We start from the raw sequence: 57,671 nt of genomic DNA on the forward strand, positions 1-57,671 counted from the left end.
TATATGGCTGGAAGAAGCAGTAGAGTTGGGTAGAGAGCAGGGAGGAGGGGTAGGGGGAGAGGGGGTACGCCGGAGTACAGCAGAAGGCGGGCTGTGTGGCGGGGGAACCTGGCCCCGTCACACAGCCCGCCTCGGGAACTGCTGCTCCGCCGGTCAGATCCTGATCTGGACCACCTCGTCCTCCACCCGGACCGGGAACACCATCAGGTCCTGGTTGAACCCGTCCGACGACGACGGGCGCACACACGCGCCGGTACGGACGTCGTACCGGCTCGCGTGCGTCGGGCAGACGATGTAGCAGCCCTCGTCCAGCGCCCGACCGCCCAGCTTGCTGCCCTGGTGGGGGCAGAGGTTCTGGAAGGCGTAGTACTCGCCCTCCACGTTCGCCACCGCCACCGGGAACCCGTCGACCTCGACGGTCACCGTCTCGCCCGGGCCGATCCAGTCGACCGGCAGGGCGTCGTAGAAATCAGCCACTGCTTCTCCGTGTGCCCCGAGCGCGAAGCCGCTGGCCCCGCGACCGATGCCTTCTAGTAGCTACGGGCGCGGACGACGTCGAGCTTCTGGCCGCGCGGCCGGGTCACGATGAACACGTGCACGTCGGCCACGCTCTCGACGGTCTGGCCGCCGTGCTTGCCCATCACCCGCTGGACGGTTCCCTCGGCCTGCAGCCGCGGCCACACCAGGTGGGTGTGTTCCCCGTTGTCCTTCCAGTCGGTCGAGCCGCCGCCCTCGCCGAGCGCGACCCCCTGGATCAGGGTGGTGACCCGGATCTCCTCCTTCTCGAACTCCAGGCTCAGTGCCTGGCCGAGCGCCTCGAGGCCCGCCTTGGTCATCCGGTAGACGGCCTCGTAGGGAAAGATCTCGATGGTCACCTCGGACGAGGTGTTGATGATGTCGCCGCCGCCGGCCGCCCGCAGCAGCGGAATCGCGGCCCGGCAGGTGTAGGTCGGGCCCAGCAGGTTGGTCCGTACCTGGGCGAGGATGTCCTGGTCGGCGAGGGACTCGAACGGGCACGGGCGGTGCAGCCCGGCGTTGTTGATGAGGATGTCGAGCCTGCCGAACTGCGCCCCGATGGCCTCGAAGGCGCTGCGCACGCTGTCCGGGTCGCCGACGTCGGTGGTCAGGCCGACGGTGTCCGAACCGAGCTCGTCCACGAGCGCCTTCAGGCGGTCCGCGCCGCGGGCCAGCAGCACCGTGGTCGCGCCTTCGGCCGCGAAGCGGCGGGCGATGGCGAGCCCCGACCCGCTGGTCGCCCCGGTGACGGCGACGATCTTCCCGGCGAGCTGCCCGCCGCTGGCCGTGCTGGTCATGTCAGTACTCCGATCCCCGCCGCCTCGTTGCGGCGGCGCCACTCGTCCTTGGACATACGCGTGGTGTCGACGTTCGCCAGCCGCGCCCGCTCCCGCAGCGCACCGACGGTGGCCTGCTCCCGCGGGATCTGGGTGAACGGGTCGAACCCGAAGAACCGACAGGCGTTCTGCCAGGTGATCTTGTGGGTCTCCTCCTCGGTGACCCCGGCCGCGACCAGTTCGTCCCAGAGCAGTTCCGGTGACTCCGGCCAGGTCGTGTCCGTGTGCGGGTAGTCGGACTCCCAGGCGATGATGTCGATCCCGATGTCGTGCCGGGCCTTCAGACCGGACGGATCGGAGATGAAGCAGCCGAGCACGTGCTCACGGAAGATCTCCGAGGGCAGCTTCCCGCCGAAGTCGTTGTGCAGCCACACCTGGTTCTTCACGTGGCGGTCGACCCGCTCCAGGTAGAACGGGATCCACCCGATCCCGGCCTCGGAGAACGCGATCCGCAGGCCCGGGAACTTCTGGAACACGTGCCCGAACAGCAGGTCCTGCGCGACCAGCGTCATGATCTGGGTCGACAGGATGATGGAGTGGTCCGGCGGCGCCTCCGGCGGAAGCTTCAGCAGGCTCATGCCGCCGCCGATGTGCAGGCAGAGGACGGTGCCCGCCTCGACGACAGCGGCGAGCATCGGATCCCAGTAGCCGGACATCAGACTGGGGTACCCCTGCGCGTGCGGGGCCTCCAGGAAGCTGACGGCCCGGCAGCCCTTCGACGCGAGGCGGCGCACCTCGGCGGTGGCCAGCTCGACATCCCACATCGGCAGCATCCCGATCGGGATGAAACGCCCCGGCGCCCCGGCACACCACTCGTCGATGTGCCAGTCGTTGTACGCCTGGAGCATGATGACGGACAGCTTCTTGTCCGGTGCCTCGGCGAACGTCCGGGCGTTGTAGCCGGCCATGCTCGGGAAGCACATCGACGCGAGGACGCCGTTGGCGTTCATGTCGTCGACGCGGGCCGCGAGGTCGAAGCAGCCCGGCCGCAGCTCGGTGTAGGTGCCCGGGTCGCGGCCCCACTCCTCGGCCGGCCAGCCGACCGTCGCGGCCATGCCGAACGGCGTGGAGGTGGCGGCGCCCTGGAAGACCCACTGGTCGATTCCCTGGTCGTTGCGAATGACCTTGGGGGCGAGATCGCGGTACTTGGCGGGGACGTGCCTGACGTACATGTCCGGTGGTTCGATCGAATGGTCATCGATGCTGACGAGGATCATGTCCTCTTTCTTCATCGTTTCTCGACCCTTCTCTGTGCTCGTCCTGGATGCTCGCCCTAGATTTAGACCAAGTTTAATTACTTGGCGCGGTCCCCGCCGAGCGTCGCGACATCCGGGATCTCGGGTTCGGTGAGGCCCGGACGCCAGTCCTCGGCCTCCACCTCGGCCTCCACCTCGACCGGGTCGCTGTCACTCGGGTCGTCGCCGTCAGCGTTGCGGTCGGCAGTGCTGCTGTCGGCGGGCTCGCTGTCGGCCGGGTCGTTCTCCGCCTCACGCTCCTCACCGAGGTAGGCGGCGATGACCCGCGGGTCGGTGCGGATCTCCGCCGGCGTGCCGGTGGCGATGACGGCACCGAAGTCCATGACCACCAGGCGGTCGCAGACCCGGTTCAGCATCGGCACGTCGTGCTCGACCAGCAGGATGCCGATGCCCCACTCGTCCACCAGGCGGCGCAGCAGGTCGGAGAGCTCCTGCGTCTCGGACTCGTTGAGGCCGGCGGCCGGCTCGTCCAGGAGCAGGATCGACGGCTCGGTCGCGATCGCGCGGGCGATGGCGACCTGGCGGCGCCGGCCGTAGGACAGCTCGGACGGGATGCGGTCGAGCTCGTCCACCAGCTCGAACATCTCGATGGCGGACCGGGCGGCAGGGGTCAGCTGGGTGCGCCGCGGGTGCACGATGTCGGTGAGGTAGGCGGCCGAATCACGGGGGTCAGCCGCGGTACGCAGGTTCTCCAACACTGTGAGCTGGTCGAACAGCTCCAGCGACTGGAAGGTCCGGCCGATGCCCAGGCGGGCGCGGCGCCGCGCGTTCAGCGGGTCGATCCGGGTGCCGTCCAGCTCGATCGCGCCGCCCTGCACGCGGCAGAACCCGGTCACCGCGTCGATGAACGTGGTCTTGCCGGCGCCGTTGGGGCCCATGAGGCCGACGACCTCGCCGGGCCTGACCTCCAGGGACACTCCGCGCAGCGCGTGGACACCGCCGAACCGCACGGCGGCGTCCTGTACCCGCAGCGTCTTCGGCGCCACCCGGTGCGGGGTCGCGGGCGGAGCGGTGCGGGCCGCCGCGGCCCTCTCCGCCGCCGCGGCTGTCGTTGCCGCTGTCGTTGCCGTCTCGGTGGCGTCCGCCGTCTCGGCCGAGGTCCCGGCTTCGGCCGCGTCTGCCGTCAGCGTCGCCGTGCCGCGGCCGGACCGGGAGAAGCGGGCTACGAGTGCCGCGGGCGGACGCAGCGTGACCGCGCGGGCCACGAGTCCGTTCGGGAACTGGATCAGGGTCGGGGCGAGGAACGCGGCCAGCGCCAGGGTGACGTACTGGCTGATCTCACTGCTCGGAAAGATCTCACCGAAGATCTTCGGGGTGAGGCCGCCGGCGGTGCTCGCGCCGGCCAGCACGCCGCCGATCAGGAAGCCGACACCGCTGATGACGGTGTTGATGACCACGGCGATCGAGTTGAAGACGTTGAACTGGTTGAAGTCGACGTAGGCCGACTTGAACGCCAGCAGGACACCGCCGAGGCCGGCGATGGCCGCGGAGATCGCGAAGGAGTAGAGCTTCGCGCCGTAGACGCTGATGCCGAGGGACGCGGCGGCCCGTTCGTTGCCCCGGACCGCGACCAGCCGCCGGCCGGAGCGGCCGCGCCTGATGTTGGCGGCCACCAGAGCGGCCACGAGCAGGGCCACCAGGCAGACCATGGCGTAGCGCTTCGGATGGCTCACCGGGTCGACGCTCCACCCGAACAGCGTGGGTGGGTCGACGACCGTCCCGGACAGGCCGCCGGTCAGCGGGACGCTCTGGAAGAGCACCGCCTGCAGCGAGTAGGCGAGGCCGAACGTGGCGATGGCCAGGTGGATACCCCTGGTCCGCAGGGCTGGCAGGCCCACCAGGATTCCGACGGGCACCGCCGCGAGGACGCCGATGACCAGAACGAGAAGGAAGGGCAGGCCGTGCACGGCGGCCAGCCGGGAGGCCACGTAGCCGCCCCAGCCGGCGAAGGCGAACTGCGCCAGCGACAACTGGCCGCCGTAGCCGGTGACGACCACCAGCGACACGCAGATGACCGCCCCGATGATCGTGGTGGTGAAGGCGTCGGTCCAGTTGTCCGGGGTCGTGACGACCACGAGCGTCGCCACCGCGACCACGGCGGTGAGAACGGCGGGCCGCAGCGCGCCGGTGCCGATCTCGGGCAGCAGTTCGTTCACGTGGCTGCGCAGTGGCAGGCCTCGGCCGCGGACGACCAGGACCAGCACCACGACCAGGAACGGGACGGCCTCGCCCCAGCCCGCCGCGTCGACGTAGTTGGTGATCTCGGACTGGGTGACGCCGATGACCAGCGACGCGCCGAGAGCGATCGGGAACGACGCGAAGTTGGCCACCACACAGGTGGCCAGTGCCGGGATGATGAGCATGATCAGCGTGTTGATGTCCAGCCCGGAGATCGGGACGATCAGAATGCCCGCCGCGCCGGCGAGCACCGCGCCGACGGTCCAGTTGACAGCGGCGATCATGTCCGGCGAATGGCCGGTGAGCTGGGCGGTGCGTTCGTTCTCGGCGACGGCCGAGGTGACCGCGCCGAACGTGCTGTACCGGTAGATGGCCCACAGGACCGCCGAGACCACCACGGCGATGCCGAGCAGGATGAGCCGGTCGGCACCCACCGCCGGCCCACCGAACGGGTGGACCGTGTCGGTCGGCAGGAACGACGGCACCAGCCGGATCTCGCTGCCGAAGATGATGCGGCCGACCTGCTGCAGGGCGACCATCACGCCGAGGGTCGCGATGACCCTGGTCAGGGGAGGCGCGTTCCGCAGCGGCCTCATGATCAGCAGATGCATCAGGGTGCCCATGGCGCCGGCGATGATCAGCGCCAGGAGGATCGATGGCACGGTCGGGAGACCCGCCTCGATGTGCAGCTCGTAGAAGGCCAGCGCACCCGCCGCGGCGAACGCGCCATGCGCGAAGTTGACGACACCGGAGCCTCGGTAGACGAGGAGCAGACCCTGGCCCGCGAGAGCATAGATCGCCCCCAGACCGAGCCCGAGTAACGCGTATCGGATCATTGTTCTGCGTCCCGTTTACTGTTCTCGTGGGGGGCGGTCATGGCGTGGCGATTCATGGCCTGGTGAAGATGGGGATGTAGCCGTCGCTGGTCTGCTCGACCTTGCCGTCCCGGACGATGCCCTCGATGATCTGGCTGTTGAAGAGGCGGGGCATGCGGGGGAGGTCGGTGAAGGGCTTGGTGGTGCTGAAGCCCTCGGGGAGCAGGCCGAAGACGTTGAAGTCGGTGAGGTTGCTGAAGGCCCTGAGGACGCTCTCGCGGGTGATGTCGCCGTCGATGGTGCGGGCGACCTGCGCGAAGGCCCAGGTGCCGAGCCAGCCCTGCAGGCTGATCTGGTCGATCTTCTTGCCGGGCTGGTACCTGGCCATCTCCTCACGGAAACGGACGACGCCGGGCTGGTCACCGCCCGCGAGCGGGAGTCCGGAGGCGACGAGCACGCCGTTGGCCTTGTCACCGAGGGCCTCGAGGGTCTCGGGGAGCAGGACGGAGCTGCTGGCGCCGAGTTTCTGGTCGTAGTCGCCGGCCTGGGTGGTGGTGAGCCAGGCGGCGAAGTGGGTGGGCATCATCGCGAGGGCGACGGCGTCACCGTCCGCGCCGCGGGTGACGGCGGGGGTGAGGTCGGTGGCGGTGACGTCGATCGGGATGCCGCCCTTGATGGTCAGCCCGCGGCCCTTCTGCAGGGCGGCCGTGTTGAACTGCACGGCGGCAGCCGCCTGCGCGACGTTCGTGTAGGCCACCTGGATGTCGGTGGCACCCGCGTCGGCGAGGACGGTGGAGACGGCAGCGCCTTCGGAGCCGGACAGCGGGAACGAGTTCGGCGAGTTCAGGACGGACTGGCTCTGCGGCGGCGGGCCGATGTTGGGGACGCCGGCCTCGTTCAGGATGGTGTTCGTCTGCTCCTGGTAGGCCTGGAAGTCGCCGACCTCGGCGATGACGTCGCGGTCGGCGACGATGTCGCGGGCGCACTGGACGGCCTTGGCCGGGCTGTCGGTGTCACCGCCGTCGCAGACCTCGACCTTGAGCGGGCGGCCGTTGATGCCGCCGGAGGCGTTGACGGCCGCGGCGGCGGCCTGGGCGCCCTCGTAGGACTCGGTGTGCGGGGTGACGCTGTTCAGGGTGGTGATCACCTCGACGGTGATCGGTGCGCCGGTGAGGCCGGCGGTGTCGGTGCTGCCGGAGTCGCTGTCGCCGCCACAGGCGACGAGGGCGGCGGATAGCAGGCCGGCGGCGGCGGTAACCGCGAGGGCCTTGCGGATTATCACGTGGTGTCCCTTCCCGGATGTGGTCACTGCGCGTGGGCCGGGCCGCGGGGTCCGGTGGAGTACAGGTCGCGCGGTGGGGGTGCGTATCGCGGGTGGCCCGGCCCGGCCCGGGGCAGGGCGGCACGGGGTGTTTCCGCGTCGGGTGTGTAATGATCGCTTTCGGGGTTTCCCGTTGGATGGCAGTGCGTGTTCCGGGCTGGTCGGGCCCTGCGGCTGGCCGTGGGGGGTTTGTCCCTTTCCGCCCACCCGCAGCCAGAGTTTAAACTGAGTCAAATTTAGCGGGGTCTACTTTTTAACAGGTGCCGGCAGGTCACACAACCCTGCGGCGGGGGTGGTCGGCGGCGTGCGGGCCGGTGGAACAGGCTGCGGGGGACGCGGTGTGGCGGGCTGGTGATGGTCGGTGGTCGCGGGGGTTGTGGAGCCGTGGGAGAGGTGGCGATCGAGCTGTTTCAGCCTCTTGCATAGTTAGACTCGGTATAACTATGGTGTGCGGGCAGGGTCGGGTCGGACCCCTGCCATCCAGACCGGTTTCCATACACACTGCGGAAGGGATGCGAGCGGGGGTGGCGGGCCCCCGGCCGCAGACCGTCCGTCCGCCTGCCTGCTGCCGGGCCTGGCCTGGCCCGGCCACGCTTACAGCCGGCCACGCCCCATCTGCCACAGCCCTGGACCCGGCCACAGTCAGCCACAGCCACAGCCCGTGAGCCCCAGCATCGGCACCGGCCGTCGGTCCGGGTGCCACCGATGGAGGAGATCGTGACCTATCGCGTCATCCAGTGGACGACCGGCACCGTGGCCAAGGAGGCGGTCACCGGCATCCTGGGCCATCCTGACCTGGAACTGGCGGGTGCCTGGGTGCACTCCGAGGAGAAGGACGGCCGCGACGTCGGCGAGATCTTCGGCTTAGCCCCGCTGGGCCTGACCGCGACCCGTGACCAGGACGCGCTGCTCGCCCAGCCAGCTGACTGCGTCGTTTTCACCGTCGGACGTACCTGGGTGAACAACCCGATGGAGACGTTCGGGGACCTGCTGCGGATCCTGCGGTCCGGCAAGAACGTCGTCAGTCTGTGGTGGCCGACCCTGGTCTACCCCCGGGCGCAGGACGACGAGCTCTACAAGCAGCTCGAGCAGGCCTGCACCGACGGTGGCTCGTCCTTCTGCACGATCGGCATGGACCCCGGCTACGGCACGGCGGCACTCGCCCTGTCGGCGCTCGCGCTGGCCCGTGAGGTGCGCAGTGTCCACATGACCCAGATCATGAACAACGCCTTCTGGGAGGGCCCCGGCATCACGATGTTCTTCGGCTTCGGCCAGAACGACGTCGCGAAGATGCCGATCCTCGCCCCCGGGGTCACCACGAGCTACCACGCGACGACCATCGCGATGCTGGCCGAGGCGATCGGCGTGACGATCGACGAGATCGTCGAGGACCACACCATCCTGCACTCCGACGAGGCGTTCGACGTCGCGTCGGGACACATCCCCGCCGGGACGATCTGCGGGCTGCGCTACCGGGTCAAGGGCATCTCCGGTGGCGAGGCCCGGGTTGTCGTCGAGCACGTGGAACGGCTGCGGGAGACGGACTTCCCCGAGGTGGAGTTCGCCGGCGACGGCTACCGGGCGCAGGTCGACGGGCTGCCCGGCGTCCGGCTGGACATGAAGCTCTCCGCGCCCGAGGGCTATACCGGTGACCCGATCGCGGTCGCCTCGGCGATGAGCGTCGTCAACGCGATCCCCCGGGTCTGCGACGCGCCGCCGGGAGTGCTGTCGTTGCTGGACCTCGCGCCCTTCCCCTCGAAGAACCCCTACACCGGCGGGTTCGAGTCGGCCTGACCGCCGGTCGACGACCGCTGATCACGTCAGCCTGATCCGGATCCGGACCCGGGGAAGCGGGTGGCCGCGTTCCTGACGGAGCCCCGGTGCCGACATCACCGCCGTCGGCACCGGGGCTCCGTTCGTGCGCGCTGGATCCGCCCGTACTGGACCCGCCCGCGCGGCGCCCACGAGGGCGGGACCCGCGCGGGCGGGGCGAGGCGCGGGTCAGACCGAGTTCTGGGTCATCAGGAACTCGATCACCGGCTTGCCGGCCTCCCACGAGCCGCCGATCGAGGAGCCGACGTGGCCCGAGTCGACCAGCAGGCTCACGCCGCTGATCCCGCTCGCCGCGTCACTGTTCAGGAAGGCCATCACGTTCCCCATCTGCTCCGGCGTCAGCGGGGGCACGTCGCCCGCCGCCTTCCGGTACTGCTCGTCGAAGCCGCCCCAGGAGTTGGCGCGGGCGAGCGGAGTGTCGGTCGGGCCCGGGCAGATCGCGTTGATGCGGATGCCCCGGGCCAGCAGCGGGTAGGACTCGCGGGCGACGTAGGCGTTGATCGCCTGCTTGCTGAACATGTAGCTGTTGGTTCCTTCGTGGGCGCTGACCCACGTGTCGGCCGAGTCGAAGTCCGGCGTGGCGAGGAACTCGACGAGCGTCGGGAGATGGTTCTGCCAGCCGAGCCCGGCCACCGAGGAGATGAAGCAGATCGCCGATCCGGCGCCCAGCCTGCCTTCGGCGAGCAGCCGCTCCAGCAGGTGGCGGTGACCGATGACGTTCACCCTCATCACGGCGGGCCCGCCGGCGATCCCGGCGGCCGAGAACACCGCGTCCACCGGCCCGGAGATCTCGTCGATGGCCGCGTCGAGCCTGGCGCGGTCCGCCAGATCCGTGACAATCATCTGTGCGACCGGGTAGTCGGCGGGTGCGATGTCCATGACCACGACCTCGGCGCCCAGGGCGGCGACCGCCCTGGCCGCGGCCGCGCCCATGCCGGTGGCGCCTCCGACCACGAGCGCCCGCTTCCCGTCGTACCGAAAAGCCTGCGAGTCAGTCATGCTCCGTAGCCTCCACGTCCGCCCGTCCAGTCTGGTCCGGGTCTGGTCTGGTCAATCTGACCGGTGGTATTGGGAAGATTTGCCGGCCGGCCCGAATCATCATCAGGGAACCGTGCCGCAAACGCAGCGGGACCGACCGCGTCGGCACCCGCTGCCAAAGCGCGAGCGCCTCGGCCGGCCGCGGGTCGGAAAGGCCAGCCCGGCAGGTGGGGACGCCCTGTCCGCTGCTGCCCCACTGCGACCGGGTTGACAGTACATGTACTTCAACCTAGTGTAAATACTGACGGTAAGAGCCCAGGTAGGGGGCCCCATCCCCGAAACCAGTGGGCACGCCCACCAGGACAGAAGGGCACCCATGAGCGATTCGCGGTACCAATACCTCACGTACGAGTCGCTGGACGACGGGGCGATAGTGCGGATCATGCTGAACCGCCCCGAGACTCGTAATGCGCAGAGCCGCGGTCTGCTGGTGGAGCTGGGGCAGGCCTTCCTTCGGGCCGAAGAGGACGACAACGTCCGGGTGGTCATTCTCGGTGGCCATGGTCCGATGTTCTCGACCGGTCACGACATGGGTTCGAAGCAGGGCCGGGCGGACATGACCCCCGGCCCTGGCCAGCACCCCTCCGCCAAGGTCAACGGCGGCACCCGGCAGGGTGCCGAGAAGCTGATGCTCCAGGAATGGCACCACTTCTTCGAGAGCACCCGGCGCTGGCGCAACCTCCGCAAGGTCACCGTCGCGGCCGTGCACGGCGAGGTCTACGCGGCCGGCCTCATGCTGATGTGGGCCTGTGATCTCATTGTCGCGGCCGAGGGAACCACCTTCGCGGACATGGTCGGAACCCGGCTCGGCATGTGCGGCCTCGAATACTTTGCGCATCCGTGGGAATTCGGTCCGCGCCGGGCCAAGGAACTCCTTCTGACCGGTGACTCGATCGACGCGGAGGAGGCCTGGCGCCTCGGAATGGTCTCCAAGATCTTCCCGGCCGAGGAGCTGCACGACTCGGCCCTCGCGTTCGCCCGGAGAATCGCTTCTGTTCCCACCATGGCCGCCCTCCTGATCAAGGAGTCGGTCAACCAGAGTGTGGACCAGATGGGTTTCTACAACGCGTTGAACGCATGTTTCACGCTGCATGAGCTGAACCACGCGCACTGGGCCTGGGTGCACCAGGGTGGAATGCCCATGGGCACGGCGGGCGACGACGGGATCGCCGACTGGCGCACGGCCCCACCGATCGCCCCGGCCCTGCGGAACCACGTCGCGGCCCCCGCGCCCGATCCGGTCGGCTGACGCGATGGAGCCGACAGCGGGGGAGCCGACAACGGGGATCGAGACGTCCGGGGCCGGTCTTCCGGCCGGAGTCGATCCCGAAGCGAAGATCAGATGTGCCGACTGGTCGCGGGCCGTGGCGATGTCCCCGGCCGGCACCGCCGGCACCTACGCGGGTTTCCTCCTCGTCGAGATCCCGCTCCCGTGGCCGCGTGACGCCGGCGAGACCGACGAGGCGGCGCTGCTGGAACCGCTCATCGGCCCCGCGGGCTACCGGCTGCAGGCCGTCGTGCCCGCGGACACGGGCGCCCCGGTCGGGGAGCGGCGGGTGATCCTGCACGCGCGGGAGCCCGGTGCGGCGGCGTTCGCGGGCTACCGCCGGTTCGAGAGCGCCGTCGGTGCCTCGCTGCGCGACACGGTGGCCGCCCTCGTCGCGGCGGCTGCCGACCCGGGCCCGTCGAGCCTGGCGGTGCCGGGGGTCGACGTCCTGGTGTGCGGGCACGGCCGCCGGGACGCCTGCTGCGGCCGGCTGGGAGCGGGCCTTGCCGTCCGGCTGGCCGCCGGCACGCCGGGCCCGGGCGTGAACCTGTGGCGGACCAGCCATCTCGGTGGTCACCGCTTCGCCCCGGTCGCGCTCGTCCTGCCGGAGGGCACCGGCTGGGCCTTCGCCGACCCGGACCTCATCGACCGGGTGATCCGGCGCGACGGCGACATCGGCACGGTCGCCGACCACTACCGCGGCTGCTCGGGGCTCGCCGGCACCCAGGTGCAGGCACTGGAGAGCGAGGTCCTGCGCCGGGTCGGCTGGGGCCTGCTGGACGCGGCCCGGCACGGCTCGGTCGACGGGGACCGCGCCGAGCTGTCCTGGGAGACCGGTGCGGAGGCTGTGACCTGGTCGGGGACCGTCCGCCCCGGGCGCACCGTCGCGATGCCCGACTGCATGAGCCCGCCCGCGTCGGCCGCCAGGACCCAGACCGAATGGGCGGTTTCCGCCGTCGCCCGCCATGAGCACACGCGCGTCACCTGACTGGAGGAAGCACATGACCTACGCGGGCTTGAACTCCGCGAAGCTGCTCATCGGCGGCCGGCTCGTCGATGCCGAGGGCGGCGCCACGTACGACAACATCAACCCGGCCACGGAGGCCTCGATCGGCGTCGCGGCCGACGCCTCCGCCGCGGACGTCGAGGCGGCGATCGACGCCGCACGGACGGCCTTCGACACGACCAGCTGGAGCACGGACGTCGCACTCCGGGTGCGCTGTCTGCGTCAGCTGCAGGACGCGCTGGCCAAGCACTCCGAGCCGCTGCGGGCGCTGGCGACAGCCGAGGTCGGCCTGCCGACGAAGATCATCCACTCGACGGTCGACGGGCCGATCGAGGGCATCGGCTGGGTGGCCGACCTGCTGGAGAAGTACGAGTTCTCGCAGGACTACGGGATGGGCGACATCCCGGGGTTCGGCGCCCACCGCTGGGTCGAGCGGGAGCCCTACGGCGTGGTCGGTGCCATCACGCCGTGGAACCAGCCCTTCCAGGTGAACCTGGCGAAGGTGGCCCCGGCGCTGGCCGCGGGGAACACGGTGGTCCTCAAGGCCGCCCCGACGACACCCTGGTGCGCCAGCGCGATCGGCAAGATCGTCGCGGAGCACACGGACATCCCGCCGGGCGTCTTCAACGTCATCACCAGCTCGGTGAACGACCGCGGCGAGGAGCTGATCACCGACCCGCGGGTCGACCTGATCAGCTTCACCGGCTCGACCGCGGTCGGCCGGCGGATCATGAAGCTCGGCTCGGAAACCATCAAGAAGTGCTTCCTGGAGCTGGGCGGCAAGTCCGCGAACATCGTCTTCGAGGATGCGGACTTCCGCGGCTCGATCGGTCTGTCGACCTTCATGGTGTGCCTGCACGCCGGTCAGGGCTGCGCCACGCTGAGCCGGTTGCTGCTCCCGCGGTCGCGCTTCGAGGAGGGCGTGCAGTTCGCCGCGCAGATGCTGTCGGCAATGCCCTACGGCGACCCGCTGGACCCGAACAACGTGATGGGCCCGCTCAACAGCGAGCGGCACCGCGACCGCGTCGAGGCCATGGTCGAGCGGGCAAAGGCGGCCGGCGGCACCCCGATCGTCGGGGGCAGCCGCCCGAAGCAGTTCGAGAAGGGCTACTACTTCGAGCCCACGCTGTTCGCGGACATGCCGGAGGACTCCGAGATCGTCCGTAACGAGGTCTTCGGCCCGGTGCTCGTCGCCGTCCCCTTCGAGGACGACGAGGACGCGATCCGCATCGCGAACGACAGCATCTTCGGCCTGTCCGGCGCGGTCTTCTCGGGTGACCACGAGCGCTCCAAGGCCGTGGCTCGCAAGATCCGCGCCGGCACCATGATCGTCGATGGTGGCATCTACTACGGCCACGACGTTCCCTTCGGCGGCTACAAGCAGAGCGGCATCGGCCGCGAGAGCGGCAGGCTGGGCTTCGAGGAGTACCTGCAGGTCAAGGCGCTCTGCGAGCCAGCCTGAACCCCGGCGAGCCCGTCTGAACCCCGGCGAGCCCGTCTGGACCCCGCCGGCACCGACCGCCGCCGCTGCGCAGGCGTACGTCGCGCACGCTGACAGGAGCACCGTGTGAACACCGCAACCGAGATCTACTACGACCCGTACGACTTCGAGATCGACAAGAACCCGTACCCGCTCTGGAAGCGCATGCGGGAGGAGGCGCCGCTCTACTACAACGAGCGTTACGACTTCTACGCGGTCTCCCGCTACGCCGACGTCGAGGAGGCCTCTGTCAACTGGCAGAGCTACACCTCCTCCAAGGGCATCCTGATGGAGATGGTCAAGGCCGGGATCGCGACCCCGCCCGGCCTGTTCATCGCCGAGGACCCGCCCGAGCACGACATGCACCGGCTCATCCTGAGCCGGGCTGTCACCCCGCGGCGCGTGCTCGTCCTGGAACAGCGGATCCGGGAGCTGTGCGCCGAGTATCTCGACCCGCTCGTCGGCAGCGGCGGTTTCGACCTGGTCCAGGACTTCGCCGGCCACCTGCCGATGCGGGTCATCGGCGCCCTCGTCGGCATTCCCGACGAGTACCTGCTGACCCTGCGCGACAACGTCGAGGAGACGGCCCGGCTGAAGGAGGAGAAGCCGCAGGACTCCCAGCGGCTGCCCAGCATCGGCGAGCCGTACGCGCCGTTCCTGGAGTTCCGCCGCAACAACCCGGCGGACGACTTCCTCACCACCCTCATCCAGGCCCGTTTCACCGACGTCTTCACGAACGAGGAACGCGGGCTGACCGACGCCGAGATCCTCAACTACGTCGGCATGCTCTACGCCGCCGGGGTCGAGACGACGACGCGGCTGATCGGCTGGCTGGCGAAGGTCCTCGCCGACAACCCGGACCAGCGGGCCCAGGTCGTCGCGGACAGGTCCCTCATCCCGAGCGCGGTCGAGGAGACGCTGCGCTACGAGGTGCCGTCACCGATCCAGGTCAGGGTGACGACGAAGCCGGTCGAGCTGCACGGGCAGACCGTCGAGGCGGGGAAGATCGTCACCCTGCTCACCGGTTCGGCGAACCGTGACGACCGGGTCTTCCCCGACGCGGACAGCTTCGACATCCACCGCAAGATCGACGCACATCTGACCTTCGGCAAGGGTGTGCACTACTGCTTCGGCGCGGCCCTGGCGCGCATCGAGGGCCGGATCGCGCTCGAGGAACTCCTGAACCGCTTCCCGACCTGGGATCTCGCACCGACGGGCGCGGAGCTCATCCACACCGCGACCATCCGCGGCTACCACCACCTGCCGATCGTCCTCTGATCGTCCTCCGGTCGGACTGCTTTCCGGCCGCATCTTCTCCTGGCCGGTTTCTCCAGCCAGTTCTTCCAGCCAGTTCTTCCAGCCAGCCGGCGGTTATCCGCCGGCTGGCTGCTTTTCCACCCGTTGTCCGAGTTCGGCGACCCGGCTATCCGAGTTCGACGATGCGGGTGGGGTGCAGAGTGACGACCACCCGGCCGTCGACGGCTGCCTGGAAGTTCTCCAGATCCGTGCCGTAGACGGCGAGTAGACGCTGGAGGAACTCCAGGCCGGTGTCCTCGGTGATCTCGACGGTGCCCCGCACCTCCAGCGTCCGGAACGGGTTGGTCGGGTCGATCACGAAGAGGGTCGCCTGCGGGTTGGCGACCAGGTTCCGGTACTTCTGCCGACTGGGATGGAGCGAGGTCCGCACCTGCCCGTCGTCCAGGATGGCCCAGACCGCGGTGAGCTGGGGCTGCCCGTCCGCCCCGACGGTCGCGAGTGTGACGGTGTTGCCCGATTCCAGCAGGTCCCGGTAGGCCGGGGAAACGGTCGGCACTGGCGCTCCTTGTCAACGGTGCGGGCGGAAGGTGTCGGGGTCGGCGGCGGCCCAGTCGGCGGCCCAGGAGGCGGGGGGCTCGGCGAGCAGTTCGCCCGGGGCCAGCCATTCGTACAGGTCGGCGTAGCTGCGGGTGTCGGTGTGGGTGATCCGGCGCAGCAGCATCCCGGGGCCGAGCTCGGCCGGGCTGGAGCAGCCCAGCGAGGCCATGACCCGCACCGCCTGGTCGACGGTGGCCGCCTGGTAGCGGCGGACCCGCTCGGCCTTGTCGGGCACGTCCAGCGCCCGCGCCCGGCGCGGATCCTGGGTGGCCACTCCGACCGGACAGGTGTTGGTGTGGCAGCGCTGCGCCTGGATGCAGCCCGTCGCCATCATCATCGCCCGCGCCGCGTTGGTGTAGTCGGCACCCTGCGCGATCCGCTTGACGATGTCAACGCCGTGGGCGACCTTGCCACCCACGCCGATCCGCACCCGGTCCCGCAGGCCCACGCCGACGAGGGCGTTGTGCACCGCCATCAGCCCTTCGGTCAGCGGCGTGCCGACGTGGTCCTCGTACTCCAGCGGGGCCGCGCCGGTGCCGCCCTCGGAGCCGTCCACCACGATGAAGTCCGGGGTGACGCCCTCGGCGACCATGGCCTTGCAGATGGCGAGCAGCTCGCGGCGCGTGCCCACGCAGAGCTTGAAACCGGCCGGCTTGCCCGAGGCGAGCTCCCGCATCCGCGCGACGAACAGGACGAGTTCGCGTGGGGTGGCGAAGACCCGGTGGAAGGCCGGGCTGACGCAGTCGACGCCGACCGGGACACCGCGGGCCGCCGCGATCTCCGGTGTCACCTTCGCCGCCGGGAGGACACCGCCCAGGCCGGGCTTCGCACCCTGGCTCAGTTTCAGCTCGACCATCCGCACCGTCGGCAGCGCGGCGACGTCCTTGAAACGGGCGGGGTCGAAGTCGCCGTCGGGCGTGCGGGTGCCGAAGTAGCCGCTGCCGATCTCCCACACCAGGTCGGCGCCGTATCTCAGGTGAAGCTCGGTGAGGCCGCCCTCGCCGGTGTCGTGGGCGAAGCCGCCGGCCGCGGCGCCCTGGTTCATCGCCAGCACCGCGTTCGCCGACAGCGCTCCGAAGCTCATCGCGGAGATGTTCAGCAGCGCCATGTCGTAGGGCTGGGAGCAGTCCGGACCGCCGACGCGGACCCGCGGCTGCGGGGCGCCGGGCAGGACGGGGACCGGCGCGGCCGAGTGGGGCAGCCACTCGTAGCCGACCTCGTTGACATCCCGTTCGGTGCCGAATGCCTGATCGCCGTGGGTGCCCTTCGAACGCTCGTAGATGATCGTGCGGGTGTCGCGGTCGAACGGCCGGCCGTCGTAGTTCCGCTCGATGAAGTACTGCTGGATCTCCGGGCGGATCTTCTCCAGCAGGAACCGCAGGTGCCCCAGCACGGGGTGGAACCGCAGGATCGCGTGCCGCCGCTGCGTCACGTCGTGCACCGCGAGGGCCAGCAGCGCCGCGGCCACAGCCGCACCCGCCCACCAGCCGGCCGAGACGAGCAGCGCCAGGACCGCCCCGACCGCGACCAGCACAGCCAGGAGGCAGACCGTCGCATATGGCAACATCGCGAACCGTGCCCTTCCCACCCGGGCCTGGACGGGTTCGCCCAGATCCGTGGCAGGTCTGACGGTATCCCCGCTTCGGGCCGTCGAACTGCGCCGGCAGCGGACGGAACCGGACTCTGCCCACGGCCGATCTGCCGGCGGCAGAGCCCGGCCCGCGGGCGGCGACCGATACCTACCGTCACCGTCATGAGCGTTGTCGAGCTGCGACCGGACCTGTACTTCCTGCGTTTTCCCGTCGGCCACGTCTACCTGTGGCGTGACCCGGACGGCCTGACCGTGATCGACGCCGGCCTGCCCGGCTCCGGCCGGCGGATCGCCGCCGGCATCCGCGACCTGGGCCATGACCTGAGCGAGGTACGACGGCTGGTGCTGACCCACGGGCATGTCGACCACGCCGGCGCGGCCGCCGAGATCGCGGACTGGGGCGATGTCCGCGTCCTGGCCCACCAGGCGGACGTCCCGCTGGTCGAGGGGCGGGCCGAGGCCGCGCCGCCGGATCTGGCCGACTGGGAGCGCCCGCTGTGGGACGAGGTCCACTCCGCGCTGCCGGCGACGGCGGCGGCCCCGGCACAGGTCGACCAGGCACTCGGCGACGGCGACGTCCTCGACATCGCCGGCGGTGCCGTGGTCGTCGGCGCCCCGGGCCATACCGCCGGCAGTATCGGGCTGTACCTGCCCGGTCCGCGGGTGCTGTTCGCCGGTGACATCATGGCGCGCGACCCGCGGTCACCCGACCCGCGGACACCGGTCTTCCCCGGTGTCTTCAACGCCGACCGGGCCGAGGCGCTCGGGTCCTTCACCCGGCTGGCGTCCCTTGACATCGAGACCGCCTGCTTCGGCCACGGTGAACCCCTCGCCACCGGCGCGGGAGCATTCATGCACGCAGCGCTCGAAGGCGTTCGTTGACGGACGGCTGCGCGTTGTCGCCGCGGATCATCGGGGAGGATTCGGTGTGGGGGACGCCCTAGACTCCCTCAGCGTGGGTGTGAAACTCGCCCTGCTGGACGGGGTGCGCTGGAACGGCACCCCGGTGGTCGGGGATCGCCAGCAGGCACTGCTCGCGGCGCTGGCGGCGGCCGGTGGGCGGGCGGTGCCGGCCGAGCGACTGGCCGCCCTGATCTGGCACGGCGAGGCGACGGCCAACGCGGCGAAGAGCCTGCAGGTCGTGGTGTCCCGGGCGCGGGCAGCCCTCGGGGCCGGCGCGGTGGTGCGCGACGGGGCCGGTTACCGCCTGGACCTGCCGGCCGCGCAGGTCGACAGCTGCCTGCTGGCCCGGCTGGCCGAGCAGGCCACCCGCCTTCTTCCGGAAGATCCGCTCGCAGCCGCGGAGGTGGCCCGCGAGGCCCTCGCAGTGGGCGACTCCGACTCCGATCCCCGTGCGGTCACTGGCTCGCCGACGGAGGCCCGGCGGGGGGAGGAGGGCCCGCTCGCGGACGTCCGCCGCGCCGCGGTGGGTGACCGTACGACGGCACGGGTGGTGCTGGCGCAGGCCTGCAGCCGGACCGGTGCGCACGCCGAGGCCCTGCCGCTGCTGACGGAGGCGGTGGCGGCCCGGCCCGACGACGAGGGGCTGCTGGCCGATCTGCTGCGCAGCGAGGCGGCGGTGCGCGGCCCGGGCGCCGCACTGGAGCGGTACGAGCGCTACCGCCGTGACCTGCGGGACAGAGTGGGCGTCAGCCCTGGCCACGCGCTCGCGCGGGTGCACCGTGATCTCCTCGTCGCCGACCGCCCGGTCCGCGACGGCCTGCGCTATGACGCCACCCGGCTGCTGGGGCGCGGGCGGGACGTCGAGCGGCTCCGGGCGATGCTCGCCAGCTCCCGGGTGGTGTCGATCATCGGGCCCGGTGGGCTGGGCAAGACCCGGCTGGCGCATCTGCTGGCCCGCGACAGCCCGCTCCCGGTGGTGCGGGTGGTGGAGCTGGTCGGTGTCACCGCGCCCGCGGACCTGCTCGGCGAGGTCGGTTCCGCGCTCGGCGTGCGGGACTCGGTCGGCAACCGCCGGGTTCTGACCCCGGAGCAGCACGCCGACCTGCGGGGCCGCATCGCCGCGCAGCTGGCGGGCAGCCCGAGCCTGCTCGTCCTCGACAACTGCGAGCATCTGGTCGGCGCGGTCGCCGAGCTGGTCGCGTTCCTCGTCGCCACGACGGCCGACCTGCGGGTGCTGACCACGAGCCGGGCGCCGCTGTCGATCAGCGCCGAGCGGGTCTACCCGCTCGGCACGCTGACCCGGGCGGACGCCGTCGAGCTGTTCCGCGAGCGTGCCGTCGCGGCCCGGCCCGAGGTCCGGCTGGACGACGCGGCCGTCGTGTCGATCGTCGACCGGCTGGACGGGCTGCCGCTCGCCATCGAACTGGCGGCCGCCCGGGTGCGGGTGCTGTCCGTCGAGGAGATCGACCTGCGGCTCGCGGACCGGTTCGCGCTGCTGCGCGGCGGCGACCGCGGTGCTCCGGACCGGCACCGCACCCTGCTCGCGGTGATCGACTGGTCGTGGAACCTGCTCGCCGAGCCGGAACGGCGGGCGCTGCGCTGGCTGTCGGTGTTCCGGGACGGTCTGACCCTGCGCACCGCGGAGGAGATTCTCGGCCCGGAGCTGGAGGCCGTCGAGGTGGTGCAGAACCTCATCGACCAGTCGCTGCTGAGCGTGCGGGAGGTCTCCGGACGGGCGCGCTACCAGATGCTGGAGACCGTCCGGGAGTTCGGCCTGCTGCGGCTGGCGGAGGCGGGGGAGACCGCGGCGGCGCGGCGGGCCCGGCGGGCCTGGGCGCTCCGTTACGTCTCCCGTCACTGCGCCGACCTGTACAGCGAGCGGCAGTTCGGCGCGATCGACGCCCTGGCCGCCGAGGAGGCCAACCTCGCGGACGAGCTGCGGGCGGCGCTCGCCGAGGGAGCCGAGGGTGCCGAGGGTGCGGAGGGAGACGCGGAAGCGGCGGTGTCCATCGTCGCGGTCCTGGCCGGGTTCTGGGAGATGCGCGGCGAGCACACCCGGCTCCTGGTGCCGATCGGGGCGATCAGCGCGGCGGTCCGCGGGTGGGAGCCCCCGCCGCGGGCGGTGCCCGCCGCGCTCGCCGCGGCGCTGGCCGTGCTGAGCTGCGCACTTCCCCTCACCGGCGCCGATGTGGCGCCGCTGCGCGACCTCCTGATCCGGTTCGGTCCGGACGCGGCGGAGGATCCCCGGGTGGCGGGCGGAGTGCGGGTGCTGCTGAGCGCCCACCCCGCGCACTGCGCGCCCGAGAGCCCGCAGCAGGTCCTGGAGCGGCTCGCGGAGGACCCCGACCGGTACTGCGCCCTGATGGCGCTGACCTGGCTCCTGCATCTGTACGAGAACAGCGGTGACACGCTGACGGCGATGGCCGCCGGGGAACGCGCGCTCGCGCTCATCCGCCCCGGCGACGGCCCGTGGCTCGAGGCGGGGCTGCGCACCCAGCTCGCCTCGCTGACGATGCGGATGGGGCAGACCACCGCCAGCCATGGTCACATCGAGGCGGCGCTGCCCGTCCTGCAGCGGCTCGGCGCACACGACGACGCCGCCTATCTGCTGACGCTGCAGGCGGCGGACGCCATCCGCCGCGGCGCCTTCGACGACGCCGAGGGCATTCTGGCCGGGCTCGCCGAGGTGGGGGACCCGTACTCCCACGACGCGGGTCCCGGGGTGCTGCTCGGCGGCATGATGGCGGCGGTGGTCCGGGCCGAGCTGGCGACCGCCCGCGGCCAGACCGAGGACGGCCTGCGCCGCCACCTCCAGGTGGCGGACCAGACCCGGACGCTGTGGATGCCCGGGGTCGAGCAGAGCGGCCTGGAGCCGTGGCTGCTGTTCGGCGAGGCGGTCGCCCTGGCCGCGTTCGCCCGGCACGCGGTCGACGCCGGGCAGCTCGCCCAGGGCGCGGGGCTCGCCTCGTCGTGCCTCCGGCGGAGCCGCGGGCTGCTGGGCCTGGACGAGGCGCACATCGACTACCCGGTGTTCGGCACGGCCCTGTTCGCCCTCGGGGCCTGGCTGCTGCGGGTCGGGCCGGCCGGCGACGAGGCCGCGGACGCGGCCTGGCTGCTGGCCGTGGCCCGGCGTTTCGGCTACTTCGCGCTGATCTCCCCGCTGGACTGGCACTGGGTGGAGGCGGCTGCGGAACGGCGGGCGCCGGGTGCGCTCGCCCGCGCCGAGGGGCAGATCGGCAGGCGGCGCAGCAGCGAGCTGCTCGGCAGGACCGGCGCTGTGGTCGAGCGACTGGCCGGGCAGGCCCCGCCGCCCGCCGGCCTACAGGCTCCGGCGGTAGCTGACGACCGACAGCGGCAGGAAGATGACGATCACCACCAGGCCGGTGAGCAGCGTCCAGCCGACCTGGGCGGTGATCGCGCCGTTGTTCGCCAGGTCCCGGGTCGCGGAGACGAGATGTGACACCGGGTTGACCTTCGTGAAGGTCTCCAGCCAGCCCGGCAGGGTGTCCGCCGGCACGAACGCGTTGGACAGGAACGTCAACGGGAACAGGATCATCATCGAGATGCCCTGCACGCTGCGGGCACTGCGGGCGAGCGTGCCGATCCAGGTGAACGCCCACGCGATCGCCCAGCCGGTGACCACCGCGAGCACCACCGCCCCGGCCACGCCGGGCACCCCGCCGCCGGGCCGGTAGCCGAGCAGCAGCCCCATCAGGTAGGTCAGCACCGCCGCGATCAGGTAGCGCACCAGGTCGGCGACCATCGGGCCGGCCAGCGGGGCGACCCTGGACATCGGCAGCGACCGGAACCGGTCGAAGACGCCCTTGTCCATGTCCTCCCGCAGCTGCACCCCGGTCGCCATGCAGGTGGTGAGGACCGTCTGGGCGACGATGCCGGGGATCAGCAACGGCAGGTAGCTGTCGACGTCCCCGGAGATCGCGCCGCCGAAGACGTAGGCGAACATCGCCGTGAACAGCAGCGGCTGCAACGCCACGTCGAAGAACTGCTCCGGATTGCGGCGCATCTTCTTCAGTGCCCGCCAGGCCATCGCGAGTGTCTGGGTGACGGTGTCGCCGATGCCGGGCCGGCCATGGGTGCGGGCGAGCGCCGCCGAGGCGTCCAGGACGGTGGCCGGCGCCTCGAGAACAGTCGTGCTCATCGGGCGACCTCCAGAGGGGCGATGCTGTCGCGGTCGTCGCGGTCGTCGCGGTCGTCGCGGACGCCGGCGCCGGTGCCGGTGCCGGTGCCTGGCTCGCCGTCCGCCCGGTCGGCAGGGGGGACGTCATGGCCGGTGAGGGCGAGGAACACCTCGTCGAGGGTGGGCCGCGCGACGCTCACCGAGCGGATGGAGACGCCCGCCGCGCGCAGGGCCCCGAGGACGTCGGCGGCCCGGTCGGCGTCGGGGAGCGGCGCGTTCATCCGGCCGGACTCGGGGGTGAGGACCGGCTCCTCGCCCAGGATGCGGCGCACCACCTCGGCGGCGGCGGCCTGGTCGGCCCCGGGCGCGAGCTGCACCTGCAGGGTCGACTCGCCCACCTGCGCCTTCAGGTCGTCCGGGGTGCCCTCGGCGACCTTGCGGCCGTGGTCGATGACGCACACCCGGTCGGCGAGCTGGTCGGCCTCGTCCAGGTACTGGGTGGTGAGCAGCACGGTGGCGCCGTCGGCGACCAGGCCGCGGATCGTGTCCCACATCTGGCCCCGGGTCCGCGGGTCGAGACCGGTGGTCGGCTCGTCCAGGAAGATCAGCGGCGGCCGGGTGATCAGGGAGGCGGCGAGGTCCAGCCGGCGGCGCATGCCCCCGGAGAACTCGGAGATCCTGCGTTCGGCGGCCTCCTCGAGACCGAACTGCTCCAGCAGCCGGCGGGTGGTGGCGCGGGCCTCCGACGCCCGCAGGCCCTGCAGGCGGCCGAACAGCCACAGGTTCTCGGTCGCGGTGAGATCCTCGTCCACCGAGGCGTACTGGCCGGTGACGCCGATGAGCTGCCGCACCCGGTGCGGATGCGCGGCGACGTCGATCCCGAAGATCCGGGCCTCGCCGCTGTCGATCGACAGCAGCGTCGCCAGCATCTTCAGGGTCGTCGTCTTCCCGGCGCCGTTCGGGCCGAGCACACCGAAGATCTCGCCCTGGCGAACGTCGAGGTCGATGCTGTCCACGGCGCGCTGGTCGCGGAACGTCTTGACCAGGCCGCGGGCCTGGACTGCGGGTGGGGCTCCCAAGGGGTGTCCTCTCGGTGGCGGTTGCGACACCTGGGAACCCTAGGCAGGGCCGGTTTCACCGCTCCTTCGCGGCGCATTCACGAGACTTCCGGGAGCCCGCACCCCCGGAGGCGGTGCTGTCAGCGCTGGTCGGACGGTGCCTGGAAGCGGGTGGCGGGATCTCCTCCCGCCGAGAGGCCGTCGATCTGCTCACGGATGTAGGAGACCACGGTCTCGTAGCCCGAGCCGAGGCCCACCTCGCCGTCAATGGCGATCAGCTGCGTGATGCCGACCATCACCAGCTGGGCCACCAGCGGTGGGCAGCGTTCCTCCGGGACGCCCAGATCCGCCAGCGCCGCGGTGAAGGCGTCCAGCTGGAGCTGCCGGTAACGGTGGTAGTACTCGACAATCGCCGAGCGGATCGCCTTGCGGTGGTTGGCGAGTGCCATGAACTCGAGGCTGAACGTGGTGGTGGTGAGGCCGATCTCGCGCAGTTCCCACAGCTGCTGCAGCGTCGGCCGGGACCGGACCAGGTCCTGCAGCAGGTCGAGACCGACGTCCGCGCGGCGCCGGAACACCGCCAGGAACAGGTCGTCCATGGTGCGGAAGTAGTAGTGGACAAGCTGTGGTGCGAGTCCGGCCCGGGCGCCGACACGCCGCGAGGTGACCGCCGCGTAGCCCTCCTCGATCAGGAGGTGCTCGGCGGCGTCGAGGAGCTGGTCGCGTGTGGTCGGCTCGGTCGGACCGGCCTGGTGCCTGCTGGCCATCCGATGTTCCTATCCCATGCGCGTCCGGCCGTGCGACTGACGTGGTCATCTGCACTGTCGTGCGGGCATCGGCCGGCCTGGTGCCCGGTCGGGTCAGGTCTCCCTGGCGGGTCAGGTTCCCAGAGCGGGGAGCGCGGGCGCGTCGATGACCTCGGTCGGCGGCTCGGCCTGCAGACCGACGTTGTTGAGGACCTGCGCGAGGCAGAGGTAGCTGCCGATGACGAACGACAGTTCCAGCAGCTGTGGCTTGTCCAGGTGGGACGCGAGAACCTGCCAGGTCTCGTCGTCGACGCGGAACTGGTCGATCATCTGGTCGACGGCGGCCAGCATGGCCCGTTCCAGCGGCGCCCAGAGGTCGGCGGCGGCACCCTGCGGGATGGCGTGGATCTCCTCGCTGGTGACACCGCTGTGCTTGCCGATGCGCAGGTGATGCGTCCACTCGTAGGACGAGCGGGTCCGCCAGGCCACGCGGAGGACGACGAGCTCACGGTGCCGGGGGTCGAGCACGGCGTTCCTGCTGGCGAGCACCTCGGAGAAGGCGAGCCACGGTTCGGTCAGGCGGATGTGGTGGGCGAACAGGCGCAGCGAGGTCGGCATCGGCAGCGCGTCCGGGCGGCCCGAGAGGAAGAGCTCGGGGCGCCGTAAGTACTTCGGCAGCGTCTGGGCCGCGTCCTCGCTCCACTCCTCGACCGGCAGCGGCGCGATCCGGGCCGGCTCCGGTGCGGCCTGCCGCGCCGCCTCGTGGATCTGCTCCGTCGTCATCGCTGGCCCGCCGTGGTCGACCTGCTCGTCACGGTTGTCATCTCGCCTCTCATCTCGCCGTCCCGTCCCATCCGCGGCCGTTCGCCGGCCGCCTTCGTCGGTCTGGTGCGCGATCATCCGGGTGTCGCGGCGCGGGGCGTGAAGCCCGACGCGATGATGACGTTGCAGTCGGCCGCGGCCTGCCGGAGCGGGAGAGCGGCCTGGTAGCTCGCGGAGCGATACCACTGCTGTGCCTTCTCGACCGACTCGTACTCGATGACGATCGTCCGGCGGCCCGGCCAGGACCCCTCGATGACGTCGACGTCGTCGTCGACGGCGAGCACCCGGCCGCCGTACTCGGCGAGCGAGGCGCCGGAGAGCCGTCTGTACGCCGCCATTCCCGCCGGGTCGTGGATGGTCTCGGTCAGGATCACGTAGCCCTTCGGCACCCGCTGCTCCTCACTCACGTCCTCGTTCCGGGAGTATGCAACGTCTGCGGCCCCCGCGACCACGAAAAACGGACCCTCGGTCCGTGTTGGTTACCGGGCGCCAGGGCGGTTCTCGCCCTCCGCGTCACAGGCGTTACGCCCCCGATCCGGGGCATGCCCGAGGGGCAGACGCAGGGCGAGCGCGGGGGAGGCCCATGTTCTACGACACGGTGGAATCAACCTTTTACGCCTGGTGCGTGGAACGTTTGCTCAGCTCGGCGGTGGCCGCCCCCCACCTGGCCGGTGGCATCGTGGAACTCGGTGCGGGCACCGGCCTGCCCATCATCGAGGCGCTGTCGCGCTGCGAGGCGTCGGTGCCGGTGCGCGGCTTCGAGCGGGATCCGGACAGCTTCCGCGTCGCCGCCCACCTCGTCGCGGCGAAGGGCCCGCCCGGCTACACGGTGGAGCCCGGAGACTTCTTCGAGCAGGCCCTCGACGGCCCGGAACGGATCGCGGTGGCCAACCCGCCCTATCTCGCGGCTCCGGCGGACGACACGGGCACGCCGGAGCTGTGGGGCGGCGAGAGCGGCGCGGAGGTCACCTGTCGCCTGCTGTCCGGGCCGTACGACGTGCTCATGCTGATGGTCGCGTCGATCGCCGACCCGCTCGGGGTGATCGAGCATGCCCAGCGGTCGGGGTACGCCGTGCAGGACTGGTCGGTGTGCCCTATCGCGTTCGGCCCGCACAGCTGCCGGTCCGGCGTCCGCGGGCGCATCGACCAGCTGCGCACCGAGGGCCGGGCCTTCAGCACCGAGACGGACTACCTGCTCGCCGGAGTCACCTGGCTGCGCACCGGGACGGCCGACCCGGGGCAGGCGGACGTCCTGCGCAGGGTTCTGACCGCCGGCGCGGAACCGGGAGGGACCTGATGACCACGACGGCCGCGCCGCCGGGGGCCGCGCTGCCGGGGGCGGCGGCGCGGTACGGCACCGTCCTGCCACCGGCCCAGCTCGGGCCCGGCCAGCTGCCACGACCCCGCGGGCCGCTCAGCGCCTTCGTCACCGACGCGCTGCGGCGCCCGGCGGACGCGGGCCTCGGGCCCGCCCCGCCGCCGGGGGACGACGTCCTCTACGGAGAGGACGGCGCGCTGGCCCTCTACTGCCTCTACGAACTGCACTACCGCGGGTTCGCCGGCGTCGACGAGCGGTGGGAGTGGGCGCCGGCCCTGCTGGCCCTGCGCCACCACCTGGAGGATGACCTGGAGGCGCGGGTCCGCCGCGAGGCCGGGACGGTGCCCGTGACAGCCTGCGACCCGGGTGACGGCGACGGCATCGCGGCGGCACTGCGCGCGGTCATCGACGGGCCGTCGGGCCCCTCGGTGTCGGCGTACCTGGCCGAACAGGGCTCGCTCGAGCAGTTCCGGGAGTTCGCCATCCTCCGCTCGCCGCTGCAGCTCAAGGAGGCCGACCCGCACTCGTGGGCGATCCCGCGGCTGACCGGTCCGGCGAAGGCGGCGCTCGTCGAGATCCAGGCCGACGAGTACGGCAACGGCACCGCGCGGGACGTCCACCAGAACCTGTTCGGGCTGACGATGCTCGGTCTCGGCCTGGACGCGGGCTACGGCGCCTATCTCGACCGCGTGCCGGGCGCCGCGCTCGCCTCGGTGAACCTGGCGTCCTTCTTCGGCCTGCACCGGCGGCTGCGCGGGGCGCTCGTCGGCCACCTGGCCGTGTTCGAGATGACCTCCGTCGAGCCGATGGCGGCCTACGGCGCCGCGCTGCGCCGGCACGGGCTGCCGGCCGGCGCCCGCCACTTCTTCTCCGTCCACGTCGTGGCGGACGCCCATCACCAGACGCTCGCCTCGGAGGCGCTCGCGGGCAACCTGGTGCGTGCGGAGCCCCGGCTGGGCGCGGACGTGCTGCTCGGCGCCCGCGCGATCATGGCCGTGGAGGGGCGGTGGTCGGCCCGGGCCCTGGCGGCCTGGCGCGACGGCCGCTCGGCGCTGCTGCCGCCCGCAGGCCCGCCCGACAAGTCCCCGTTGGACGACTTCCCGAGGGAGCGATGATGCGGATCGGATACAAGCTGATCACCGAGGGATACGGCCCGAAGGAGATCGTCCGCCAGGCGAAGGCCGCCGAGGACGCCGGATTCGACGTCGTCGAGCTGAGCGACCACTTCCATCCCTGGCTCGAGGAACAGGGGCATTCCGCGTTCGCCTGGTCGCTGCTCGGCGCCATCGCGCAGTCCACCGACCGGGTCGGCCTGGCGACCGGCGTGACCTGCCCGACGATCCGCTACCACCCGGCCGTGATCGCGCAGGCGGCGGCGACGGTCGCGCTGCTCTCCGACGGCCGGTTCACTCTCGGCCTGGGCTCCGGCGAACGGCTCAACGAGCATGTCGTCGGGCGCGAGTTCCCCGTGGTGGCCCGGCGCCAGGCGATGCTGCGGGAGGCCGTCGACATCATCCGGCTGCTGTGGAAGGGCGGGTACCAGTCGTACGACGGCCGCTACCTGCGGCTGGAGGACGCCCGCGTGTTCGACCTGCCCGCGGCGCCCCCGCTGATCGCCATCGCGGCGGGCGGAGCGCACTCGGCGCGGATGGCGGCGGAGTGCGGCGACGGGCTGTTCGCCACCGAGCCGAAGCGGAACCTTGTCGAGGCCTACACCGCCGCGGGCGGAGCGGGCCCGCGGTACGCCGAGGTGTCGGTGGCCTTCGCGGCGGACGAACAGACCGCACTGACCAGCGCGCTGCGCACGACGCGCTGGGCGGTGACCGGCTGGAAGGTGATGAGCGAACTGCCGAACCCGGCCAACTTCGCCGCCGCCACGACCACGGTGACCCAGGACGACCTGGCGGAACACCTCGCCTACGGCCCCGATCCGGCCCGCTACGTCGAAGCCTGCGCGCCGTTCGCCGCGGCCGGCTTCGACCACCTCGTCCTGATGAACTGCGGGCCTGACCCGGATGCGTTCCTGGAATTCTTCAGCGCCGAGCTCGCCGGACCGCTGCGCGCGCTCGACGCCGATTCCGCGCGGCTGGTCGCGGCGTCCTGAGAACGGCCGCGCTGGGCGCACAGCGGCGTCCCGGCGGCGGTGAGCACTCCTTGCCCGGGTGTTAACGCCTCCGCGCGTTCGGGATAACAGTTCCTGGCGACCATGAGCGCAGCCGGGCCGTGGCGGATCCGGGCGCAGGTGGGGCTGATCATGGGAACGGATTCGGGCGGCCGTCTCGTCGTGGTCGGCAACGGCATGGTCGGCCAGCACTTCGTCGAGGCGCTGCGGGAACGCGACGTCGACCGGCGCTGGCAGGTCACCGTCTTCGGGGAGGAGTCGCGCCGGGCGTACGACCGGGTGGCGTTGTCGTCGTACTTCGACGGCGCCGCCGCGGACAGCCTGGACCTCGTCCCGGACGGCTGCTACGACGGGCACGGCTACGTGCTGCGGCTCGACGAGGCCGTCATCGCGGTCGACCGGGCGGCGCGGACCGTCACGACCAGCCGGGGACGCACCGTGGGCTACGACACACTCGTGCTGGCGACGGGCTCGTCCCCGTTCGTCCCGCCGGTGCCCGGCGCCGACCTCCCCGGCTGCTTCGCCTACCGGACCCTGGACGACATGGACGCGATCCGCGCCGCCGCCCTCCACGCGACGGCGCGGGAGAGTGCGGCCGAGCGGGGGAGCGCTGCGGAACCGGTGGTTCCGGTGGTTCCGGTGGGCGTCGTGGTTGGTGGCGGGCTGCTCGGCCTGGAGGCGGCGCGGGCACTGCGCCTGCTCGGACTGGCCGTGCACGTGGTCGAGATGGCGCCGCGACTGATGCCGCTGCAGGTCGACGAGGGCGGCGGTGCGTTGCTGCGCCGGCTGGTGGAGGAGCTCGGGGTCACCGTCCACCTCGGGACGTACGCCGCCTCGGTGGTCGGGACGCCGGAGCCCGCCGGCTCCGCCCCCATGCTGGTGACCCCCATGCTGGTGACCCCCATGCTGGTGACCCTGGGCGACGGCACCGAACTGCCCGCCGACCTGGTCGTCTTCGCCGCCGGCGTGCGTCCCCGGGACCAGCTGGCGAGGGAGACAGGGCTGGCCGTCGGCGAGCGGGGTGGGGTGGTGGTCGACACCGGCTGCCGGACCGCCGACCCCGCGGTCTTCGCGATCGGGGAGTGCGCCTGCGTCGCCGGCCAGGTGTACGGGCTGGTGGCTCCCGGCTACGCGATGGGCTCGGTGCTCGCTGACCGGCTCCTCGGCGGGCCGGCCGAGTTCGCCGCCGCGGACACGGCCACGAAACTCAAACTGCTCGGCGTGGACGTCGCGAGCTTCGGCGACGCGCTGGCGGCCACCGCGGGGGCGCTGGAGGTCACCGTCAACGACCCGGTCGCCGGCACCTACGCCAAGCTGGTCGTCTCCGACGACGCCGCCACCCTGCTCGGCGGCGTGCTGGTCGGGGACGCCTCGAAGTACCCGTCCCTGCGCCCGCTCGTCGGCCGTCCGCTGCCCGCCGACCCACTCGTCATGATCGCGCCGAGCGGGAGCGGCGGCGGGGGTGGCGGTGCGGCGTTCGCCGCCGTCCTGCCCGCCGACGCGATGGTCTGCTCCTGCCATGCGGTCACCCGGGAGGTGATCGACACCGCGATCGCCGGAGAGGGGCTCACCACCGTCGCCGAGATCAAGGCCTGCACGAAGGCGGGCAGCGGCTGCGGGTCGTGCGTCCCCGCGCTCTCGACGCTGCTCGCCGAAAGCGGGGTGACGGTCAGCCGGGCGCTGTGTGAGCATTTCGGCTACTCGCGCGCGGAGCTGTTCGACCTCGCTTGCGTCCACCAGATCAGAACGTTCAGCGAGCTCGTCGGCCGGTACGGCCGCGGCCGCGGGTGCGACGTGTGTAAACCGGTCGTGGCCTCCATCCTCGCCAGCCTCGGCAACGGCCACATCCTCGACGGGGAACAGGCCGCCCTCCAGGACACCAACGACGCGTTCCTCGCCAACATCCAGCGCAACGGCACCTATTCGGTGGTGCCGAGAATCCCCGGCGGGGAGATAACACCGGAAAAGCTCGTCGCCCTCGGCCTGGTCGCCCAGGATTTCAACCTCTACACGAAGATCACCGGCGGGCAGCGGATCGACCTGCTCGGCGCCCGGGTGGAGCAGCTGCCGGCGATCTGGCGGCGGCTCGTCGACGCCGGCTTCGAGTCCGGGCACGCCTACGGCAAGGCGCTGCGCACGGTGAAGTCCTGCGTCGGGTCGACCTGGTGCCGCTACGGCGTCCAGGACTCGCTCGCGCTCGCCATCGAGCTCGAGCTGCGCTACCGGGGCATCCGCTCCCCGCACAAGATCAAGGCCGGGGTGTCGGGCTGCGCCCGCGAGTGCGCCGAGGCGCGGAGCAAGGACATCGGCGTGATCGCCACCGAGAACGGGTGGAACCTCCACGTCGGCGGCAACGGCGGCTTCCGGCCCAGGCACGCGGACCTGCTGCTCACCGACGTCGACACCGAGACGCTGATCCGCACGATCGACCGGTTCATCATGTTCTACGTCCGCACCGCCGAGCGGTTGCAGCGGACGGCCAGCTGGGTCGAGTCGCTGTCGACCGGCCCCGGCGGTGAGCAGGTCAACGGGCTCGACTACCTGCGCTCGGTCCTCGTCGACGACGCGCTGGGCATCGCCGCGGAGCTCGACGCGGCGATCGAGCGGCACGTGGGCGCGTACGAGGACGAGTGGGCCGCGGTGCTGGAGGATCCGGTGCGCCTGCGCCGGTTCGTCTCGTTCGTCAACGCCCCGGACACCCCCGACCCGACGATCTCCTTCGTGACGGAGCGTGGCCAGCCCCGGCCGGCGTTTCTGGGCCTCCCGGCCGCCACCGCCACCCCGGCCCGATGACGCAGAAGGACGCGGCGATGACCTGGACCACCGTGTGCCGCTATGACGACCTGCTACCGGAACGCGGCGTCGCGGCACTCGTCGGTGATCTGCAGCTCGCCCTGTTCCGCTGCCACGACGGGCAGCTCTTCGCGCTCGGCAACCAGGACCCGTTCACCGGCGCCTGCGTGCTGGCCCGGGGCATCGTCGGGAGCCGGGCGGAGCACCTGACGGTAGCGTCTCCCCTGCACAAGCAGACCTTCGATCTGCGTACCGGAGAATGCCTGGACGACCACGGCGTCTCCGTACCCGTCTACGAGGTGCGAGCACGCACGGGGATGGTGGAGGTGAGGGTGGCGTGACTGGCGGTTCCCTCGACGTCGAGCCCCTGGCCGGGTACACCGTCGGGATCACCGCGGCCCGGCGGCGGGAGGAGTTCGGTGCCGCGCTCGAGCGCCGCGGGGCGAAGGTGCTGTACGGGCCGGCGATCCGGATCGTCCCGCTGGCGGACGACACCGAGCTGCGGCAGGCGACCGAGCGCTGCCTGACCGCGCCGCTGGACGTCGTCGTCGCCACCACCGGCATCGGCTTCCGCGGCTGGATGGAAGCCGCCGACACCTGGGACCTGCTGGACCCGCTGACCAAGGCGATCGGCTCGGCGACCCTGCTGGCCCGCGGCCCGAAGGCACGCGGCGCGATCCGCGCGACCGGGCTGCGCGAGGTCTGGTCGCCGGAGTCGGAGTCGTCCAACGAGGTGCTGGAACACCTGATCGAACGACACGACCTCGAGGGCACCCGCATCGCGGTCCAGCAGCACGGCGAACCGCTCCCCGACCTGGTCGAGACACTGCGGCTCGCCGGGGCGGACGTCATCGAGGTCCCGGTGTACCGGTGGATCGCACCCGAGGACACCACACCGCTGCGCCGGGTGATCGACGCGGTCGCGACAGCCGAGCTGGACACGGTCGCGTTCACCAGCGCCCCCGCCGCGGTCAGTTTCCTGCGCGCCGCGGACGACCAGGGCCTCGGCGAGGCCGTGCACGAGGCGCTGCTCGGCCCGGTGGTCGCGAGCTGCGTCGGGCCGGTGACCGCCGGCCCGCTGCTGGAACGGGACATCCCCGTCATCCAGCCGCCACGGGCCCGGCTCGGCGCGCTGGTGCGCGAGATCGTCGAACAGATCCCGCGCCGGCGCGGACGGCTGCTGCCCGTCGCCGACCACTGGCTCGACATCCGCGGCCAGGCCGCCGTCGTCGACGGCCGGCTCGTCCCGCTCAGCCGGACGAGCATGGCCCTGCTGCGCCGCCTCGCCGGCCGACCCGGGCATGTCGTCACCCGCCGCGAGCTGCTCCCGCCCGGTGGCGGTGACGAACACGCGGTCGAGGTGGCCGTCGGCCGGCTGCGCTCCGCGCTCGGCGACCCCCGCCTCATCCAGACCGTGGCCAAACGCGGCTACCGGCTCGCCTTCGAGCCGGAGCGCGGCGCCGACGCCTCCAGCGACGACTGGCGCTACTGACCGTTCCTTGCTCCCAGCTGTCCGTCCAGGTCGGATGTACTGGATTACGGACGAAGGGGAGACATGACAGCGGCTACCGGCCACGTCATCGTGTGCGGACTGAGTGGGCTGGGCCTGCGGATCACCGAACAGCTGATCGCATCCGGCGTCGCCGTGGTCGTCGTCGACGACCGACACGCGCCCACCAGGGGACGCCAGCTCGAACGATGGGCGGCCCGCCTGGTGGTGGAGAGCCCGCAGACGGCGGAGGCGCTGCGGGAAGCCGGCATCGACGCCGCGCTGGCGGTCGTGGCCTGCCACGAGTCCGACCTCGCCAACCTCCAGACGGCGATGGTGACCGCGGAGGTCGCGCCGACGGTCGGGCTCGTGCTGAGTATCGACAACGCGCAGCTCGGCGATCAGCTCGCCGCGGCGCTCCCACAGGCCCGGGTGCTCAACCGGGCGGAGCTGGCCGGCCCGGGCTTCGTCATGGCATGTGTCCGCTCGGACGTTGTGCATGCCTTCGCCGTCGACCATCCCGGCGCGGACGGGCTGACCGACGGTGAGATCTTCACGGTCGTCGACGAACGGGTGGAGCGGTCCGGCATCTTCCGGGATATCTATGGCGACCTGACCCCGATCTCGCTGCACCGGGCCGGGGAACGGCTCGTCGAGATCTGTCCGCCCCGGGACGTACCCCTGCGCCCTGGTGACCGGCTGACCGTCCTCGGCCGGACGTTCGAGTACGGTGCCCGCGACATCACGGTGGCGGGCCTGGACGACGCGCGGTTGTTCGCGACACTCGTGGGCTACGCGGCCGACGGCGTCGGAGACGGCCGCGCGGAGGAGGCGCCCACGGGCGGGCGGCGCCCCGACGCGACCATGGCACCGGGCCGCAGACGGAGCAGTGCGCTGCGCTCTCAGCTGGAGCTGCACGCGGCTCGGCATCGTCCAGGGATGCGGTTGAGTGAGATCAGCGCGATGATTCGCGGCGAGTTCGACCGTCCGTTTCGCTGGGCGCTGGCTGCCGTTTTCATGATCATGGGCGTCAGTACGGTGGTCCTGTCGTTGGCCTACGAGGGTCACAACCCCGACGCTCCTGCCAACTTCTCCCCCCTGGACGCCTGGTATCTGACGGTCGAGACGATGGTGACGGTCGGCTACGGCGACTTCAACTTCGGTGCCGCGGACGGCTGGCTCCAGGTGTTCGGGATTGCGTTGATGCTGGCCGGGGCGCTGTCGATCGCGGTCGTCTACGCCTTCATCACCAATGTGATCATCAGTCGGCGGCTGGAGCGCGCGCTGGGCCGCGGAAGGATCGGGGCGATCGACGGCCACGTCGTGCTCTGTGGGCTCGGGTCGGTCGGCGTGGCGACCATGGAGGGGCTGCTACTCGCTGGCTGGCAGGTCGTGGTGATCGAACGTGACCAGACGAATCCGTATCTGCCGGTGGCCCGCGAGCTGCGCGTTCCCGTTGTCATCGGGGATGCGGCTGTCCGGTCGACACTGCTGGAGGCGGGCATGCCCCGCGCGGCGGCGATCGCGGCGCTGAGCAGTGACGGTGCGGCGAACCTGGAGGCGGTGCTCTCCGCCCGGGAGGCGCATGAGGAGCAGCTCCTCGCCCGCGGCCGGCGAGGAGCACCAGCCGGACGGGGCAGGAACGCGGCACGGTCCGCACGGACTGTGCCCGCCAGAGGAACGTGCGGATCCGCCCGCGAAGAGAACGCCCGGCTACGGGTGGTGCTGCGGACGCCCGGTGCGACGATGGCGGACGAGGTGGAGCGCCTGTTCGACGTCCACACTGCCCGCAGCGCGTCCGCCCTGGCGACGCCCTACTTCGTCGGCGCCGCTCTCGGCTATCGCGTGATCACCACCTTCTACGTCAAGCGCACGCCGTTCCTGGTCGCGATGATGACCGTCCACCAGGGCAGTGCTCTGGCCGGCCCGACGCTGGCGGAGCTGGCGACCGGTACACGGGTGCTCGCGGTCGGCGGGGAGAACGGCGAGCTGGAGTACCGGTTGAGCCGGCACACCCGGCTGCGGCCCGGTGACGAACTGCTCGTGACCGGGCCCGTGACCCGGATCATCGACCTGGTCCGCCGCAACCAGCCAGCCTCGGGAGAATCCCGCCCGGCCCGCCGGACGCCACAGCCAGGTGAAGCGCAGTAGCGGGTGAGTGGTCGCGGTGGGCGCCGCCGACCGTGACAAGCTCGTCGAACGGTGCGGCTCTGGCCTGTCGAAGAAGGTGCGGGCCTGCTCCAGGGAATTCCCGGGACGATGGTCCTGACTGCCCGGGGGCAATGGTCCGGGCGCGGCCGAACAAAAGGCGGGTGATCCGCTCCGTCCACGGTGGGACATTCGAATGAGCGGAACGCGGAACGCGGATCGGCGGCTCCCGGTCGTCGGCGGAGACGGGTGGTAGGACATGAGCGGCGTGATTCTCGTCGGCGTGGATGGTTCGAAAGGTTCCGATGACGCGCTGCGGTGGGCGTTACGGGAGGCGCGCCTGCGCGAGTGCTCCATTACCGCACTGCTGGCGTGGGGCGGGGACGGGCTGCAGCGGGAGGTGTACCGCCGAGCCCTCCAGACCGGCCCGACGGACCACACCGACCTCGAGACCGCGGCGTCCAACGCGCTGGACCAGGCCATCGGCCGCGTAGGCCTGTCAGGGGCGGAGGTGACCCGGCTCGTCGTCGACGCCTCGCCGGTGGCTGCGCTGGGGAACAGCTCGGCCGGCGCCGAGATGGTCGTCGTCGGGTCGCACGGTCACGGTCCGATCCATCGCGCGGTGGCGGGTTCAGTCGCCCAGGGGGTGGTCAACCACGCGCGGATTCCGGTCGTCGTCGTCCGGGGAACGACCGAGGAGCACCCGACTCCGCGCCCGGTCGTCGTCGGTGTCGACGGTTCGGGCAACTCGGTCGGCGCGCTGCGCTGGGCCGCCGAGGCCGCCGCACTTCGCCGGGCGTCGCTGCGGGTCGTCCACGCACTGGGGCATACGGAGGTGCTGTACCCGGAGCTGCTCCTCGCCGGGCAGTCGAGCCTGCTCCGCCGGGCCGAGGAGGCCCTGGAGGAGATTGTGGCGAAGGGCCTGGCCGGGGCGGGCGGGATCATCGTCGACACGGTCGTCACGCCGGAGGCTCCCAGCCCGGTCCTGCTGCGTGAGGCCGAGGACGCGCAGCTCCTCGTCGTCGGTCATCGTGGTCGGGGCGGTTTCACCGAACTGCTGCTCGGCTCGGTGAGCCACCAGAGCATCCTGCACGCACGCTGCCCGGTGACCGTCGTGCCCAGCGAGGGCCGCGTCGTCGCCGCGACATGACTGCCCGCGCGGGCGATGCCGGACGGATCCGGTCGGGCGCGCCGGTGTACCGGCACAATCTCCGCGCCCCGGGAGCCGGGACCAAAGTCACGAAACGCCGGGAACTACGGTCTCCCTCGGTCGGGAAAAGGAGTGTGGGAATAGAAGGGCCGGACTACCCATCCGGTACGGAGAACAACGAACAGGCAGGCGCCGCGATGGCCGTTCTGATTGTCACCGAATCCTGTTTCGGCAACACCCTCACGATTGCCCGTTCCGTCGCGGCGGGCCTCGCCCGTGCGGTTGGTGCCGAATCCGTCACCGTTGTCGGTCCCGACCGGACAGCGGCCGGGATTCCCGTCGATCTGGAGCTCCTGGTGGTCGGCGCGCCCACCCATGGTTTCTCGATGCCCAGGCAACAGTCCCGGCGCCAGGCTGTCGAGAAGGGCGCCACCGCGGGCGAGGAGCCGGGTGGCGGAATTCGGGAGTGGATCGAGCGGGCTGCCCCCCGGGCCGATCTGCGCGTCGTGTCGTTCGACACGTCAATGAAGATGCGCTTCCAGCCGGGCACCGCCTCGAAGGCAATCTTCAGAGCTTTGCGGAAGCGCGGTTTCCAGCACGCCGAGCGGGGCCCGAGCTTCTACGTCACCGGGACGGAGGGGCCTCTGGTCGATGGCGAGACGCAACGGGCCGAGGAGTGGGGCGCACAGCTGGGGCGATCGCTGAGACAGGCCACGGTGTAGCGCTGGGGAGTGATCGCGGGCGGCGCCTGCTCCTGAGGAATCCGAACGGAAGGCAATCAGTACCGTGACCGATCAGCAGAACACGGCCGCCGGCGCGAGGCCGCGGGCCGAGCGGCACCGCACCGGAAAGAATGACGTATGACATTCCCAGGGCTGCTGTCAGGCCGCGAGCTCGACGAGTCCACTCTGAACGAGTCCGAGCTGGGCAGGCTGATCGACTACTGGAACGCGGCGAACTACCTGACTGCGGCGCAGATCTACCTGATGGACAACCCGCTGTTGCGCCGGCCGCTGTGCCGCGACGACATCAAGCCGCGGCTGCTCGGGCACTGGGGGACGTCGCCGGCGCTGAACCTGGTCTACGCCCACCTGAACCGGCTGGTCCGCCGGACCGGTCAGGACGTGCTCTATGTCGCCGGCCCCGGGCACGGCGGGCCGGCGCTGGTCGCCAACACCTACCTGGAGGGCACCTACTCGGAGATCTATCCGGGCGTGTCGCCCGACGTCGCCGGGCTGACCCGGCTGGTGCGGCAGTTCTCGACGCCGGGCGGCATCCCCAGCCATGTCAGCGTCCCGACGCCGGGCTCGATCCACGAGGGCGGCGAGCTCGGCTACGCGCTCGTCCACGCCTTCGGTGCCGCGTTCGACCACCCCGATCTGCTGGTCGCCGCGGTGGTCGGCGACGGTGAGGCCGAGACCGGCCCGCTGGAGGGCAGCTGGAAGGGCGTCGACTTCCTCAACCCGGCCCGGGACGGCGCGGTGCTGCCGATCCTCAACCTCAACGAATACAAGATCGCCAACCCGACGGTGCTCGGCCGCCTTCCCCGCGAGCGGCTGAACCACCTGTTCGCCGGCCACGGGTACGACGTCCTCTGGGTCGAGGGCGACGATGTCCGCGAGGTGCACCGCGCCTTTGCCGCCGCGCTGACCACCGCGCACACCCGCATCCGCGACATCCAGCGGACGGCCCGGCAGCCGGGCCGCACCGTCACCGAGGCGCCGATCTGGCCGATGATCGTGCTGCGGACACCCAAGGGCTGGACCGGTCCGCACGAGGTGGACGGTGTCCTCGTCGAGGGCACGTTCCGCGCGCACCAGGTGCCGCTGGCAGGGGTGCGGGACAATCCCGAGCACCTCGCCCAGCTCGAGACCTGGCTTCGTTCCTATGAGCCGGAGCGGCTGTTCGACGCCGACGGGCGGCTGGTTCCCGAGCTGGCGGCGCTCGCCCCGGAGGGCTCGGCGCGCCTCGGCGCCACCAGCTACGCCAACGGCGGCGTGCGCACCGAGCCGCTGCGGCTGCGTGACTGGCGGGCCCACGCGCTGGAAGTCGACCCGGCCCGGCGCGGCAGCCTCGTGCACGAGACGACCCGGCCGCTCGGCGAGCTGCTGGCCGACGCCTACCGGGACAACCCGACCACGTTCCGGGTCTTCAGCCCGGACGAGCTGGCCAGCAACCGGCTCGGGGCGATCCTGGACGTCACCGACCGCTGCCTGGTCGCGCCGACCGACCCGCGCGACGACCGGGTCAGCCCGGACGGCCGGGCGATGGAGGTCCTCTCCGAGCACCTGTGCGAGGGCTGGCTGGAGGGCTACACCCTGACCGGCCGGCACGGCCTGTTCGCCACCTATGAGGCGTTCGCGATGGTGTCGGCGTCGATGCTCATCCAGCACACCAAGTGGCTCCAGGAGGCGAGCCGGCTGGCGTGGCGCGCCCCCGTGCCCAGCCTGAACGTCCTGCTGACCAGCACCTGCTGGCGCAACGACCACAACGGCTTCTCCCACCAGGGGCCGGGGCTCATCGACACAGCCGTGCCGCTCTCACCCGGGGTCGTCCGGGTCTGGCTGCCGCCGGACGCGAACAGCCTGCTCTCGGTCGCCGACCACTGCCTGCGCAGTCGCGACCACGTCAACCTGATCGTCGCCGACAAGCAGCCGCACCTGCAGTACCTGACCGCCGACGAGGCCGACGAGCACGCGGCCCGCGGCGGATCGGTCTGGGACTGGGCCGGCACCGAGGCCGGCCTCGACCGTGAGCCCGACGTGGTCCTCGCCGGGATCGGTGACGTGCCGACGCTGGAGATCCTCGCGGCCGCGGACCTGCTCCGCCGGTACGTGCCCAGCCTGGCCGTCCGGGTCGTCAACGTCATGGACCTGATGGCCCTGCTGCGTTCGGACCTGCATCCGCACGGGTTCTCGACGCCGATGTTCCGCGCGCTGTTCACCGATGCGACGGATGTGGTCGTCGGCTTCCACGGCTACAGCCGGGCTGTCCACCAGTTGCTGCACGGCCGGGCGAACCCGCAACGGTTCCATGTTCGCGGGTTCACCGAGCAGGGCACGACGACGACTCCGTTCGACATGGTCGTGCGCAACGGCCTGAGCCGCTATCACCTGGCCCAGCTCGCCGTGGAGTTCGCCCGGACGACCCGTCCCGGCACGGACCGCCTGGTCAGTCACTGCCAGGACCAGCTGACCCGCCACCACGCCCACGTCACCGAGCACTTCGAGGACCTGCCCGAGATCCGGGAGTGGACCTGGTCGGGCGGCGACATCTGAACCCGGCTGCCAGCTAGTCGGCTGCCCGGACGACCGCGACCGGGCAGCCGGCGTGGTGCACGCACTGGTGGCTGACGGAGCCGAGGAGCAGCCCGGCGAACCCGCCGTGGCCGCGGGCGCCGACGACGAGCAGGCTCGCGTCGGTGGACATCCGGAGCAGGCCCGCCGCCGCCGCGCTCTCGACCAGCACCGGCTCGAGCCGCAGGTCGGTGTTCTCCTCCTGGACCTGTGCGACGCAGTCGTCCAGCAGCGCCCGCGCCGCCTTCTTCAGGACCAGGAGGTCCAGCCCTGCGTACGCCCCCGGGTAGAGCGGGGCCATCGGGAGCCAGGAGTGCACGACACGCAGGCTGGTCTCACGCGACCTGGCCTGCGACGCAGCCACCCGCAGCGCCGCGACCGAGGCCGCGGAGCCGTCCACACCGACGACCACCGGGCCCGACGACCGGAGGTGGCCGGACCGCACGACGACCACCGTCGGGCTCGCCCTGTGCAGGCAGCTGTCGGTGACCGACCCGGCGAACAGACGGTGCTTCCGGTTGGCCCCGTGTAGCCCCAGGACCAGCATCTCCGCCTCGGCGGAGGCGTCGAGCAGCGCCTCGGCCGCGTCCCGTCGCTCCACCTTCTGGACCATCGCGGTGGGCTGGGAGGGCGTGGCTGCGCGGCTGATCGCGGTGTGCAGCACGTGGTAGGCCGCGGCCTCGGTCTCGTGTTCGCCGGCCGTCCCGGCGCCCGCCTTCTCCGCACCCGCCGTCCCGGTCGCCGAGGACACGGCGGGCGGGCAGTGCTTCGGATCCCAGGCGAGCATCACCGTGAGCGGGCAGTCCTGCCTGCGCGCCTGCGCCATCGCCCACCGCAGCGCCTCCTCGGCGTCGGCCGACCCGTCCACTCCGACCACGATTCCGGCCATCGGGATCTCGCCGTGGATACCGCGGCCTTCAGACCGGGGAGGAAACGGTGCCCTACGCGGGAACGCATACGAAATCCTTTCAGTAGAATCGGATCATGTCCCGCTACCGGCTCGATCCGGCACCCGGACAGGTCGCCGGGCTCGAGGAGCACTGCGGGCATGCGCGTTTTGTCTGGAATCTTGCCGTCGAACAGCAGTCGTGGTGGACCCCCTCTCGGGGGAGGGCGCCGAACCATCTGGAACGTTGCCGGCAGTTGACCGATGCACGTGCGGAGTTCGACTGGCTGCGGGCTGGGTCGCAGACGGTTCAGCAGCAGGCGTTGCGGGATTTCGACCAGGCTATGTGTAACTTCTTCAACGGTTCGCACAGGCATCCGGGCTACCGGAAGCGCGGCCAGTCCGAGGGTTTCCAGATCGTGGGGAGAAACGCCAGGGTCGAAAAGCTGAACCGGAAGTGGTCCCGCTGCTGGGTACCGAAGGTCGGCTGGGTGAAGTTCCGCGTGTCGCGGAAGGTTCCGGACTTCAGGTCCTATCGGATCACCCGGGACCGGGCGGGCCGCTGGCACATCGCCTTCGCCGTCGCACCCGAACCGATCGACGCCCCCGGAACCGGGAAGATCGTCGGGGTGGATCGCGGGGTGGCGGTGTCGGCCGCACTGTCGACGGGGGAGCTGCTGGTCTGCCCCGGGCTGCGGCCGAAAGAAGCGGAACGGCTCCGCCGAATGCAACGCCGGATGGCCAAGGCCAGGCGGGGCAGCAACCGGCGCGCCCGGCTCCGGGACCAGATCGCCCGGGTGAAAGCCCGGGAAGCCGAGCGGCGCAAGGACTGGGCCGAGAAGACGTCCACGGACCTCGCCCGCCGGTACGACCTGATCCGGGTGGAAGACCTGAACATCCGCGGGATGACCCGGTCGGCACGCGGCACGGTCGCCGAGCCGGGGAGGAACGTCCGGCAGAAAGCCGGGTTGAACCGCGGCATCCTCGCCAACGGGTGGGGGCTGCTCGTTCGACGGCTGGAGCAGAAAGCGCCCGGCCGGATCGAGAGGATCCCGGCCGCCTACACGAGTCAGCGTTGCTCGGTCTGCGGGCATGTCGCCGCCGCATCGCGCGAGAGCCAAGCGCGATTCCGGTGCGTCGCCTGCGGGCACACGGCCAACGCCGACACCAACGCGGCATGCAACATCGCGGCTGGACGGGCCGTGACTGCGCGGGGAGGCACCGGGTTGCCGGAGCCCAGGAACCGCGAACCTCAACATTCCGCACCTCCCCTCGTGGGCGTGTAGGAGTTGGAATCCCCGCCCTTCAGGGCGGGGAGGACGTCAACGCACTCTCTCCTTCGCGGCCCGGCGGAAGCTCGTCTCCCGTGCAGTGAACACGCGACGGGAGAGTCTCTGCGAGGGCCGGTTCCGGCCGCACGCCGGGCTGGCGGGCTTTCTGGGCGGCCGCGTGTTCCGGACGGTGGCGGCGCCGGTCGGCGTCAGTCGACGATCCGCGCCGCGGCGGCGACCGTCTGGGCGACGGAGGCCGTGGTGTCGACGTCGAGCGCGGTCGGCCAGGGGTCGGCCCGGTGCGCCATCGACGCGTACACCGCACCGGTCGCGTCCGAGGCGTCCGCGCCGGTGCCGCATGCCTGCCCGGCCCGTCGCGACGCGATGCGGGCGACGGCGATCCGCGTCGGCGCCACGCAGCGGACCTGCGTCAGGTCGGCGCCGGTCTCCTTCGCCGCCTCGGCCGCGAGCTCCCGGAACCGCCGGGATGACCACGAGGCGTCGAGGACGACGCTCTGCCCGCGTTCCAGCGCCCGCCGGGCTCTCGTGACCAGCTCGGCGTAGCTGCGCTCGGTGGACTCGGCGTTGTAGATACCGGTTCCGGGGGCGACATCGACCGCGACGTGCGGGGCGAGGCCGGCGAGCTCCTTGCGCACCACGTCCGAGCGCAGCAGGGCCCACTCGTCCTGCGCGGCGACCAGACCGCTCGCCAGTGTCGACTTGCCCGTGCCGGGCAGCCCGCCGACCAGTACCAGCCGCACCCGGCCTCGACGGAGGTGCGTCAGCGCGATGTCGGCGAGCTGGCGGGCCTCCTCGGCGGCGTCCGGATCGCCCTGATGGTCGCGGATGCAGGCGATGCGTACCCGGACGAACGCCCGGTAGGCGATGTAGAGGTGCTCCAGCGACGCCGGATGGGTCTCGCCGGAGAACTCGCGGTACGCGTCGAGGAAGGCCCGGGCCGCGGCCGGGGCTCCGAGCCGCTCCAGGTCCATCGCGAGGAAGGCGACGTCGGCGAGGACGTCTCCGACGCGGAGCTGGCGGTCGAAGTTGATGCAGTCCAGGATGCGGGGGCCGTCGTCCAGGCAGTAGATGTCGTCGGCGAGCAGGTCGCCGTGCCCGTCGCGGATGCGCCCGGCCCGCTGCCGCTCCGCCAGCAGGGGTCCCCGCCCGGCCAGGTACCGCAGGGCAAGCCGGCCGATCTCGTCGACGGTGCCGGCGTCCAGGATCGAGCCGCAGAAAGGCGCCACGGCGTTCATCGCCTCCAGCCACAGCGCCTCCAGATTGGCGAGCCCACCGGCCCGGGAGATCTCCGGCGAGCTCTCGCAGCGTTCGTGGAAGGCCGCCATCGTGCGGGCGATCGCGCGCAGCTCGCCGGTCAGGTCGGCATCGCCGCGCACCAGTTCCGAAAGCCTGCGGTCGGCGGGCATCCGGCGCATCACGACCATGTGGTCGTGCGGTCGACCGCGCTCGTCCCGAATGTCGGCGACGCCGAGGTAGACATCCGGGGCCAGTCGACGGTTGAGGCGCACCTCGTCCTCGCAGGCAGCCAGCCGCGTCTGCCGGGTCCTGAGGTCCACGAAGCCGAGGTCGACCGGCTTGCGCAGCTTGTAGACGCGGTCCTCGGTCAGGAAAAGGATCGCGGTGTGCGTCTCCACGGTCTCCCGACTGTCGAGACGAAGCTCCTGCACCGAACTCTCCTGAACCAGCATCGACGTCTCCAGACATGTTCGGGACGAAATGCGCCACGACCATCGACGTACGGTGATCCGGGGCCAGCCGAGTAATCCGGGCTCCGAGATCGTCCGTCGTGGTCCGACTCCCTCCGCGGAAAACGATGCCCCGTTCGGGCCGGGCCGTCAGGGGACGATCGGGACGCCGGCCCACCCGACCTCCTGCCCCGTGCCGGCGGGACCTTCGTCGGTCCCGGCGATCCTCTCGCCACGCCACGCTGGGGCGGGCACTTCACGTCACCCCCGAACGGGGGCCGACAACAGCCAGGAGGCAGCCGTGAGCACCGAACCCACCCGGGGGATCCTCGTCGGCATCGACGGCTCCGCAGGTTCCGAAGCCGCGCTGCGCTGGGCCTACCGGACGGCCCAGGTCGAGCGGCGCCCGGTCACGGCCCTGCTGGGATGGACCGCGGACGGCCTGCCGCGGCCGGTCTACCAGGCGGCCGCCGCCGCGGAGCACGGCGCTCTCGCGGCGGCGGCCGCCCAGATGCTCGACCGGACGATCGCCCGCGTCCCGGCGCCGCGGCCGGCGGTCGAGCTGCGCAGGCTCGTCGTCGACCAGGACCCGGTGGACGCCCTCGTCGCGGAGGCCAAGAACGCCGCGATGACCGTGGTCGGAGCACGCGGCCCGGGCCTGGCCCACCGCATCCTCGCCGGTTCGGTCGCCCACCGGCTCCTGCACCGTTCCTCCGGCCCGGTCGTGGTCGTCCGCGGGACAGCCGACGAGGCCGGTCACGCCGACGAGGCCGGTCACGCAGATGAGGCCGGCCCCGTGGACGAGACCGCCCCGCAGGACCGGCGGCCGGTCGTGGTCGGCGTCGACGGCTCGGAGCCGTCGCAGGCGGCCGTCCGCTGGGCCGCCGCGCAGGCCGCCGAGCGTGGGGCGCCGCTGCACCTGGTGTACGGCTACCGTGTCGACATCACCAGCTTCGGTGTGTCCGCGGACGAGTTCTACCCCTCGCTGCGCACCGACGCCGAGCGGCTTCTCGCCGACGTCGCGACCGCCGACCTCGACGACGAGGCCGACCTCGAGGTCCGTCAGCTCGCGGTCGACGACACCCCGGCCCGCGCGCTGCTGCGCGCGTCGGCCGAGGCCCAGCTTCTCGCGGTGGGGACCCGGGGGCGCGGCGGCTTCGCCGAACTGGTGCTCGGCTCCACTGCGCACCAGTGCGCGCTGCACGCGGACTGCCCGGTCGCCGTCCTCCACGGCTGAGGCCGGGTGGGTTCCCGGCCGGCAGTCCTCGCGACGGCCCGGCGAAGCCGGGACGATACGGGTATGCACACCGTGAGTGAGACCCTGCTGGCGGATCTGATCGCCGCCCGCCTGGCCGGCCACGGCGACCAGCTGCCGACGGTGGTCGCGTCCGGCAACTTCGCGACCCCGACGGTCGCCCTGGGCGCCGTCGACCGTGCCCTGGCCGGGTACCGCCTGTTCGTCCTCAACGCCCAGCACGGCGTCCCGGACCGGGCAGGCGTGATCCCGGTGACGCCGTTCGTCGGCCCCGGGATGCGGGGGCACCCGGGTCTGGAGTACCTGCCCAGCCGTCTCAGCCTGGTTCCGCGGCTGTTCGCGGGCGCGCACCGCCCCGACGTGGTCGTCCTGCACACCAGCCGCCCGGTCGACGGACGGGTGTCGATGGGCACCGAGGTCAACATCCTCCCCGCGGCGGTGGAGGCGGCCCGGGCGGCCGGCGGTCTGGTCGTCGCCCAGCTCAACCGCAGGATGCCCTACACGTTCGGCGACGGTGAGATCCCCTGCGACGCGGTGGACCTGGCGGTCGAGGTCGACATGCCGCTGGCCAGCCCCACCCCACGGCCGGCCGGCGACGTCCAGCGGGAGATCGGTGGCAGGGTCGCCGCGCTGGTGGTCGACGGTGCCACCCTGCAGCTCGGCATCGGGGCGGTGCCCGATGCCACGCTCGCCTCGCTCACGGGCCGGCGAGGGCTGCGGGTGTGGACCGAGACGTTCTCCGACGGTGTCCTCGCGCTCGACCGAGCGGGTGCCCTCGACCCGGACGCCCGGCTGGTGACCAGCTTCGTGTTCGGCTCGGACGAGCTGTACACGTGGCTTGACCGCAACCCCCGGGTACGGCTGCTGCGCACCGAGACCGTCAACGACCCCGCCGTCATCGCCCGCCAGCACGCGATGACCTCGATCAACACCGCGCTCCAGATCGACCTGCACGCGCAGGCGAACGCCTCGTACATCCGCGGCACGGTGTGGTCGGGATTCGGGGGGCAGCCGGACTTCGTCGCGGGCGCCCTGCACGCGCAGGACGGGCGGGCTGTCATCGCCCTGCCCAGCTGGCATCCCAGGGCCGATGTGTCCACGGTCGTGTCCACGCTGACCGAACCCACGACCAGCTTCCAGCACAGTCATGTCGTCAGTGAGCAGGGCATCGCCGCGCTGTGGGGGAGCAGCCAGCAGCAGCAGGCCCGCGACCTCGTCGAGAAGGTCGCGCATCCCCGCGCCCGCCCCGCGCTCGCCGAAGCCAGTGGTGCCCGGCCGCGCCGGGAAACCCGGTCGCACGTGGCCTGACCGGGAGATCAGCCGGCTGTGTCGAGGACTTCGGAGAGCGGGCGGCGTGGGGTCGCCGGCAGCGCGGGAGCGGACGCGTCCGGGTAGCCCACCCGCAGGATCATCTGGGCGGCCCCGCTCCCGCCGGTGGTGTCCCGGACGAGGCCGCGGGTCGCCTCGATGTCGATCGCCTGGCCGAGCGGCGAGGTGGCCAGGCCCGCAGCCGTCGCGGTGAGCAGCACCCGGCCGAGCGCCCGCCCCGCGCGGAGCCGGTCCGCCACGCTGTCCGCGTCGGTGCCGAGCACCAGCACGCCCGGGTGCTCCACCTCCAGCTGGCGCAACCGCTGGCCGGCCTCGCCGACGACGTCCAGCTCGCGGAGCGGGAACTCCGACTGGCGCGGCTGCCCGGAGCCGACCACCGCGCTGCGCGGGATGCCGTCGGGCGCGTTCGGATCCGTGCGACTCCACTCCCGCAGCTCCGCCTGATAGGCCGGATCGTGCGTCTCGATCCAGTCCGCCCGCGCCAGCAGCACCGACAGCTCCACCCGGGCGTCCGGGTTGACGAGTGCGACCAGCCAACATCCCTCCGCCTCGGCCGCCCGCCGCAGGACGCGGGTCAGCTCGGCCGGGAGGTCGGCGGGGTCGAACGGGCGGCGCTCGGTGTGCCGGCGGGTGATCGCGGCGGTGAGCGCCGCCTCGTCCTCCGTCGGCGGTCGGCGGCCCATCACACGGAGGGTGGCCAGCCTCCCGGTGAGGATGTCGGTGCCGTCCGGCAGCTCGTCGACCACCACGTCGAGCCCGGCGTCGCGCAGCGTCAGCCACGCGTTGAGCAGCGCCGCGCCGCAGCTCACCACCAGTTGCCGATGGTCCGGGTCGACGACGGGGACCGCGCGGGCCAGATCCGCGGACAGCTCCAGGGCGTCCTCGCGCAACCGCCACCGCCACGGCTGGGAGTTGTGGATCGACGGGGCGAGGACCGCGGCCTCCACCGCGGCCCGCCCCTGATCGGCGGTTATCACCATCCCGCGTGTGACCATGAGCTCGCTCTTCTCTGGGTTCGGGTCCGTGTCCCGGCACTGTTGTCCGCGGTCATGCGTCCGCGGTCATGCGTCCGCGGTCATTGTCATGTGCCTGCGGTCATTGTCATGTCGTCGCCCGCCGCGCGGCCCGCAGGACGCCCTCGGGTGTGCTGGCGTACGGGAGGGTTCTTGCCTCGGGCCAGGGATCAGCGGAAGGTGGCTCACCCGCGGACCCGGAACCGGATGACGGGCTGACCGGTCGGAGTACCGGCGCCGGCTGCGTCGCTGCCCGGGGGTGAGCCGCGGGCGCACACCGGAGCTGGACGAGGTCGGCCGCGGTGGCATGGGCCAGCGCCGCCGCGCGGTGGCGGTCGCGGCGCAGGGCCCACGGAGCGTCGAGGACGACGGTCTCGCCGCGCTCGGCCGCGATGCGCGCGTGCCGCAGCAGCTCGTCGTACCCCGCGTCGGTGGTGGCACCGGTCGCGCTGTCCGGACCGCTGTCGGCGACCCCGGCGACCCCGGCGGCCCCGGCGGCCCCGGCGGCCCCGGCGGCCGTTCGCCCGGTGGCCGGGGTCTCGGCCCGCAGCAGTGTCCATCCCTCCGCTTCGGCCAGGGCCGCGGCCAGCTGGCTGCGCCCCGACTCCGCGGGCCCGCCGACGAGCACGAGCCGCACCCGCCCGCGGCGCAGGTTCGACAGGGCCAGGGTGGCGAGTGCGCGTGCCTCGGCCGCGGCGGAGCTGTCGCCCTGGGCGTGCCGGGTGCAGGCGACCTTGCAGCGGACGAACGCCCGGTAGGCGACGTAGAGGTGCTCCAGCGATCTGGGGTGGGTCTCCGCGGCGTGTTCGCGGTAGCGGTCCAGGAAGAAGGCGGCGAGATCGGGGCGGCCGAGGCGTTCCAGGTCCATCGCGAGGAACGCGATGTCCGCGAGGATGTCACCGACGCGCAGTCGCTGGTCGAACTCGAGGCAGTCCAGGATGCGGGGGCCGTCGTCGAGGCAGTAGATGTCGTCGGCAAGCAGGTCGCCGTGGCCGTCCCGGATCAGTCCGCGGCGCTGCCGCTCCCGAAGCAGGGGTTCGCGCCCGTCCAGGTAACGGGCGGCGAGGCGGCCGAGGGCGTCGATGGTGGCGGGGTCGAGAACGGTTCCGACGTAGGGCTGGATGCCTGCCATGCCCTCGTCCCAGAGCCGGCGCAGGGCGGCGGGAGAGGCGGCGTCGCTGATCTGGGCGGAGGTCTCGCAGCGGCTGTGGAAGCCGGCGAGCAGGCGGGCCACGGCCCGCAGGTGTCCGGTGACATCATCGCCGGCGGCGACAAGGGCGGACAGCCGGCGGTCGGCCGGGAGGCGCCGCATGACGACCATGTGGTCGCAGAGGTCGCCGTCGGGGCCGACCACGTCGGCGACACCGAGATAGACGTCCGGCGCCAGTCTCCGGTTCAGGTCCACCTCGTCGTGGCAGGCGGCTCGGCGTGCCTGCCGCGTGCGGAAGTCCAGGAACCCCAGGTCGGCGGGCTTCTTGGTCTTGTAGACCCGGTCGCCCATGAAGACCAGGACGGAGGTGTGCGTCTCGACCAGCCGGGCCGGCTGCACCGCCGCGTCCATGACCGCGGGCCCGGCTGGACCGGGCCGCGGGGGTACCGAGGCCACCGCCCGTTCCGGGGCTGCCGCCGAGGTAGGGACCGTACCTGCCGCTGTCGCCACACCCATGTCTCGACCCTGCCCCCGAAACGCTCCGGGTACCGCATTCCTGAGTAGCACGGACGGGGTTCGAAGGTCCCGGACGAGCGGGACCAAGGAAGGGTCCCAGGCCCACGAGGGCAGCCACGGAAGACCACTCCGGGCCGCCCGGTCCGAGGCACCCTCCACGTTCAGGGGTGCCGGCCCTCCGGGCGCGGGCGGTGGGCCGCGGTGGCGGCACGCATGGTGGGAAAGATCATTTCGGGCTGGACCTTCGCGGTCAGCCCGTACGCGGTGAGGTCGTCGAGCAGGTCGTGCTTGACGTGGGCCAGGCCGAAGGCGACGCCTCGGCCGGTCACCTCGGCGCGCAGGTCCTCGAGGGCGTCGAGAGCCGTGATGTCGACCTCGACGATGGCCTCCATGTTGAGGACGAACCAGTCGACGTCGTCGGTGCACGCGTCGAGGGCCGCGAGTGCGCGGCGGCGGAAGTTCTCGGCGTTGGCGAAGAAGAGCGGCGAGTCGTACCGGTAGGCGAACAGCCCCGGCACGGTGTGGGCGCTCGGGTAGTCGTCCACGTCGTGCATCCCGTCCAGGCCGGGGACCTGCCCGAGCACCGCGTCGTGCGGCCGGGCGACCCGGGCCAGCAGGTCCAGCAGCGACACGCCGATGGCCACCAGGACCCCGTACAGGATGTCGAAGACCAGCACGCCGCCGGCGGCGGTGAGCGCGAGCGACAGCTCGCTGCGCCGGAACGAGGCAAGCCGGCGGAACCCGGCGACGTCGATCAGGCGGACCGCGGCGAAGATGATGATCGCGCCGAGCGTCGCCCTCGGGAACATCGCCAGTGCGGGGCGCCCGAAGGTGAGGACCAGGACGACGGCGACCAGGGCGACCAGGGAGTACCCCTGGGTGCGCGCGCCGCTGGACGCGGCGAGCGCGGTGCGGCTCCCGCTGCTGCTGACCGGGAAGCCCTGCCCTGCTCCCGCCCCCAGGTTCGCCGCCCCCAGGGCGAACAGCTCCCGGTTGGCGTCGATGCGGTGGCTGTCGCGACCGCCGAAGGCACGGGCGGTGAGCATGTTGTCGGCGAACCCGACGAAGAGGATGCCGAGCGCGGACGGCCCGAGGTCGACGAGGTCGGAGCCCGTGGGCAGCACCAGATGCGGGAGGCCGCCCTCGACGGCACCCACCACCCGGACGCCGTGCCCGTCGAGGCCGAACACCCAGACCGCGAAGGTCGCGATCATGATCACGATGAGGGGGCTCGGCAGCCGGGGCGCCCAGCGGTGGAGCGCGACGAGCAGGGCGAGGGACGCGGCGGAGACGGCGAGAGTGCCGAGGTGCAGGTGGTGCAGTGAGCCGGCGAACGAGTGGAGTTCCCCGTACAGACTCCCGCTGTCGACCGGGACGCCGGTCACCTTCTCCGTCTGCCCGACGATCATGATGACCGCCACGCCGGCGAGGTAGCCGACGAGGATCGGCCGGGAGAGCAGCTGGGCGATGACGCCGAGCCGGGCGATCCCGGCGGCGATCGCGAGGACCCCGACCCCCACGGCGAGGGTGGCGGCCAGGGCGGCGTGCCGGTTCGGATCACCCGCCGCCAGCGGGGCGACAGCGGCCGCCGTCATCAGCGCCGTGGTGGATTCCGGGCCCACCGACAACAGCCGCGACGACCCGAGGACCGCGTAGGCGACGATGGCGGGCGCGATCGCCCACAGGCCCGCCACGGGCGCCACGCCCGCGAGTGCGCCGTAGGCCATGACCTGCGGGATCAGGTAGGCGGCCACGGTCAGGCCACTTGCGACGTCCCCGCGCACCCACCGGCGGGAGTAGCGGGGCAGGGATGGGAGGCGCAGGGGTACCCGGGGCACGTCACTCCTGGTTGCTGGTGGCGCAGGTTGTTCCGCTCGCCGGACCCAGTTCGTCCGGTCTGTCAGAAAAGAGGATGTCCCAGGTCACGGGCTGACCTGTGCAGCCTTCGGCAGGGTTGCCGAGGGCAGCAGGTCCTGTTCCCGTGTGCCGAACGGCTCCGCCGGCAGTGCCCGAGGCCGTATCGTCGCGGCCCATGGAGAAGATCCGGGTGTTCGTTCTCGACGACCACGAGATCGTGCGGAACGGTCTGCGTCAGACGCTCGCCCGGCATGACGACATCGAGCTCGTCGGGGAGGCCGGGCTGGCCGCGGAGGCGCTGCGGCGCATTCCCGCCCTGCGCCCGGACGTGGCGGTGCTGGACGGGCGGCTGCCGGACGGCAGCGGCATCGACGTCTGCCGTGAGGTGCGGTCCACCCTCCCGGACGTGGCGTGTCTGATCCTGACGTCGTACGACGACGACGAGGCGCTGTTCTCGGCGATCATGGCTGGGGCGGCCGGCTACGTGCTGAAGGAGATCCGGGGCAACGACCTGGTCGGCGCGATCCGGGCGGTGGCGTCGGGGCAGTCGCTGCTGGCGCCGTCGGTGACCCGCCGGGTGCTGGAGCGGCTGCGGGAGGGCCCGCACCAGGATCCTGCGCTGGCCTCGCTGAACCAGCGTGAGCGGGAGATCCTGCAGCTGATCGCGGACGGTCTGACGAACCGGCAGATCGGTACCCGGCTGGGCCTGTCGGAGAAGACCGTGAAGAACTACGTGTCGAGCATCCTGGAGAAGCTCGGCCTGGCCAGCCGTACGCAGGCCGCCGTCTACCTCTTGAAGCAGGCCGGCGAGTAACCACCGCGACCTTCGCCTTCCTCACGCCGTCCCCGACGGCGGCGCCGCGGCCGGTTGTCTGGTCGAGTGAGCCGCGTCGTGTGGACCGCGCCCTGCCCGGCTCGGCGACGGTAGTCGGGGTACGCAGCGGGCACAACGTGGCTGTCGGCGTCGCCTTCGACCGGCTGGTGATCGAGTTCGCGGACCAGGTCCCCGGCTACGACATGCGGTACGTCCCCGACGTGCGCTCCCCGAACGGCCTGGGCGTTGACGACCGGGTCGGTTTCCGGGTGCTCGAGCTGTCGAACCCGCCACGGCTGGCGATCGACCTGGCGGCATGAGGCCCGCCCCGCCCGCGGTGGCAACGCGCTCGTGGCGGTCAGGGCGAGGCGCGGGTGACGCGCCGACGATGGGGGGGCTGAGTGATGGCGGCGACACCGCCTCGTTGGAGGGCCCTGCATGGTGATGACGACGAGGTCGGCTGGCCGGACGGGCCCGGTCGGGACATCGTGGTCGGGCTCGACGGTTCCGCGGACTCGGAGCGCGCACTGCACTGGGCCGTCCGGGAGGCCGTGCTCCGCGGGACCGGTGTGCGCGCGGTGCTGGCCTGGGCGTCCGCCGGACCGCCACAGGACGGATCGCGCCCGCCACCGGCGACGTCGCCGGAACATCCGCGGTGGACGGCCCAGTGGATCCTCAACGAGGCGGTGGACAGGGTGCGTGCGGAGGAGCCGTACGCCCGTATCGTGGCCCGGACCGTCTTCGGGCCTCCCGTGCGGATGTTGCTGGCCGAGGCCGACGGCGCCGAGATGCTCGCTGTGGGTGCCCGCGGCGCGACTCCGTCCGGCCGCATGCCGACCGGCTCGGTCAGCCTCGCCTGCCTGCACGGCGCGCCTGTCCCGGTCGTCATCGTGCACGGCGGCGGCGCCGGCTGGGAGGGCCACCGCCCGATCGTCGTGGGTGTCGACGGCTCGGCCTCCTCCCAGGTCGCGCTCGCCTGGGCTGTTCGGGAGGCGCGGCTGAGGGCCGCCCGGCTACGGGTCGTGCATGTCTGGACGCCGCCGCTCGCGTTGGAGGACGGGACCGGTGCGGCAGGCGAGGAGCTGTTCCGCGCCGCCGAGCTGTTCCGCGCCGCCGCCCGTGTGCTCCTTGACGATGCTGTGCGCGTCCTCCATGGGCCGGCCGGCGCCGGAGTCGAGGCGGAGCCGGTGCTGGTGCGGGGCGGGGTGAGTCGCGAACTCATCAGTGAGGCCGCCCGGGCGCAGATGCTGGTTCTCGGCGCACGGGGCCGGGGTGGTTTCGCGGAACTCGTGCTCGGCTCCACGAGCTCGCAGTGCGTGGCGCACGCCGGCTGCCCGGTCGCCGTGGTGCGCGGGACCGCCGGTGGCGCCGCACTGGAGGGACCGAAGGTCCTGGCGAACCGGCAGGCAGGTCGCCCGGGGGCCCACACTCCCGTCCTCTGATCGCCGGTGTCGAACAGGCTCTGTCGGTGACGACCAGCGATCCTATGGACGCGCCACCAGCAGTCGAAGGCCGGACCGCAGTGTGGTCGGGCCGCTGCCGGGCCCTCGCGAAAAGCGGCCGAACGAGGCGCCTTCGCGTATTCTGCTGGCGTGGCGGCAAGATCGCAGTCATCTGCCTCATATCTGTCGGATGCAACGCATCCGACCGGCCCACAGGCCGGCAGCCCACAGGCCGGGCCGGTCGTACCGCCGGTGCCGCCGCCGGGAGACGGGCTGACATTTCCCGCGGTGGCCAGGCTGGAGCTCGACGACCTGCTCAGCCAGCTGGTCGATCGGGCCCAGGACGTGCTGGCCACGCAGGGGCGGTTGCGCGGCCTGCTCCAGGCCAACCAGATCATCACCACCGACCTGCGGCTGTCCGTCCTGCTGCGGCGTGTCGTCGAGGCCGCCTGCGACCTGCTCGGGGCCCGCTACGGCGCCCTGGGGGTCATCGCGCCCGACCGCACACTGGAGGAGTTCGTCCACGTCGGCATGGATGAGCCGGACGTCGATCGGATCGGGCATCTGCCTACCGGGCACGGTCTGCTGGGCCTGCTCATCGACGACCCCCGTCCGCGCCGCGTCGACGGCATCGCCGGCGCCGCCGGCTCCCAGGGCTTCCCGGCGGGTCATCCGCCGATGACGACCTTCCTCGGGGTGCCGATCATCGTGCGGGGGCAGGTGTTCGGCAACCTGTATCTGACCGACAAACACGGCGGCCTTCCTTTCACCGCGGAGGACGAGGAGCTCGCCCTCGCTCTGGCGGCCAACGCCGGCGTGGCGATCGCGAACGCGCGGCTCTACCACGAGTCGCAGCAGCGGCATCTGTGGATGACTGCGTCGGCGGAGGTCGCCCGGTTGCTGATGGCCGGCGCCGACGACGCGCTCACCGCTGCCGCGCGCCGGGTTCAGGACGTCGCCGGCGCGTCCTTCGTCGCTCTCGCGCTGCGCGCGGATGACCACGCCGACCCGGAGGGAGACCTGGACCACGGCGGGCATGTCCGGGTCGCCGCGGCGCTCACGGCGCCCGCCGTCGAGGGCGGGGCTGATGTCCCGGTCGAGGGCGACACCGAGCGCGTCGGTCGTCTCATCCCACTGGAGCACACGCTGACCGGACGGGTGATCGGCGAACGGCAGGCCCTGCGCGTCGCCGACGCGGAACTCGACGCGGTCCCGGACGAACGCGGGCCGGACACCGGGCCGCTCCTCGTCCTTCCTCTCGTCACCGGCGCCGAGCAGTGCATCGGAGCCCTGCTCATCGGGCGGCACCGCGGCGCCCGAGCCTTCACCGACAGCGACCTCGACGTGGCCACCGGCTTCGCCGGCCACATCGCCGTCGCCCTCGAGCTCGCCCGGACCAAGGCCGACCAGGAACGCCTGAGGGTCCTCGCCGACCGCGGCCGCATCGCCCGCGACCTGCACGACCACGTCATCCAGCGCATGTTCGCCGTCGCCCTCGGCATGCAGGATCTCGCGCAGTACGAGAACCCGTCGAACGCCGAGCGGCTCAGCGGCTACGTCGAGGACATCGACGCCACCATCAAGGACATCCGTCGCTCCATCTTCGAGCTGCGCGGGCAGGGGCCCGCCAGGCGCGGCCACCTGCACGCCGGGCTCACAAAGATCGCCGCGGAGGTGCGGCCCGCTCTCGGTTTCGCCCCCGCCCTCAGCCTGACCGGTCCCCTCGACACCGTCGTCGACGACCAGCTCACCGACCACCTCCTCGCCGTGGCGAGGGAAGCCCTGACCAACGCCGCCCGGCACGCCCACGCCACGCGGGTCGAGATCCGCGTGGCGGTGGAGGGGGACACGGTCACCCTCGAGGCCGTCGACGACGGTGTCGGCCTCGGTGACACCGCCCGCCGCAGCGGCCTGGACAACCTACGGGCACGGGCCGAGGGGCTCGGCGGCACCTTCACCGCGACGACCGCGCCGGCCGGTGGGACTCACCTGCGCTGGACCGCACCTCTCTGACGAGACGCCGCCGGACCCTCTGACAGGGCACTGCCGGGCTACCCGACCGTCGTTCTTCCAGACTCTGATCAGTAGTGGATGACCGGCTCGCGGCCCAGCAGGTCGGCGTAGTCGCTGGGGAGCTGCCCAGCGACATCCTCGAACTCGCCCGGACCGACCGACGCCTTCAGCGCCGCGACCACCGCCCGGGCGTGTTGGCGGGCATGCGCCTCGTCGCAGCCCTCGCCCTCCCGCTCGGCGACGCGCCGATAGAACTCGTCGAGCCCGAACCGTTCGCCACGGCCGGCTGGCGGCAGTGCCTGGGCGAACAGCGGCGGGAGCTGGGAGGCCAGGTCCTTGGTCTCCCCGCCGGACAACCGCTCGCCGAGTACCGACAGAGTCGCCCGCACGGCGGCCTCGGCGTGCTTGACGCTGTCTATCCGGGCGGTCCCGCGGACGGCGGAGACGATCTCGTCCTGCTTCAACAGCTTCACCTTTCCCATCAGCGACACGCTCCGAGCGGGCCTGTGGGTGGTCCCGACACCGGATCCTGGCCTCGGCGGCCATGCTCCGTCAGGTGCTCCTTCCGTCATCGCCCTCCCCGCGGTGCCGGGCGCGAAACCGTCCCGCCTTCGCGGATGGCGCAGTTCTCGCCCGATGCGCGCGACGAGGAGGGAACGCGCGACGAGGAGGGAAACGGACCGCCCCCGGGACGAGGCCAACGTCGTCCCCGCCTGGCCGGGCGTCACGAGTAGCACGGACAGCAGCACGAGACGCTGCGCGGTCCGGAGACAGCCGGACCTGTCGGCGTGCCCCCGGTGGGCCTCTTGCCATCGCTGTCGGTCATGCCCTCCGACCACCTCGTGGCGGCCGATGCGATGACCGCACCGCGTCGAGCACCCGGTCGATGATCGAGGCGACCGGCCCGATGGTCCACTGGGCCGCTGGTGACCCCGCAGTGAACGGGTGCGGATGGGTAGGAGCGATCTTCTCGACGGTGCGCAGCCGGCGGCCCATGTGCTCGAGCTGGTCCTCGGTGCGGGCGGCGCGGATGCGTGGGAACTCCTCGCTTTCCTCGTGCTCGGCGTGATCGGAGACGGCCTTCTCGAACTCGGCGAGCCGGCGGTCGAACTCGGCACTGTCGACGTCCATCTTCTCCAGCACCCTGAGGACCTGGGCGGCCTCGTCCTCCTCCCGGTTGCGGGCCTCGGCGACGGTCCGGTCGGCCTCGGCGGTCACCGGCCGCAGGACCATCTCCTCCGCCGTCTCGTGCACCGCGAGCAGCGCGCGCAGCTCGTCGAAGGCCTGCTTCCTGTGCTCGCCCGTCGTGCTCTGGATGTCGGCGAAGAGGTCACGGACGCGGGCGTGCTGACGGAGCAGGACACCCACGACGTCGTCGTCGGGCAGCTGGGCGGCGCGGGCGCGCTCGACCTCGGCTTCGCTCATCGCCATCGGGCACTCCATCCCGTGACGCCCCGCCCGGCGAGGCGGGGCGGATTCGGTGGACAGATCTGGACGTGCCCGGGTGCCCGGGTCCGAACCGCCCCCGCGCTGCTGCTCCCGGGCAGATCACCGGGGGTGGTTCCTCGGCGTCGGTCTGTTCGCTCTGATCGTGCCTGGCCGCCCTCGAGCCGCCTCGGAGACCGCGGACGGCGATCGGCGTCACCTGGCCTTCGATCCGCCAGCGGGACGGAGCTCGTCCTCGACTACAACGCCCACACCCAGCCGTCCAGTCAGCTCGGCCGCACCATCGTCCTGGGTGCGGGGGCCGGGCGGTTTCCGCGGTTCTTGGAAGGCGGCGATCATGTCGGAGAAACACCTCTTTGGCATCCTCAGCGAGCTGGTGGCTACCTCGCGCCTGGTAGTGGACCGTCCGGCCGGAAGCAGGCATCCGCGAGTGCCGCAGGCCGTGTATCCCGTCGACTACGGCTACCTGGAAGGCACCGTGGCCGCCGACGGCGACGGTGTGGATGTCTTCTGCGGCAGTGCCGCCTGCACTGGCGTCGTGGGATTCTTCGTGACGGCAGATCTCGTCAAGCGCGATGTGGAGATCAAGGTGCTGATCGACTGCACCGCCGACGAGATCGAAGGTGTGCGACATCTGCTGGACGATGTCCTGGAGATCGGCGGCATGCTCGTGCTGCGGTCCACCGAGCCTGACTGAGGACGCCGAAACACCTGTGCGACGCCGCCATCGGTTGCGCCACCTCGGTCTTCCGCCCGCGGCAACTGACACCAGGTCACGCCGAAGAGCATTGAGGCATGGAGGATGCCAGGACGCTTGTCCGGGAGCGGGAGGTGTCGTCGGGAGTTCGCGATCAGTCAGAGTCCCGTCCCCCGCGGTGGTGTGCTCTTCCTCGACGAGGCTCCAGAGAACGCAAGTGCACCCGAGGTGGTTGATCCTTAAAGGCCTCGGGCATTCCAGACTTGACCGGCGTCCCAGAGGATGATCTTGTCGTGGCTGGCGGTGGCGAGCAGGGTGCGTCCGTCGCGCAGCGGCACGGCCGCCATCGTGTGCACCGCCTTTTTGTGGCCGGTGATCGTGGCGACGTGGTCTGTGTTGGTGGGGTCCCATAGCCGCACGGTGCGATCGTCGCTGGCGGTGGCGAGGAGGGTGCGGCCGTCATGCAGCGGCACGGCCGCCAAGGCGCGCATCCCGTAGCTGTAGCCGGTGATGGTGGTGACGTGGTCTGCGCTGGTGGGGTCCCATAGCTGCACGTCGCGGTCGTGGCTGGCGGTGGCGAGGAGGGTGCGGCCGTCATGCAGCGGCACGGCCGCCAAGGTAGACACCGAGTGTTGGTGGTGGCCGGTGATGGTGGCGACGTGGTCTGTGCTGGTGGGGTCCCATAGCCGCACGGTGCGATCGTGGCTGGCGATGGCGAGGAGGGTGCGGCCGTCATGCAAGGGCACGGCCGCTATGTCGCGCACCGAGCCGGTGTGGCCGGTGATGGTGGCGACGTGGTCTGTGTTGGTGGGGTCCCATAGCTGCACGGCGCGGTCGTGGCTGGCGGTGGCGAGGAGGGTGCGGCCGTCATGCAGCGGTACGGCCGCCAAGGCTGTCACCGAGCCGGTGTGGCCGGTGATGGTGGCGACGTGGTCTGTGCTGGTGGGGTCCCATAGCTGCACGGTGCGATCGTCGCTGACGGTGGCGAGGAGGGTGCGGCCGTCATGCAGCGGCACGGCCGCCAAGGCGCGCACCCAGTTGGTGTGGCCGGTGATGGTGGCGACGTGGTCTGTGCTGGTGGGGTCCCATAGCCGCACGGTGCGATCGTCGCTGGAGGTGGCGAGGAGGATGCGGCCGTCATGTAGCGGCACGGCGGTCACGGCGCGAACCCAGTCGGTGTGGCCGGCGAGGGTCCGGTGGCCGGTGCTCTTCCTGATGGTCTGCAGAGACTCCAGGGGGCTGACGTGGTCAGGGCCGAGGGTGCGGCGTTGGTAAGCGAGTAATCCCTCACGGCTCTGTCGA

General features: G+C 71.8%; 45 protein-coding genes and 1 pseudogene (1 of these 46 running past the window's edge). 25 read left to right on the top strand and 21 right to left on the bottom strand.

Annotated features, from left to right (window positions below; translation table 11 throughout):
* Nucleotides 1-153 precede the first annotated feature (153 nt).
* From AB1460_RS16575 to AB1460_RS16595, 5 genes are all read right to left on the bottom strand, one after another.
* Nucleotides 154-477, bottom strand: a complete 324-nt coding sequence (locus AB1460_RS16575) for a Rieske (2Fe-2S) protein (protein ID WP_018635268.1) — start codon at nt 475-477, stop codon at nt 154-156.
* A 53-nt stretch (nt 478-530) separates the two neighbouring features.
* Nucleotides 531-1,313, bottom strand: coding sequence for an SDR family oxidoreductase (locus AB1460_RS16580; RefSeq protein WP_368962300.1), 783 nt, complete (start codon nt 1,311-1,313; stop codon nt 531-533).
* Entirely contained in the window at nt 1,310-2,584 is a 1,275-nt protein-coding gene (locus AB1460_RS16585; RefSeq protein ID WP_368962301.1) for an amidohydrolase family protein, read from the bottom strand. The genes AB1460_RS16580 and AB1460_RS16585 overlap by 4 nt, the downstream gene beginning before the upstream one ends.
* 62 nt (nt 2,585-2,646) lie before the next feature.
* Nucleotides 2,647-5,622, bottom strand: a complete 2,976-nt coding sequence (locus AB1460_RS16590) for an ABC transporter permease subunit (protein ID WP_368962303.1) — start codon at nt 5,620-5,622, stop codon at nt 2,647-2,649.
* A gap of 52 nt (nt 5,623-5,674) precedes the next feature.
* Entirely contained in the window at nt 5,675-6,883 is a 1,209-nt protein-coding gene (locus tag AB1460_RS16595) for an ABC transporter substrate-binding protein (RefSeq protein ID WP_368962305.1), read from the bottom strand.
* Nucleotides 6,884-7,639: 756 nt separating this feature from the next.
* Here AB1460_RS16595 and AB1460_RS16600 point away from each other — a divergent pair.
* Complete coding sequence (locus AB1460_RS16600) at nt 7,640-8,716, top strand: dihydrodipicolinate reductase (protein ID WP_368962307.1); 1,077 nt, start codon at nt 7,640-7,642, stop codon at nt 8,714-8,716.
* A 207-nt stretch (nt 8,717-8,923) separates the two neighbouring features.
* Here AB1460_RS16600 and AB1460_RS16605 read toward each other — a convergent pair whose 3' ends face one another.
* On the bottom strand, nt 8,924-9,754 hold the full coding sequence (locus AB1460_RS16605) for an SDR family oxidoreductase (protein WP_368962309.1): 831 nt from the start codon (nt 9,752-9,754) through the stop codon (nt 8,924-8,926).
* Nucleotides 9,755-10,109: 355 nt separating this feature from the next.
* Here AB1460_RS16605 and AB1460_RS16610 point away from each other — a divergent pair, with 355 nt between their 5' ends.
* The 4 genes from AB1460_RS16610 (at nt 10,110) to AB1460_RS16625 (ending at nt 14,824) form a co-directional block, all read left to right on the top strand.
* Nucleotides 10,110-11,042: an enoyl-CoA hydratase gene (locus tag AB1460_RS16610; RefSeq protein WP_368962311.1), complete on the top strand. Its 933-nt coding sequence runs from the start codon at nt 10,110-10,112 to the stop codon at nt 11,040-11,042.
* A gap of 4 nt (nt 11,043-11,046) precedes the next feature.
* Entirely contained in the window at nt 11,047-12,048 is a 1,002-nt protein-coding gene (locus AB1460_RS16615; protein ID WP_368962313.1) for a sucrase ferredoxin, read from the top strand.
* Nucleotides 12,049-12,061: 13 nt separating this feature from the next.
* Nucleotides 12,062-13,528 carry an aldehyde dehydrogenase family protein gene (locus AB1460_RS16620; protein WP_368962314.1) on the top strand — a complete coding sequence of 489 codons (1,467 nt, stop codon included), beginning with the start codon at nt 12,062-12,064 and terminating at the stop codon, nt 13,526-13,528.
* 105 nt (nt 13,529-13,633) lie between these two features.
* Nucleotides 13,634-14,824, top strand: a complete 1,191-nt coding sequence (locus AB1460_RS16625) for a cytochrome P450 (protein WP_018640504.1) — start codon at nt 13,634-13,636, stop codon at nt 14,822-14,824.
* Nucleotides 14,825-14,969: 145 nt separating this feature from the next.
* Here the strand turns inward: AB1460_RS16625 and AB1460_RS16630 are convergent, their stop codons facing one another.
* Nucleotides 14,970-15,359, bottom strand: a complete 390-nt coding sequence (locus tag AB1460_RS16630) for a PPOX class F420-dependent oxidoreductase (RefSeq protein ID WP_368962316.1) — start codon at nt 15,357-15,359, stop codon at nt 14,970-14,972.
* A gap of 12 nt (nt 15,360-15,371) precedes the next feature.
* Entirely contained in the window at nt 15,372-16,967 is a 1,596-nt protein-coding gene (locus AB1460_RS16635) for an FMN-binding glutamate synthase family protein (protein WP_368962318.1), read from the bottom strand.
* 186 nt (nt 16,968-17,153) lie between these two features.
* Here AB1460_RS16635 and AB1460_RS16640 point away from each other — a divergent pair, with 186 nt between their 5' ends.
* Both AB1460_RS16640 and AB1460_RS16645 read left to right on the top strand, forming a co-directional pair.
* Entirely contained in the window at nt 17,154-17,873 is a 720-nt protein-coding gene (locus AB1460_RS16640; protein ID WP_368962319.1) for an MBL fold metallo-hydrolase, read from the top strand.
* A gap of 301 nt (nt 17,874-18,174) precedes the next feature.
* Nucleotides 18,175-19,092 (top strand): annotated as a pseudogene (locus tag AB1460_RS16645) (BTAD domain-containing putative transcriptional regulator); the annotation flags it as partial.
* Nucleotides 19,093-21,213: 2,121 nt separating this feature from the next.
* On the opposite strand, the gene AB1460_RS16650 reads toward AB1460_RS16645, so the two are convergent.
* The 5 genes from AB1460_RS16650 to AB1460_RS16670 all read right to left on the bottom strand — a co-directional run bounded on the left by AB1460_RS16650 (nt 21,214) and on the right by AB1460_RS16670 (nt 25,047).
* On the bottom strand, nt 21,214-22,053 hold the full coding sequence (locus AB1460_RS16650) for an ABC transporter permease (protein WP_368962321.1): 840 nt from the start codon (nt 22,051-22,053) through the stop codon (nt 21,214-21,216).
* Complete coding sequence (locus tag AB1460_RS16655; RefSeq protein WP_368962322.1) at nt 22,050-23,111, bottom strand: ATP-binding cassette domain-containing protein; 1,062 nt, start codon at nt 23,109-23,111, stop codon at nt 22,050-22,052. The genes AB1460_RS16650 and AB1460_RS16655 overlap by 4 nt, the downstream gene beginning before the upstream one ends.
* Before the next feature lie 119 nt (nt 23,112-23,230).
* Nucleotides 23,231-23,857, bottom strand: a complete 627-nt coding sequence (locus AB1460_RS16660; RefSeq protein WP_368962324.1) for a TetR/AcrR family transcriptional regulator — start codon at nt 23,855-23,857, stop codon at nt 23,231-23,233.
* Between the two features lie 111 nt (nt 23,858-23,968).
* Entirely contained in the window at nt 23,969-24,619 is a 651-nt protein-coding gene (locus AB1460_RS16665; RefSeq protein WP_368962325.1) for a carboxymuconolactone decarboxylase family protein, read from the bottom strand.
* Between the two features lie 113 nt (nt 24,620-24,732).
* Entirely contained in the window at nt 24,733-25,047 is a 315-nt protein-coding gene (locus AB1460_RS16670; RefSeq protein ID WP_368962359.1) for a DUF1330 domain-containing protein, read from the bottom strand.
* A 236-nt stretch (nt 25,048-25,283) separates the two neighbouring features.
* Between AB1460_RS16670 and AB1460_RS16675 the strand changes: the two genes are divergently transcribed.
* The 10 genes from AB1460_RS16675 to AB1460_RS16720 all read left to right on the top strand — a co-directional run bounded on the left by AB1460_RS16675 (nt 25,284) and on the right by AB1460_RS16720 (nt 38,956).
* Complete coding sequence (locus AB1460_RS16675) at nt 25,284-25,955, top strand: class I SAM-dependent methyltransferase (RefSeq protein WP_368962327.1); 672 nt, start codon at nt 25,284-25,286, stop codon at nt 25,953-25,955.
* Nucleotides 25,955-27,091: an iron-containing redox enzyme family protein gene (locus AB1460_RS16680; RefSeq protein ID WP_368962328.1), complete on the top strand. Its 1,137-nt coding sequence runs from the start codon at nt 25,955-25,957 to the stop codon at nt 27,089-27,091. The genes AB1460_RS16675 and AB1460_RS16680 overlap by 1 nt, the downstream gene beginning before the upstream one ends.
* Complete coding sequence (locus AB1460_RS16685; RefSeq protein WP_368962361.1) at nt 27,091-28,080, top strand: TIGR03557 family F420-dependent LLM class oxidoreductase; 990 nt, start codon at nt 27,091-27,093, stop codon at nt 28,078-28,080. Before AB1460_RS16680 ends, AB1460_RS16685 begins: the two co-directional genes overlap by 1 nt.
* A 150-nt stretch (nt 28,081-28,230) precedes the next feature.
* The gene (gene nirB / locus AB1460_RS16690; RefSeq protein WP_368962363.1) at nt 28,231-30,891 is read left to right on the top strand and encodes a nitrite reductase large subunit NirB; all 2,661 of its coding nucleotides are present in this window, start codon (nt 28,231-28,233) and stop codon (nt 30,889-30,891) included.
* Between the two features lie 17 nt (nt 30,892-30,908).
* A complete protein-coding gene (nirD, locus tag AB1460_RS16695) occupies nt 30,909-31,232 on the top strand; it encodes a nitrite reductase small subunit NirD (protein ID WP_368962330.1) in 324 nt (107 codons plus the stop codon).
* On the top strand, nt 31,229-32,383 hold the full coding sequence (locus AB1460_RS16700) for a uroporphyrinogen-III synthase (protein ID WP_368962332.1): 1,155 nt from the start codon (nt 31,229-31,231) through the stop codon (nt 32,381-32,383). Before nirD ends, AB1460_RS16700 begins: the two co-directional genes overlap by 4 nt.
* A gap of 63 nt (nt 32,384-32,446) precedes the next feature.
* Nucleotides 32,447-34,531, top strand: a complete 2,085-nt coding sequence (locus AB1460_RS16705; protein ID WP_368962333.1) for an NAD-binding protein — start codon at nt 32,447-32,449, stop codon at nt 34,529-34,531.
* 256 nt (nt 34,532-34,787) lie between these two features.
* Nucleotides 34,788-35,678 carry a universal stress protein gene (locus tag AB1460_RS16710; protein ID WP_368962334.1) on the top strand — a complete coding sequence of 297 codons (891 nt, stop codon included), beginning with the start codon at nt 34,788-34,790 and terminating at the stop codon, nt 35,676-35,678.
* A 134-nt stretch (nt 35,679-35,812) separates the two neighbouring features.
* Nucleotides 35,813-36,400: a flavodoxin family protein gene (locus AB1460_RS16715; protein WP_368962336.1), complete on the top strand. Its 588-nt coding sequence runs from the start codon at nt 35,813-35,815 to the stop codon at nt 36,398-36,400.
* Between the two features lie 138 nt (nt 36,401-36,538).
* Nucleotides 36,539-38,956 (top strand): phosphoketolase, encoded by a 2,418-nt coding sequence (locus tag AB1460_RS16720; RefSeq protein WP_368962338.1) that lies wholly within the window; start codon nt 36,539-36,541, stop codon nt 38,954-38,956.
* Between the two features lie 13 nt (nt 38,957-38,969).
* Here the strand turns inward: AB1460_RS16720 and AB1460_RS16725 are convergent, their stop codons facing one another.
* Nucleotides 38,970-39,863 carry a universal stress protein gene (locus AB1460_RS16725; protein ID WP_368962339.1) on the bottom strand — a complete coding sequence of 298 codons (894 nt, stop codon included), beginning with the start codon at nt 39,861-39,863 and terminating at the stop codon, nt 38,970-38,972.
* Nucleotides 39,864-39,958: 95 nt separating this feature from the next.
* On the opposite strand from AB1460_RS16725, the gene AB1460_RS16730 reads away from it, so the two are divergent.
* A complete protein-coding gene (locus AB1460_RS16730) occupies nt 39,959-41,146 on the top strand; it encodes an RNA-guided endonuclease InsQ/TnpB family protein (protein WP_368962341.1) in 1,188 nt (395 codons plus the stop codon).
* Between the two features lie 194 nt (nt 41,147-41,340).
* Here AB1460_RS16730 and AB1460_RS16735 read toward each other — a convergent pair whose 3' ends face one another.
* Nucleotides 41,341-42,840 (bottom strand): AAA family ATPase, encoded by a 1,500-nt coding sequence (locus AB1460_RS16735; RefSeq protein WP_368962343.1) that lies wholly within the window; start codon nt 42,838-42,840, stop codon nt 41,341-41,343.
* Between the two features lie 298 nt (nt 42,841-43,138).
* Here AB1460_RS16735 and AB1460_RS16740 point away from each other — a divergent pair, with 298 nt between their 5' ends.
* The gene (locus tag AB1460_RS16740; RefSeq protein ID WP_368962344.1) at nt 43,139-44,074 is read left to right on the top strand and encodes a universal stress protein; all 936 of its coding nucleotides are present in this window, start codon (nt 43,139-43,141) and stop codon (nt 44,072-44,074) included.
* 63 nt (nt 44,075-44,137) lie between these two features.
* Entirely contained in the window at nt 44,138-45,400 is a 1,263-nt protein-coding gene (locus AB1460_RS16745) for an acetyl-CoA hydrolase/transferase family protein (protein WP_368962345.1), read from the top strand.
* 8 nt (nt 45,401-45,408) lie between these two features.
* Here AB1460_RS16745 and AB1460_RS16750 read toward each other — a convergent pair whose 3' ends face one another.
* The 3 genes from AB1460_RS16750 to AB1460_RS16760 form a co-directional block, all read right to left on the bottom strand.
* Nucleotides 45,409-46,416 (bottom strand): Acg family FMN-binding oxidoreductase, encoded by a 1,008-nt coding sequence (locus AB1460_RS16750; protein WP_368962347.1) that lies wholly within the window; start codon nt 46,414-46,416, stop codon nt 45,409-45,411.
* Nucleotides 46,417-46,522: 106 nt separating this feature from the next.
* Nucleotides 46,523-48,100: an AAA family ATPase gene (locus tag AB1460_RS16755; RefSeq protein WP_368962348.1), complete on the bottom strand. Its 1,578-nt coding sequence runs from the start codon at nt 48,098-48,100 to the stop codon at nt 46,523-46,525.
* 161 nt (nt 48,101-48,261) lie between these two features.
* Complete coding sequence (locus tag AB1460_RS16760; protein WP_368962350.1) at nt 48,262-49,938, bottom strand: SulP family inorganic anion transporter; 1,677 nt, start codon at nt 49,936-49,938, stop codon at nt 48,262-48,264.
* 194 nt (nt 49,939-50,132) lie between these two features.
* On the opposite strand from AB1460_RS16760, the gene AB1460_RS16765 reads away from it, so the two are divergent.
* The 4 genes from AB1460_RS16765 (at nt 50,133) to AB1460_RS16780 (ending at nt 54,226) form a co-directional block, all read left to right on the top strand.
* Entirely contained in the window at nt 50,133-50,771 is a 639-nt protein-coding gene (locus AB1460_RS16765; RefSeq protein WP_368962364.1) for a response regulator, read from the top strand.
* Nucleotides 50,772-50,851: 80 nt separating this feature from the next.
* Nucleotides 50,852-51,091, top strand: a complete 240-nt coding sequence (locus tag AB1460_RS16770; RefSeq protein WP_368962351.1) for a hypothetical protein — start codon at nt 50,852-50,854, stop codon at nt 51,089-51,091.
* An 84-nt stretch (nt 51,092-51,175) separates the two neighbouring features.
* On the top strand, nt 51,176-52,213 hold the full coding sequence (locus AB1460_RS16775) for a universal stress protein (protein ID WP_368962353.1): 1,038 nt from the start codon (nt 51,176-51,178) through the stop codon (nt 52,211-52,213).
* Between the two features lie 288 nt (nt 52,214-52,501).
* Entirely contained in the window at nt 52,502-54,226 is a 1,725-nt protein-coding gene (locus AB1460_RS16780; RefSeq protein ID WP_368962354.1) for a GAF domain-containing sensor histidine kinase, read from the top strand.
* A gap of 68 nt (nt 54,227-54,294) precedes the next feature.
* On the opposite strand, the gene AB1460_RS16785 is transcribed toward AB1460_RS16780, so the two are convergent.
* Entirely contained in the window at nt 54,295-54,708 is a 414-nt protein-coding gene (locus AB1460_RS16785) for a DUF2267 domain-containing protein (protein WP_368962355.1), read from the bottom strand.
* Between the two features lie 340 nt (nt 54,709-55,048).
* A complete protein-coding gene (locus tag AB1460_RS16790; protein WP_368962357.1) occupies nt 55,049-55,657 on the bottom strand; it encodes a hemerythrin domain-containing protein in 609 nt (202 codons plus the stop codon).
* Nucleotides 55,658-55,964: 307 nt separating this feature from the next.
* On the opposite strand from AB1460_RS16790, the gene AB1460_RS16795 reads away from it, so the two are divergent.
* Nucleotides 55,965-56,369 (top strand): inorganic pyrophosphatase, encoded by a 405-nt coding sequence (locus AB1460_RS16795; protein WP_420497290.1) that lies wholly within the window; start codon nt 55,965-55,967, stop codon nt 56,367-56,369.
* A gap of 239 nt (nt 56,370-56,608) precedes the next feature.
* On the opposite strand, the gene AB1460_RS16800 is transcribed toward AB1460_RS16795, so the two are convergent.
* Nucleotides 56,609-57,671, bottom strand: the 3' portion of a protein-coding gene (locus tag AB1460_RS16800) for a toll/interleukin-1 receptor domain-containing protein (RefSeq protein ID WP_368962358.1). The gene runs 524 nt beyond the window's last position; 1,063 of the gene's 1,587 nt are visible here — the last part of the coding sequence; the start codon falls outside the window, past its right edge; the stop codon is at nt 56,609-56,611.

The sequence above is a fragment of the Parafrankia sp. FMc2 genome (genome assembly GCF_041008525.1).
GTDB lineage: Bacteria > Actinomycetota > Actinomycetes > Frankiales > Frankiaceae > Parafrankia.

What these genes read in the sequence shown, in the direction of transcription:
- AB1460_RS16710 (WP_368962334.1), top strand. Translation starts at nt 34,788, where the DNA reads ATGAGCGGCGTGATTCTCGTCGGCGTGGATGGTTCGAAAGGTTCCGAT.
- AB1460_RS16660 (WP_368962324.1), bottom strand. Translation starts at nt 23,857, where the DNA reads ATGGCCAGCAGGCACCAGGCCGGTCCGACCGAGCCGACCACACGCGAC.
- AB1460_RS16720 (WP_368962338.1), top strand. Translation starts at nt 36,539, where the DNA reads ATGACATTCCCAGGGCTGCTGTCAGGCCGCGAGCTCGACGAGTCCACT.
- AB1460_RS16615 (WP_368962313.1), top strand. Translation starts at nt 11,047, where the DNA reads ATGGAGCCGACAGCGGGGGAGCCGACAACGGGGATCGAGACGTCCGGG.
- AB1460_RS16755 (WP_368962348.1), bottom strand. Translation starts at nt 48,100, where the DNA reads ATGGGTGTGGCGACAGCGGCAGGTACGGTCCCTACCTCGGCGGCAGCC.
- AB1460_RS16730 (WP_368962341.1), top strand. Translation starts at nt 39,959, where the DNA reads ATGTCCCGCTACCGGCTCGATCCGGCACCCGGACAGGTCGCCGGGCTC.
- AB1460_RS16580 (WP_368962300.1), bottom strand. Translation starts at nt 1,313, where the DNA reads ATGACCAGCACGGCCAGCGGCGGGCAGCTCGCCGGGAAGATCGTCGCC.
- AB1460_RS16705 (WP_368962333.1), top strand. Translation starts at nt 32,447, where the DNA reads ATGACAGCGGCTACCGGCCACGTCATCGTGTGCGGACTGAGTGGGCTG.
- AB1460_RS16610 (WP_368962311.1), top strand. Translation starts at nt 10,110, where the DNA reads ATGAGCGATTCGCGGTACCAATACCTCACGTACGAGTCGCTGGACGAC.
- AB1460_RS16785 (WP_368962355.1), bottom strand. Translation starts at nt 54,708, where the DNA reads ATGGGAAAGGTGAAGCTGTTGAAGCAGGACGAGATCGTCTCCGCCGTC.
- AB1460_RS16685 (WP_368962361.1), top strand. Translation starts at nt 27,091, where the DNA reads ATGCGGATCGGATACAAGCTGATCACCGAGGGATACGGCCCGAAGGAG.
- AB1460_RS16620 (WP_368962314.1), top strand. Translation starts at nt 12,062, where the DNA reads ATGACCTACGCGGGCTTGAACTCCGCGAAGCTGCTCATCGGCGGCCGG.
- AB1460_RS16775 (WP_368962353.1), top strand. Translation starts at nt 51,176, where the DNA reads ATGGCGGCGACACCGCCTCGTTGGAGGGCCCTGCATGGTGATGACGAC.
- AB1460_RS16635 (WP_368962318.1), bottom strand. Translation starts at nt 16,967, where the DNA reads ATGTTGCCATATGCGACGGTCTGCCTCCTGGCTGTGCTGGTCGCGGTC.
- AB1460_RS16765 (WP_368962364.1), top strand. Translation starts at nt 50,133, where the DNA reads ATGGAGAAGATCCGGGTGTTCGTTCTCGACGACCACGAGATCGTGCGG.
- AB1460_RS16725 (WP_368962339.1), bottom strand. Translation starts at nt 39,863, where the DNA reads ATGGCCGGAATCGTGGTCGGAGTGGACGGGTCGGCCGACGCCGAGGAG.
- AB1460_RS16640 (WP_368962319.1), top strand. Translation starts at nt 17,154, where the DNA reads ATGAGCGTTGTCGAGCTGCGACCGGACCTGTACTTCCTGCGTTTTCCC.
- nirD (WP_368962330.1), top strand. Translation starts at nt 30,909, where the DNA reads ATGACCTGGACCACCGTGTGCCGCTATGACGACCTGCTACCGGAACGC.
- AB1460_RS16650 (WP_368962321.1), bottom strand. Translation starts at nt 22,053, where the DNA reads ATGAGCACGACTGTTCTCGAGGCGCCGGCCACCGTCCTGGACGCCTCG.
- nirB (WP_368962363.1), top strand. Translation starts at nt 28,231, where the DNA reads ATGGGAACGGATTCGGGCGGCCGTCTCGTCGTGGTCGGCAACGGCATG.
- AB1460_RS16590 (WP_368962303.1), bottom strand. Translation starts at nt 5,622, where the DNA reads ATGATCCGATACGCGTTACTCGGGCTCGGTCTGGGGGCGATCTATGCT.
- AB1460_RS16585 (WP_368962301.1), bottom strand. Translation starts at nt 2,584, where the DNA reads ATGAAGAAAGAGGACATGATCCTCGTCAGCATCGATGACCATTCGATC.
- AB1460_RS16680 (WP_368962328.1), top strand. Translation starts at nt 25,955, where the DNA reads ATGACCACGACGGCCGCGCCGCCGGGGGCCGCGCTGCCGGGGGCGGCG.
- AB1460_RS16750 (WP_368962347.1), bottom strand. Translation starts at nt 46,416, where the DNA reads ATGGTCACACGCGGGATGGTGATAACCGCCGATCAGGGGCGGGCCGCG.
- AB1460_RS16665 (WP_368962325.1), bottom strand. Translation starts at nt 24,619, where the DNA reads ATGACGACGGAGCAGATCCACGAGGCGGCGCGGCAGGCCGCACCGGAG.
- AB1460_RS16790 (WP_368962357.1), bottom strand. Translation starts at nt 55,657, where the DNA reads ATGGCGATGAGCGAAGCCGAGGTCGAGCGCGCCCGCGCCGCCCAGCTG.
- AB1460_RS16605 (WP_368962309.1), bottom strand. Translation starts at nt 9,754, where the DNA reads ATGACTGACTCGCAGGCTTTTCGGTACGACGGGAAGCGGGCGCTCGTG.
- AB1460_RS16745 (WP_368962345.1), top strand. Translation starts at nt 44,138, where the DNA reads ATGCACACCGTGAGTGAGACCCTGCTGGCGGATCTGATCGCCGCCCGC.
- AB1460_RS16735 (WP_368962343.1), bottom strand. Translation starts at nt 42,840, where the DNA reads ATGCTGGTTCAGGAGAGTTCGGTGCAGGAGCTTCGTCTCGACAGTCGG.